Annotated in this window: 38 protein-coding genes and 1 tRNA gene; 15 read left to right on the forward strand and 24 right to left on the reverse strand. The window is 39.2% G+C overall.

What is annotated here, in order from left to right; genetic code table 11:
* The 6 genes from VXK47_RS01895 to hpnH all read left to right on the forward strand — a co-directional run.
* Positions 1-182 (forward strand): hypothetical protein (locus VXK47_RS01895; protein WP_435547082.1); only part of this gene is annotated, 182 nt, incomplete at its 5' end.
* A gap of 569 nt (positions 183-751) precedes the next feature.
* Positions 752-853 carry a hypothetical protein gene (locus VXK47_RS01900; protein WP_435547083.1) on the forward strand — a complete coding sequence of 34 codons (102 nt, stop codon included), beginning with the start codon at positions 752-754 and terminating at the stop codon, positions 851-853.
* Positions 850-1,017, forward strand: coding sequence for an ATP-binding protein (locus tag VXK47_RS01905; protein WP_435547084.1), 168 nt, complete (start codon positions 850-852; stop codon positions 1,015-1,017). The genes VXK47_RS01900 and VXK47_RS01905 overlap by 4 nt, the downstream gene beginning before the upstream one ends.
* Before the next feature lie 80 nt (positions 1,018-1,097).
* Complete coding sequence (gene ispH / locus VXK47_RS01910; protein ID WP_435547085.1) at positions 1,098-2,852, forward strand: 4-hydroxy-3-methylbut-2-enyl diphosphate reductase; 1,755 nt, start codon at positions 1,098-1,100, stop codon at positions 2,850-2,852.
* Between the two features lie 19 nt (positions 2,853-2,871).
* Positions 2,872-3,969 carry a phytoene/squalene synthase family protein gene (locus VXK47_RS01915; protein ID WP_435547086.1) on the forward strand — a complete coding sequence of 366 codons (1,098 nt, stop codon included), beginning with the start codon at positions 2,872-2,874 and terminating at the stop codon, positions 3,967-3,969.
* Positions 3,970-4,213: 244 nt separating this feature from the next.
* Positions 4,214-5,242 (forward strand): adenosyl-hopene transferase HpnH, encoded by a 1,029-nt coding sequence (gene hpnH / locus VXK47_RS01920; protein WP_435547087.1) that lies wholly within the window; start codon positions 4,214-4,216, stop codon positions 5,240-5,242.
* Between the two features lie 37 nt (positions 5,243-5,279).
* Here hpnH and VXK47_RS01925 read toward each other — a convergent pair whose 3' ends face one another.
* Positions 5,280-6,035 carry a hypothetical protein gene (locus VXK47_RS01925; RefSeq protein ID WP_435547088.1) on the reverse strand — a complete coding sequence of 252 codons (756 nt, stop codon included), beginning with the start codon at positions 6,033-6,035 and terminating at the stop codon, positions 5,280-5,282.
* Between the two features lie 539 nt (positions 6,036-6,574).
* Here VXK47_RS01925 and shc point away from each other — a divergent pair.
* Positions 6,575-8,590, forward strand: coding sequence for a terpene cyclase/mutase family protein (shc, locus tag VXK47_RS01930; RefSeq protein ID WP_435547089.1), 2,016 nt, complete (start codon positions 6,575-6,577; stop codon positions 8,588-8,590).
* Between the two features lie 21 nt (positions 8,591-8,611).
* On the opposite strand, the gene VXK47_RS01935 is transcribed toward shc, so the two are convergent.
* The 3 genes from VXK47_RS01935 to VXK47_RS01945 form a co-directional block, all read right to left on the reverse strand.
* Positions 8,612-8,896 carry a hypothetical protein gene (locus VXK47_RS01935; RefSeq protein ID WP_435547090.1) on the reverse strand — a complete coding sequence of 95 codons (285 nt, stop codon included), beginning with the start codon at positions 8,894-8,896 and terminating at the stop codon, positions 8,612-8,614.
* A gap of 125 nt (positions 8,897-9,021) precedes the next feature.
* Complete coding sequence (locus tag VXK47_RS01940; RefSeq protein WP_435547091.1) at positions 9,022-9,810, reverse strand: exodeoxyribonuclease III; 789 nt, start codon at positions 9,808-9,810, stop codon at positions 9,022-9,024.
* A gap of 5 nt (positions 9,811-9,815) precedes the next feature.
* Positions 9,816-10,301, reverse strand: coding sequence for a hypothetical protein (locus VXK47_RS01945; protein ID WP_435547092.1), 486 nt, complete (start codon positions 10,299-10,301; stop codon positions 9,816-9,818).
* Positions 10,302-10,507: 206 nt separating this feature from the next.
* On the opposite strand from VXK47_RS01945, the gene VXK47_RS01950 reads away from it, so the two are divergent.
* Positions 10,508-11,101, forward strand: coding sequence for a TetR/AcrR family transcriptional regulator (locus VXK47_RS01950; protein WP_435547093.1), 594 nt, complete (start codon positions 10,508-10,510; stop codon positions 11,099-11,101).
* A 2-nt stretch (positions 11,102-11,103) separates the two neighbouring features.
* Here the strand turns inward: VXK47_RS01950 and hisA are convergent, their stop codons facing one another.
* The 4 genes from hisA to VXK47_RS01970 form a co-directional block, all read right to left on the reverse strand.
* Entirely contained in the window at positions 11,104-11,838 is a 735-nt protein-coding gene (hisA, locus tag VXK47_RS01955) for a 1-(5-phosphoribosyl)-5-[(5-phosphoribosylamino)methylideneamino] imidazole-4-carboxamide isomerase (protein ID WP_435547094.1), read from the reverse strand.
* Positions 11,835-12,563 (reverse strand): hypothetical protein, encoded by a 729-nt coding sequence (locus VXK47_RS01960; protein WP_435547095.1) that lies wholly within the window; start codon positions 12,561-12,563, stop codon positions 11,835-11,837. Before VXK47_RS01960 ends, hisA begins: the two co-directional genes overlap by 4 nt.
* Positions 12,560-13,147, reverse strand: coding sequence for an imidazoleglycerol-phosphate dehydratase (gene hisB, locus VXK47_RS01965; RefSeq protein ID WP_435547096.1), 588 nt, complete (start codon positions 13,145-13,147; stop codon positions 12,560-12,562). The genes VXK47_RS01960 and hisB overlap by 4 nt, the downstream gene beginning before the upstream one ends.
* A 214-nt stretch (positions 13,148-13,361) precedes the next feature.
* Positions 13,362-13,437: transfer RNA gene (locus VXK47_RS01970), tRNA-Ala, on the reverse strand.
* A gap of 118 nt (positions 13,438-13,555) precedes the next feature.
* Here VXK47_RS01970 and VXK47_RS01975 point away from each other — a divergent pair.
* A complete protein-coding gene (locus VXK47_RS01975; protein ID WP_435547097.1) occupies positions 13,556-15,283 on the forward strand; it encodes a YcaO-like family protein in 1,728 nt (575 codons plus the stop codon).
* 28 nt (positions 15,284-15,311) lie between these two features.
* Here VXK47_RS01975 and VXK47_RS01980 read toward each other — a convergent pair whose 3' ends face one another.
* The 4 genes from VXK47_RS01980 to VXK47_RS01995 form a co-directional block, all read right to left on the reverse strand.
* Positions 15,312-16,433, reverse strand: coding sequence for a glycosyltransferase (locus VXK47_RS01980; protein WP_435547098.1), 1,122 nt, complete (start codon positions 16,431-16,433; stop codon positions 15,312-15,314).
* Positions 16,434-16,595: 162 nt separating this feature from the next.
* Positions 16,596-18,203 (reverse strand): class I SAM-dependent methyltransferase, encoded by a 1,608-nt coding sequence (locus VXK47_RS01985; RefSeq protein ID WP_435547099.1) that lies wholly within the window; start codon positions 18,201-18,203, stop codon positions 16,596-16,598.
* Positions 18,190-21,177 carry an Eco57I restriction-modification methylase domain-containing protein gene (locus VXK47_RS01990; RefSeq protein ID WP_435547100.1) on the reverse strand — a complete coding sequence of 996 codons (2,988 nt, stop codon included), beginning with the start codon at positions 21,175-21,177 and terminating at the stop codon, positions 18,190-18,192. The genes VXK47_RS01985 and VXK47_RS01990 overlap by 14 nt, the downstream gene beginning before the upstream one ends.
* Before the next feature lie 26 nt (positions 21,178-21,203).
* Entirely contained in the window at positions 21,204-22,091 is an 888-nt protein-coding gene (locus VXK47_RS01995; RefSeq protein WP_435547101.1) for a glycosyltransferase, read from the reverse strand.
* Positions 22,092-22,419: 328 nt separating this feature from the next.
* On the opposite strand from VXK47_RS01995, the gene VXK47_RS02000 reads away from it, so the two are divergent.
* A complete protein-coding gene (locus tag VXK47_RS02000; RefSeq protein WP_435547102.1) occupies positions 22,420-24,024 on the forward strand; it encodes an NAD(P)/FAD-dependent oxidoreductase in 1,605 nt (534 codons plus the stop codon).
* Between the two features lie 35 nt (positions 24,025-24,059).
* Here VXK47_RS02000 and VXK47_RS02005 read toward each other — a convergent pair whose 3' ends face one another.
* Positions 24,060-26,381, reverse strand: coding sequence for a hypothetical protein (locus VXK47_RS02005; RefSeq protein WP_435547103.1), 2,322 nt, complete (start codon positions 26,379-26,381; stop codon positions 24,060-24,062).
* A gap of 418 nt (positions 26,382-26,799) precedes the next feature.
* Between VXK47_RS02005 and VXK47_RS02010 the strand changes: the two genes are divergently transcribed.
* A complete protein-coding gene (locus tag VXK47_RS02010; RefSeq protein WP_435547104.1) occupies positions 26,800-28,791 on the forward strand; it encodes a ribonuclease catalytic domain-containing protein in 1,992 nt (663 codons plus the stop codon).
* Positions 28,792-28,870: 79 nt separating this feature from the next.
* Here VXK47_RS02010 and VXK47_RS02015 read toward each other — a convergent pair whose 3' ends face one another.
* The 9 genes from VXK47_RS02015 to selA all read right to left on the reverse strand — a co-directional run bounded on the left by VXK47_RS02015 (position 28,871) and on the right by selA (position 37,641).
* Entirely contained in the window at positions 28,871-29,854 is a 984-nt protein-coding gene (locus tag VXK47_RS02015) for a tetratricopeptide repeat protein (RefSeq protein WP_435547105.1), read from the reverse strand.
* 43 nt (positions 29,855-29,897) lie between these two features.
* On the reverse strand, positions 29,898-31,148 hold the full coding sequence (locus VXK47_RS02020; protein WP_435547106.1) for an IMP cyclohydrolase: 1,251 nt from the start codon (positions 31,146-31,148) through the stop codon (positions 29,898-29,900).
* Positions 31,149-31,228: 80 nt separating this feature from the next.
* On the reverse strand, positions 31,229-31,903 hold the full coding sequence (locus tag VXK47_RS02025) for a hypothetical protein (RefSeq protein ID WP_435547107.1): 675 nt from the start codon (positions 31,901-31,903) through the stop codon (positions 31,229-31,231).
* Between the two features lie 5 nt (positions 31,904-31,908).
* Entirely contained in the window at positions 31,909-32,547 is a 639-nt protein-coding gene (locus VXK47_RS02030) for an HD domain-containing protein (RefSeq protein ID WP_435547108.1), read from the reverse strand.
* A 29-nt stretch (positions 32,548-32,576) separates the two neighbouring features.
* Entirely contained in the window at positions 32,577-33,275 is a 699-nt protein-coding gene (locus tag VXK47_RS02035) for an MBL fold metallo-hydrolase (RefSeq protein ID WP_435547109.1), read from the reverse strand.
* Complete coding sequence (locus tag VXK47_RS02040) at positions 33,272-34,228, reverse strand: hypothetical protein (RefSeq protein WP_435547110.1); 957 nt, start codon at positions 34,226-34,228, stop codon at positions 33,272-33,274. The genes VXK47_RS02035 and VXK47_RS02040 overlap by 4 nt, the downstream gene beginning before the upstream one ends.
* A 30-nt stretch (positions 34,229-34,258) precedes the next feature.
* Positions 34,259-34,855, reverse strand: coding sequence for a D-sedoheptulose-7-phosphate isomerase (locus VXK47_RS02045; protein ID WP_435547111.1), 597 nt, complete (start codon positions 34,853-34,855; stop codon positions 34,259-34,261).
* 6 nt (positions 34,856-34,861) lie between these two features.
* Positions 34,862-36,217: a tetratricopeptide repeat protein gene (locus tag VXK47_RS02050; RefSeq protein WP_435547112.1), complete on the reverse strand. Its 1,356-nt coding sequence runs from the start codon at positions 36,215-36,217 to the stop codon at positions 34,862-34,864.
* Between the two features lie 2 nt (positions 36,218-36,219).
* Positions 36,220-37,641, reverse strand: coding sequence for an L-seryl-tRNA(Sec) selenium transferase (gene selA / locus VXK47_RS02055; RefSeq protein WP_435547113.1), 1,422 nt, complete (start codon positions 37,639-37,641; stop codon positions 36,220-36,222).
* A gap of 332 nt (positions 37,642-37,973) precedes the next feature.
* On the opposite strand from selA, the gene rfbB reads away from it, so the two are divergent.
* From rfbB to VXK47_RS02070, 3 genes are all read left to right on the forward strand, one after another.
* On the forward strand, positions 37,974-39,032 hold the full coding sequence (rfbB, locus tag VXK47_RS02060) for a dTDP-glucose 4,6-dehydratase (RefSeq protein WP_435547114.1): 1,059 nt from the start codon (positions 37,974-37,976) through the stop codon (positions 39,030-39,032).
* Between the two features lie 16 nt (positions 39,033-39,048).
* On the forward strand, positions 39,049-39,786 hold the full coding sequence (gene pyrF, locus VXK47_RS02065; protein ID WP_435547115.1) for an orotidine 5'-phosphate decarboxylase: 738 nt from the start codon (positions 39,049-39,051) through the stop codon (positions 39,784-39,786).
* 301 nt (positions 39,787-40,087) lie between these two features.
* On the forward strand, positions 40,088-40,759 hold the full coding sequence (locus VXK47_RS02070) for a hypothetical protein (protein WP_435547116.1): 672 nt from the start codon (positions 40,088-40,090) through the stop codon (positions 40,757-40,759).
* 244 nt (positions 40,760-41,003) lie between these two features.
* Here VXK47_RS02070 and VXK47_RS02075 read toward each other — a convergent pair whose 3' ends face one another.
* Entirely contained in the window at positions 41,004-42,869 is a 1,866-nt protein-coding gene (locus VXK47_RS02075) for an aspartyl protease family protein (RefSeq protein ID WP_435547117.1), read from the reverse strand.
* 231 nt (positions 42,870-43,100) lie between these two features.
* Here VXK47_RS02075 and VXK47_RS02080 point away from each other — a divergent pair, with 231 nt between their 5' ends.
* The gene (locus VXK47_RS02080; RefSeq protein WP_435547118.1) at positions 43,101-43,313 is read left to right on the forward strand and encodes a hypothetical protein; all 213 of its coding nucleotides are present in this window, start codon (positions 43,101-43,103) and stop codon (positions 43,311-43,313) included.
* A 173-nt stretch (positions 43,314-43,486) separates the two neighbouring features.
* Here the strand turns inward: VXK47_RS02080 and VXK47_RS02085 are convergent.
* On the reverse strand, positions 43,487-43,731 hold a 245-nt coding region (locus VXK47_RS02085; protein WP_435547119.1), incomplete at its 5' end, for an HU family DNA-binding protein.

Raw genomic sequence — 43,731 nt, forward strand, 5'->3', positions numbered from 1 at the left:
TTAAGAAAAAACCAATCAAATATGCGCAGCTACAACCAAAATATCTCATGATGTCCCAAGTTATAGATGTTGGGGAGGCTCCGCGAGCTCACCCTAAAGGGCTCGCTCACCTCCCCAACATCTATAATTTGGAAAGGTACCGGTTACAAAAAGAACAACTTGATTTAGAGTTTGATGAATAATTTGCCTCAACGGGGGCTTTCCCAAAGATATCTCTAACCTGCTTCAATTAAGTCTGAAGGATCTGGAACGTGAGATTGCTGTTTTACGTCACATGGAAAAAGTTCGTGGAGAACTTATTGATAAACAGGGGTACTCTATGATTCCCGGGTCGTAAATGCTTTTTTGAGCGAATCCGAAGAAAAAAAATTTAGAAGCTGGTTTAAAACCTCGCTTCAGTTTTCTGTTTTATCGACTTAGAATTTATAATTTAATATTCCCCCGGCAACAATTTTAACTGTGCCAACGAAAAGACCGGGATTTTGACTCAAAGCACAGAGGTGCGTCCAAATGGAGCTATAAATTTTATTTATTGGTAATACGGCCTGATTGCTTCTAATACAAAGGCTTATAAAAGGCATTTTTTATCATCTTGGATGATTTTTTATTCGATAAAGCTAAAATAATAACTTTACAAAAAACAATAGCGCCAGCGGATTTTGGCTTACACAAAATTATTGACAGTACCACAAATCAAATGTAACCTTTTTTTGACGGCGTTGGACTCGGTAAAACACATTTAGCCTCAGCTTTGGGTTATAACACCTGCCTGAAAGGAAATACGGTTCTGTTTGGAACAGCAATTGACATAATCAACACACTCTCGCGGCCGCTCCGTCTGCTGGGCACATGAAACAGGAACTTAAAAAATACACAAGGCTGGCTCTTTTGCTAATCGATGAGATCGGTTTTTTACCTATCGACAAAAAAGGGGCCGATCTTTTGTTCCATGTGATCAGCTGGCGATATGAGTGCGGCACCATAGTAATTACTTCCAGTTTGGGGATTGCTTCTTAAGCCTGGCAAATTCGTCTTTGAACTTATGGATCTATGCGGTTTTTAATTTAGCTTAGCATATTTTTAAAAAGGGTTACCTCATGAAAATTATAATCGCAAAAACTGCCGGTTTTTGTATGGGGGTGCGCAGAGCTGTAGAGATGGCTCTTGATGCTCCCACCAAGTACTGCCATCCGATTTATACCTACGGACCTTTGATACACAATCCCCAAGTCATCGAACTGTTGCAAAAAAAAGGCATTTTCCTTCTTCACGAAATACCACTTCAGGGTTCGGGAACGGTCTTAATCAGAGCTCATGGTGTTCCCCCTGAAATTAAAGAAAGACTTAAAAAAGCAGGTTTCAATGTTCTGGATGCGACCTGCCAGCGGGTCATCAGAATCCAGTCCATTATCTCAAAATATGCCCAAAAAGAATATGCTTCCATTATTATCGGAAATAGGGAACATCCGGAAGTCATCGGACTTCTTGGTTATGCTATGGATAAGGGTTATGTCGCCAGAACCATAGAAGAACTTGAGGCTTTGCCACGCTTTGAGCAGGCAATCATTGTCGCACAGAGCACCCAAAATACCCACCTTTTTGAAGACGTCAAACAGTGGATTGCAAATAAGCATCCGCACTATAAAATATTCGAAACCATTTGCGATTCGACCGAACGAAGACAGGCTGAGGTTATGCGGCTGGCAGAATCGGTGGACGTGATTTTGGTGGTCGGTGGAAAAACCAGCGCCAATACACAGAGACTGCTGGAGATTGCCGAAAAAACCGGGAAAATTGCTTTCAAGATCGAGACCGAATCAGATCTTGATCGGTTGGATCCAGAGATGCTGCTTTCTGCTTCCAGTATAGGTATAAGCGCCGGTGCTTCCACTCCGAATTGGGTGATTAAGAAAGTTTCCCGGGCTCTGGAAGAACTGCCTTATAAACACAAGCACGGCTGGCGCACACCGCTGTTTATCGTACAACGATTTCTTTTGTTTACAAATATTTATGTTGCACTCGCCGCCGGATTTTTAAGCTATGCATGCATCAAACTTATGGACATGAACCATTACCTGCCGTTTGTGCTGATTACCATATTATATGTTCACTCCATGCATACTCTCAACCACCTTACCGGCGGTCAGGCAGATTTCTACAATGATCCGGAACGAGCCGCTTTCTACCAAAAATATAAATTATCGCTTTCTTATCTGGCGGCTTGTTCAGGAGGAGCAGGTTTATTAATTGCTTATTACATAGGGGTGTGGCCTTTTACTATTCTGTTAGCAATGAGTATCATGGGACTTTCATACAACCTTCGATTGGTACCGGAAAAGTTTTCCTGGTTGCCGTACAAAAAAATCAAGGATGTTCCGGGATCGAAGACATTTTTAATTGCATTCGCCTGGGGAGTTTTAGCTACAATTTTACCGGCGCTTGCAGCTAATAGCAATGTCATATGGTTTGATGGATTTGTTTTTACTTGGGCGACTAGCCTGGTTTTTGTCCGAACGGTTTTTTTCGACATCCTGGACATACAGGAGGACAGGATGGTCGGAAAGGAAAGCGTTACTATTTTATTGGGTGAAAAACGATCATTATGGTTGCTTTTTATGCTTTTGGCTATACTAATTCCCATACTTCCTCTGGGAATCCTGTTAAAAGCCATTACACCGCTCGGCTTTGTATTAACATTATGCCCAATTTATATTTTAGTCATTTTATGTGGCTATAAAAGCCGCTATTTGCTCCCGGGAATACGGCTGAAATTTTTGATGGACACTCAATTTGTTATGGCTGGTTTATTTTCTTTTTTTCTAAAAAGCAGGTTTTATTTGCCGTTGAGCTAACAACAGAGAGGAGATAGAAATGAATACAAGGGGATTCCAGACAAATCAAGATGATTATAATCAGCAAATCCTTCAGCGGGTTTCACGTTCTTTTGCATTAACCATACCCCAGCTGCCGCCGACACTGAGCCGGACAACAACCATCGGATATTTGTTGTGCCGAATAGTGGATACCATCGAAGATGAAAAGGATCTCTCCGTCGCTGAAAAGTACTCTTTCTTCAAAGAATTCGTGGATGTAGTGGATGGTTATGCAAAGGCCGAGGCTTTTGCTGAACGACTCCTTCCCAGGCTCGGCGAAAATACGCTGTCGGCCGAAAAAGAGCTTGTCGAAAATTGTTCCCTTGTCATTCAGGCTTTTTTACGTTTAACATCCCAAGAACAGGCGATCCTGAGTCGCTGTGTAAAAATAATGTCCGCTGGCATGCTTCGGTTTCAAGAATTAAAAAGTTTTCAAGGATTAAAAGATATCGCCCATGTCGACAGCTACTGCTACCACGTGGCCGGCGTGGTGGGAGAGATGTTAACCGATCTGTTTTGTGCATATTCTCCGGAAATATCAAAACATCGGAAAAAATTATATACTCTGGCACCTTCTTTCGGGCAAGGTTTGCAAATGACCAATATATTAAAAGATCTTTGGGATGACCGCAAGAGTGGATCATGTTGGTTGCCAGGGGATGTTTTTCAAAAACACGGTTATGATCTCTCTCGCCTTTCGGAGTATGTGTATGAGCCTACTTTCGGCAGAGGACTTTCGGAGTTGATCGGTATCACCTGCGCTCATCTGAAAAATGCATTAACATACACCCTGATGATACCACGACATGAAACCGGAATCCGTAAATTTTGTTTGTGGGCAATCGGCATGGCTGTGTGCACCTTGGGCAACATCAAAAAAAACCCAGACTATCAAAGCGGCAGCGATGTAAAAATTTCACAGAAGAATACAAAAGCCATTATTGTAACCACCAATTTCACGTTGCGTAGTAATCTGTTATTGAAAGTTCTTTTCAACTTTTATACTAGAGGTTTTCCTCCGTCAGATCATGTGGATACTTTGCAAAGATGCACGCCTGAGAATATTTTTCTATCTAGACAGAATACTTTGAAATAATGATAAACACACCTTGAAGGCATATAAAAGATGAACGTTGAGCATCAGATATCGAATTTTGAATATAGGATAATGTATTCTACCATTTATAATAAAGACAAAGCGAAGCGCCTTCCATATTCGACGTTCAACGTTGACTGTTCGGTGTTCAATGTTCAAATTGTTGCATCTGAAATTACGACTAAACCTTCAATTGAAATTATGTGTAAAGGTCAAGAGTTCTGAATATACGAGGTCTGAAACTATGGGTATACCGGCAAAACAAAAAGTCCGCATAGGCGCTCACATCATCAAGCAATTATTGCTGGGCCATCAGAGATTTCCTCTCGTACTGATGATCGAGCCGTTATTTCGGTGTAATCTTCGTTGCCGGGGATGTGGCAAAATCGCGTATCCCGAGGAAACATTAAACCGTCAGTTAAGTGTTGAAGAATGTTTGTCGGCCTCAAAAGAATGCCCTGCTCCGGTGGTATCTATTGCCGGTGGCGAGCCGTTGCTTCACACGGATATTCCCCGGATTGTCCAGAAACTTGTAGCTCATAAAAAATTCGTTTATCTGTGTACGAACGCATTGTTGGCAGCCAATAGAATCGATGAATTTCAGCCTTCACAGTACTTGGCATTTAATGTCCATTTAGATGGATTGGAGGAACGCCATGATGCTATGGTTGGCCGCGAAGGCGTATTCCAACACGCGGTGACAACAATCCGGCTCCTGATTAAACGCGGTTTTCGAGTGACCACCAATACCACACTGTATGCTGACGAGACTCCTGAAAGTGCTGCCCGTTTGTTTGATTTTCTGACTTCTATAGGGGTCGAGGGTATGACCGTAGCTCCCGGATTTTGTTACCCTGATGCACCGGATCAGGAAAACTTTCTGAATCGAAAAACAACCAGGGTATTGTTTCAAAAGCTTTTCGAAATCGGGCGAGGCAGGAAATGGCGGTTTAACCACAGCAGCCTGTACTTGGATTTTTTAGCCGGCCATCAGAATTACGAATGCGCGCCCTGGGGCAATCCAACCCGTAATATTTTTGGATGGCAGCGTCCCTGTTATCTTATCAACGACAGCTTTGCCGCCACATATAAAGAGCTCGTGGATACGACTAAATGGCACAGATATGGTGTTGATAAAGATCCTCGTTGCATAAACTGCATGGTTCACTGTGGATTTGAACCCACCGCGGTGATGGATTTGGTGACCCATCCCTGGAAGATGGTATACTCTGGAAAACGCAACCAATCACACTTGGCAAAACACTCGGTTTGACGACTCGGCCAAGAAACTTTACCCTTTCCGCACGCCATTAAAAAAAGGGATACTTTTGATTTGCCAATACCTGCCATCCACGCCGCAGAGCGGTTATGGCCGTTTGGTATTGTTTTGCCAGCGGGAAAAGCTCAGCCATCAAACAAGGTTGTTGAAACAGACAACTGACCAAAGATAAAATTTGAATCGTCCCCGCCGGATTGAGACAGTCGCTGATTTTCCGGGACACTGCTTGCTTGGCCGGATCACACACGACCCGCATTCCGAAAAATGGAAGATGGGCCTGAGAGGATGCAAAGGCGACAGCGGCACTTTCCGTGTCTACTGTCAGCGCGCAGGACTGATGAAATAACGCTCGTTTGTTTTCAGCAGACGAAATCAGCCAAGGTACGGTGAGGATTCCTCCGATCCGTGCGGTGAGTTTTTGAGCATTCAAACGATCTTGAGCCTGTTGGCAAACAGATGTTTCCGCACGCCAGACATCGCTAATCCGGCCACAGTCGAGGTGGAACACTTTATCTGCCACCACAAGGGTTCCTGGTTTTAAGCCCGGATCCAAGCCCCCTGAAACACCCAGAACCATCAATCCGGCAACTCCTTGAGCAATTAGCCAACGGCTAGCGGAATATGCGCGTTGATAGCCGAGACCGGCTCGGACAATGATGATCTCCAATCCAGCGGTAACAAGCACATGGCGGACAAGTCTTCTGTCTTCCAGTCGCCAGCACCATCGACCGAATAATTGTTGAGCTTCGGATGCAAGTGCAACGACAATTCCCAAGCTTGCTTTCATTTCAATTCCTTGATATATTGCAACAGGTTATCCAGCCTATTTTTTTATCATAAAATTTTTTGCCATATTCGCAGTATTGACCGGTGTCAATTTTTTTATATCATAAAAACTGCCGACGTTATACTGTTCCCTGAACCTGCCGACTTTTTCAATAACACTCTCGTATTTTCTTTACAACCCCTTCTTCGATAAACCATCTTTTAACTTTTTTAATTCCTGTTCGAATCTATTGATTTTCTTATCCGGAATGGCTTTCTTCTTTAATAAGCAGACGTCCGGTGCAATGTATTATCATAAACAACCGCATTTTAGGTTGTCAATTCACATATGGCGCTGTTTTCATTAATTCATATCGCTGTTTTTTCCCATTAGCGGGATAAACAATAAACTGGTTTACAATATTGACAACAGAGTCATAAAATGCTTTAAACAAAAAGGTTTTAAAAAGAAGGTCACCATGAATTCTTTTGTCAGACGTTGACTTTTAAGCTTCTTGCCTGACTTTGGCATGAAGTTTAGGACTAAAATATTAAATTTTTATGGATACAGAAAAAAATAATATACTTGCTGCCCTGAACAGGTCAATCGAGCAGGGGTTGAGATGGCTTGACAGCCATCAGAAACCTCAGGGATTCTGGATGGGCATACTTGAGTCTAATGTCTGCATTGAATCTGAATGGCTTTTGGCCATGCATTTTCTCGAAATAAAAAATGATTCCAAAGTGGAAGGTATGGTCCGTGGAATTTTGAACAAGCAACGTTCCGATGGTTCTTGGGAAACCTATTATGACGCCCCAGGAGGAGATATCAACGCCACGGTAGAGGCCTATGCCGCTCTGCGAGCTACAGGAATAGCAGTGGATGCGCCACCTTTGGAAAAAGCTCGAAAGTGGATTTTTGAACACGGGGGTTTACCGAAGATTCGCGTATTTACTCGCTATTGGCTGGCTCTTATCGGAGAATGGCCATGGAGTAAAACTCCAAATATTCCTCCTGAGATCATTTTTTTCCCGCGATGGTTTCCATTCAACATCTACAATTTTGCTTCGTGGGTCCGGACAACGCTTCTTCCACTGAGTATTTTATGTGCCCGGTGCCCTGTTCTCCCGTTGTCGGATCCCCGGCGTCTGGATGAATTGTTTCCCGAGGGCCGCTCGCGAATGAACTATTCTCTGGCTTGCAATCGGAAAGCATTGTCTTGGGAACAATGCTTTCTGATGTTGGATCATTTTTTACACACTTATCAAAAAATCGGGATAACTCCGGGAAGAGAAACAGCCATAAGGCTCTGCCTGGAATGGATTATCAAACATCAGGACGCTGACGGTTCCTGGGGCGGAATTCAGCCTCCCTGGATATACAGCCTCATAGCTCTGCACACGGAAGGCTATCCGTTAGATCATTCGATACTCCATAAAGGGCTGGACACTCTCAATGACCACTGGTTGTATGAAAGAGACGACGGTCTTCATATCCAGGCCAGCGAATCAACAGTCTGGGATACTTCCCTGGCACTTATTTCCATGCAGGATTGCCGACGGGACTATCGAAACTCGGATACCATGCAACGTGCCGTTGAATGGCTACTTGATCAACAGATCCGAGAGCCAGGTGACTGGAAAGTCAAAGTCAAAAAAGCCAAGGCCGGCGGCTGGGCTTTTGAGCGGGCGAACCGATTTTACCCGGATGTGGATGATACCGCCGTAATACTCCTCGTTTTGACGCGTTTGGCCGGAGTTTACAAAAATCGCGAAAAACTGCAAGAGGCAATCGACTGCGCGCTGAACTGGTTGCTTGCCATGCAAAGTAGCAATGGCGGCTGGGCAGCCTTTGACAAGAACAACAATCTGGCAATTTTAACCAAAATACCTTTCTGCGACTTCGGCGAAGCTTTGGATCCGCCCAGTATCGATGTTACTGCCCATGTACTTGAGGCCTGCGGTTACCTATGCATGGATATCCATCATCCGGTAGTTCATCGCGCCGTGAAGTTTATCCGAAAAGAGCAAGAACCTGAAGGATGTTGGTTCGGTCGTTGGGGAGTGAATTACATTTATGGAACTGCCGCAGTACTCCCGGCCTTAAAGGCTGTCGGTGAAGATATGCATGCGTCTTACGTACGCAAGGCTGCCGATTGGATACAAACTCGCCAGAACTCCGATGGCGGATGGGGGGAAACCTGCCGTTCTTATATGGACTGTTCTATACGGGGTATGGGTCCGAGTACGCCCTCGCAGACCGCCTGGGCATTGATGGGCCTTCTCGCCGTAGATTCAGGTTGTTATCGCGGTAACATTGATCGGGGTCTTAACTTTTTAATTCAACGTCAAAAATCGGGGTCTTGGCATGAACCTCAATACACCGGTACCGGTTTTCCAGGCTACATTGTGGGGGGAAGAATCGAATTGACGCGTAAAAATCTGGAAGCCGATTTCCGGCAAGGCACCGAACTCAGTCGTGGCTTTATGATTAAATACAATCTCTATTGCCATTATTTCCCTCTGATTGCTTTGGGGAGAGCCCGGGATCATCTATCTTTTGAGACACATCCATAACGGGGTAACCGCATTTGGAAATTAACCTGCCAAGACTTTCATAAGATAATAATTATCCCAACCAGCTCTGAGTCGTTTTGATTTTACACTCTTTTTTGGTGTAGGTCCTTTTTTAATCATATTCAAAGCAATATGTCTGAGCACAGCAAAGTTTTCAGCTGTCAGGTTGAGAACAGACAAGGTCAGGGGCTGTTTCTCCGCAACAACTGTAATTACTATGGCATTTAAACTTTGTGAGTGCGCTGAGAAAAGATGGTTACGTCTCCACTGCCCTGAACGATTGGCTGAAGTAATTAAAGGAGTCAAATTTGCGAATGGAATTGAAAAAAAATGGATCGCCGCCTAATTATTCCATACACAACTCTTGACTATAACTCCCAGTAAAAAGAGAATAGATATCGGACACTGGTCGTTTTGATAAATGCTACATTTCAAAATTCCAGCACTAACCCCACCGGGCAATGGTCTGAACCAAATATGTCATTATCTATAAAAGGTTCCTTGACCCAGCCTTTATCTATTATGTTCCGGCTTACAAAAATATAGTCAACTCGCCATCCTACATTTTTTTTCCTGGCATTGGCCCGGTATGACCACCATGAATATTTTACTTTTTCAGGGTAAAAATACCTGAATGTATCCACATAACCACGCTTTATTATTTCATCCATCCAGTCGCGTTCCACACGCAAAAAACCTGAATACTTTTCATTTGGTTTTGGATGCGTAAGATCTATTTCGTTATGAGCTGTATTATAGTCACCGCTTATGATCAGATTTTTACCCTGATTTTTAAGTGAATCCGTATATGCAAAAAAATCATTATAGAAATTAAGTTTATACTGCAGGCGGTCATCACCCATCTGTCCGTTTGGAAAATAGACATTAAAAAAGATAAAATCCCCGAAGTCAGTTTCAAGTATGCGGCCTTCTTCATCATATCCGGGATTTCCTATACCTTCCTTAACATTTTGGGGTGCTATTCGGGTAAAAGTTGCTACTCCGCTGTAACCTTTTTTAACAGTGGAATATGACCAATAGGAGTTATAATCTTCAAAGCTCAGCATTTTATCAGTTCTCTGATGCTCCTGAAGCTTAGTTTCCTGGATGGCAACTATATCAGGATTCATACGCTGTATGCTTCCGAAAAAATCCTTTTGTATTATAGCCCTTAAACCGTTAACATTCCATGACACCAGTTTGATTAATTTTTTCGGCATTATATTTAAACCTTTAAATCGATGTTTAACTGCTTAATATTATTATTTTGAAATACAATATGTTCTGTAACGGACTCTTTGGGTGGAATTCGTTTGTCTTTTAAAATTTCACGGGCTTTTGAAATGTTTAAAACCGGCCGGCCTTTTCCGTCTCCGAAGACAGTATTGTATATAATTGCACCTTCAGTGATATAGCCGTCTTTATCAAGTTTTCCGCTTGAAAAAACAATATTTTTCTTTTCATCTTTGATAATAATTTCAAGCCACATCTGACGCACATCCGTAAAACCGGTTGGAAGATAATGTCCGGCTCCCGAGTTTGTTACAATTATACCAAGCTTTCCTTCTTTTGTTTTAAGAGTATCCAAAGCAAGATCGGAGCTATGCGTCAGCCTCTCTATCGCCATAATCTTTTTTTCTTCACTTTTAAAGCTTGCAGGAACAACTGTGTTTGCACCTGTAAAATATAGAGATGGTTTTTGTTTCATCATCGCTTCAGTATTTCCTTCCTTGTGAAAACATAAACGGATAATGTTTCAGTTCAATCTGAAGTTTAAGACAAAATCGCTTGAACTGAAACATTGATCACATTTCCCACAACTTTTATTTGAACTGATAGTGCTTGATTTTAAGACAATATTAATATAATTATACCAAAACTTACTGCAATCTAAAAAGAATATAGAAATGTGAACAGATGAAAAGTTCCGATACGAAACAAATAATCCTGGATAAAGCTGTAGATCTTTTTTATGAGTTTGGTTTTGTAAGAGCTTCCGTCAGAGATATTGTAAAGACTGTCGGGGTAACAAATTCCACGATATATGTTCATTTTAAAAATAAAGATCAGATACTTTACACTATCATACAGGACATCGGATCAATAGTTCTGCAGGAACTTCACAAAGCAATAGAAAAGCATGATGATCCTGTAGAATGTCTGAAAGAAATGATCTTCCGGCAAACTTGCCTTATCAAAGAAAAGCGTAAAGAACTGAAAATTTATATTGAGGAACAATATCAATTGCCTAAAGCCCTGAGTTCGCTGGCTATCAAACAGCAACGCCAAATACATGATTTATATTATAATAAATTTTGCGAGCTTGAGCAAATAGGTATTCTTAAGAAGGGAATAGACAAAACGGTAATGGCTTTTTCGGTTTTTGCAATGATGAACTGGATATATCGCTGGTATAATGACAACGGAAGACTTTCAATTGAAGAAATTGCCAACCAAAGCATCGCTGTTTTTTTCGGCGGCATTCTGGCTGAAAAAAACAATGAAAAATAATTTTACTGATTCTTTCGCCCGGAAATTTTTAAAGCTTCTCTGAAATCAAGTGATCCGCTATATATTGCTTTACCGGTAATAACCCCTGTTACTCCAAATTTTTCAATTGATAAAAGATTTTTTATGTCTTCTATTGTTGAAACTCCTCCGGAGGCAACAACCGGAATATTTACAGCTTCGGCAAGTCGCCTTGTTTCCTCGATATTTGGCCCAGTTTGCATTCCATCTCTGTAAATATCGGTAAAATTAATTGCTGCAACACTACAATCTTCATAATTTTTTGCAAGATCAACAGCTTTCATCCCGGTTGTTTCCGTCCATCCTTCTATTGCTACAAGTCCGTTTTTTGCATCAATTCCAACTACTACTCTTGAAGGATATTGCCGGCAAATATTTTTAACCCATTTGGGATTTTTGTGAGCTTCTGTTCCTATTACTATTCTTTTAACACCGATATCAAAAAACATTTTTGCGGTATTTTCATTTCTTATTCCACCGCCAACCTGTATGTCAACTTTAGCACACGATAGTATTTTCTTTATGGCCAAAAGATTAACAGGACTTTTTTCAAATGCCCCGTCAAGATCAACAACATGAATTAATTCAGCGCCCTGCTTTTCCCATTTTTGGGCCATAGCAGAAGGATCATCCGAAAATACAGTCTCACGATCCTTTTGCCCCTGTAAAAGCCTGACACATTTGCCGTTTTTTATATCTACTGCAGGTATAATTATCATTTTGTATAAAATACGTGAAGCATGTCTTCAAGACCCGGTTTTGCCAGATCTTCTGCAACAACCCATTTTCCTCCCCTTTTAATAAAATTTCCTATCTCAAACAGATTATCGAATAGCGGCTGCTGTGTTTCATCTAAATGCCCGGACCAGATAATACGCCGCTCCGAAACGCTTATCAGATGCAAATCAAAAGCAACCGAAGCAGGAGATTTCACACCATAACTTGTGCCTACACGCTCTTTAAAACGATAAATATGCCCTAAAAACACAGCATCTGCTCCCACCGATTGTCCGATTTCGGCAATTTTATTAATCTCGGCTGTTGCGTCTTTAAAGCAGGCTCTGAAATCATCTGCAAGAAACTCGGCTTTATCGGGATGAATTATTTTAAAATCTGTGTTTTTTTCCAGAACGGAATAAAGCTGATTTGTAAGTATATTATCAGAGCCTTCCGCAACTTCCCCTGTAAGAAAAATATTACCGCACAATGGGCATCTTATATTATTCTCATTACCGCAGAATTCAGTAAAATTTTTAAACCGCAGAACAAGTACTTTTTCTATTTTCTCATCGTTAGAAAAAAGATCCGGTTTAACTGTGTGCGAATTACAGGACGTAAGCATTAATGATACAATAAGCAAGAAGCAATATATCACTGCGGAAAAAGCCGGTCTTGTTTTATTACATCCTTTAGCTAAAACAAATAACGATTTATTTATAATCATAATACTCCTTTGGTGGAGCAAATTCCTGTTAGCCGGTCATCAGATGAAGTCGCCTGGTCAATAGCCCTTCCGGCAGCCTTGAAAACGGATTCTATGATATGGTGCTCATCCTGACCGTAAAACACATTGATATGAAGATTCATACCCGCTCTGGTTGAAAAAGCTCTGAAAAACTCCCTGGCAAGGACTACACTAAAGCCTGCACCTGAAAACGGAATTGAAGGCACATTGTAAACCATATAAGGACGGTTTGAAAGATCAACTGTAACCGAAGTTAACGCATCATCCATCGGAACCGTAATATGGCCATAACGTCTGATGCCTTTTCTGTCACCAAGTGCTTTGTTCAAAGCATCTCCCAATACAAGACCTACATCCTCAACAGTATGATGGAAATCGACTTCTATATCACCCTTTGCTTTTATTGACAGATCAAAAAAACCATGTGCAGAAAAGAGAGAAAGCATATGATTGAAAAAAGGGATGCCGGTATCAATTTCGTGTTTTCCGGTTCCATCCAGACAAAGTTTAATACTTATCGCAGTTTCATTTGTTTTGCGATCAACATCGGCTGTACGATCCATAAAACACCTTTAACACAATGTTATTAAATAATTTTCATATATTCAGTAAGGCAGTCAATTTATCGGGAACCGCTAACCAGCGCCAATCTTTTGATTCTGCAAGCTCTTTTTGAGAAGATCACAAATGACGGACACATAAAAAGCGTCAACAGGCCAAGAGATAATAAGCCCCGGCCGTGAGGTCGGATGATAGAAAAATTATTAAAGGCCTGTATGGTGGAGATGAGGAGGTTCGAACTCCTGGCCTCGGCGTTGCGAACGCCGCGCTCTCCCAACTGAGCTACATCCCCACGTTAATGATTCAATATCAAATAAAAAAAACCCGGTCAATTTAAAAATTGATTTATGTTTAAGTTGTTAAATGCTAAGGAAGGCTAAAGCAGTAAAATCAAACCGGAGGGTTATTAAATGAGTTATGAAGTCAATCTAAATGATGCTTTCAAACGTTTTACAATTGATCAGGATAAAATCAAAAAACCTGAGGAAACCATCAAAAGCTTTAAAGCAAAACTAAAAGAGCTTGATCTTGATATTCTTGAAAGCACTTTGCAAATAGATAACGGCCGAATTGGAATCCCCGTTTATTTCAGCATATGCGGTAAAGACGCATTATCCGTTACAGGAACCAAAAAGCAGATGGGAAAAGGTGCAACTCCTTCACAGGCTGAGGCAAGCGCTATAATGGAACTTGCTGAAAGATTCAGTTTTTTTTCTTTTTGTAATAATCCCGATAATTTTTTCTACGAAAAACCTGCAAATATAAAAGGCCCTGCGATTTCCTTTGAAATGATTGCAAAGTCAGTTCATGATTCTTCAAAAGATCTTGATATAACACGTAAAATATATGATAAGCTTACATTGAAATGGACATGGGCCTATAATCTGACCAGAAAAGAAAAAGTGCTTATCCCGTTTAATTGGTTTTATATGATTAACGAATTCAACGGCCCATCGGCTGGAAACTGCGTGGAAGAAGCCTTATGTCAGGGGATATGCGAAATAGTGGAAAGGCATGTTTGCTCAATTATAAGCGCAAATAAACTGAAAGTTGCAAAAATAAACCCTGATTCAGCAACAGATCCGATGGTTGTTGAAATGATAGAAAAATACCGTGTGGCAGGAATTAATCTGTATATATCCGATTTTTCAATGGGTCTGGGAATACCGACCATCGGTGTTCTGGCTTACGATCCTTCAACCTTTCCTGAAAAAAGTGAAATAGTATGGACTGCCGGAACCACGCCGGACCCGCAAAAAGCTCTCAGCAGGGCGCTTACCGAGGTAGCTCAGCTTGCCGGAGATTTTAACACATCGTCAAATTATGTCGCAAGCGGCCTTCCAAAATTTAATTTCATTGATAAAGCCGGGTTTATAACTGAATCCGATACAATTAAAGATATACAAACCCTGCCGGATATTTCCAGTAATAACATCAAGGTGGAGGTAGAAAACCTTATTGCGGCACTTTCTGCGAACGATCTGGAAGTAATAGTTATAAATACTATGCATCAAAAACTTAAGATACCTGCATTTTATACAATAGTTCCCGGAGCCCATTTCAGGGAAAGAGCTACCGGCACAAGCACCGGTTTGTTTTGTGCCAAAATTATTGTTGAAAACTATGAACCTGAAAAGGCTCTTGATGAATTGAAGGATATGGATCAGGTGCTTACCGGAAAATACTTTATCAAGTTTTATATAGGCCAGTCATATCTTTTGATAAATGATCCGGTTTCAGCTTTGCCTTATTTCAAGCAGGCTCTTGACTTAGATCCCTCAAAACAGGATATTCCCAGCATATATTCCTATATAGGAGTATGCTATAAAGAAATGGGAGAATACCGGCAGGCTATTTATGCACTCAAAGAAGGCGAAAAACACGACAATGAAAGAACCGATATTTTTAATCTGATGGGATTTTGCCATTTTATGCTCAAGGAACACGATCTGGCCATAGAAAATTTCAAGAAAGTTATAAGCATAGATCCATCTTCTGCAATCGATTATGCCAACATAGCTTCAAACTACCGCGACATGGGAGAAAAAGAAAAAGCCATATATTATTACAAAACAGCTCTTGAACTTGATCCTTCAATAGAATTTGCAAAAACCAATTTAAGCAAACTTCTTAATTAATGATGCATGCATCAACTGCATAAAATCGTTATTTTGCAAATACACTTTCAAAAAGCTCTTCATACCCTTTTTTCATGCGTGCTGAAGAAAAATCAGTAAGCGCGCGGTCTCTGGAATTAGCGCCAATCTCTTTAAAGGTTTTTTCAGGCAAAGAAATCAGTTCGTTTATAGCCATAGCAAGACCTTCGGTATCTAAGGGTTTTATTAATTTCCCCATTTTTGCTTTACCAAAAACTTCCGGAATTCCTCCAACATCAGAAGCTATAACAGGCAATCCTGCTGCCATAGCTTCCAATAATGCGAGACATAAGCCTTCCCGCAATGAAGGGATAATAAAAATATCAAGCGCATTAAGGATTTGTGGAATATCTTTTCTGAAACCAAGAAAAAAAACCTTGTCTTTAATTCCGAAGTTATCGACAAGATTTTTAAGATCTGATTCTAAAGGGCCTTCACCAGCTATAAGCAAAATACTGTCCGGCGTAGTCTCAACAAATTTTGCAAAAGCTGTGATAAGGGTTTTCTGATTTTTTACATCAGTAAGTCTTCCTATATTGCCGAACCAATATTTTGCTCCAACATCCGGCAAGACGGCTTTTCTCGATTCTGCTTTTACCCTATCAACTGTAAATTCTTCAAAAGGAAGCCCGTTTTGAATAACTGCTATTTTTCTCTCATTTAAAAGCCAGCTTGTTTTTACAACATAATCTCTTACTCCATATGATATACAGATGATTCCGGCCAATTTCTTATTTACAAAAAATTCTCTGAGTTTTCTAAAAAAGGATTTAGATCTTCTTAGCCCATGAATGGTGGAAAAAATGGCAGGATTTACTTTTGAAAGCAAAGAAGCAGCAACACCGGCTTCAGTTGAACGTCTGCGATGGCAGTTGATAATATCAATATTTTCCTCATCAATTATTTGCCTGATTTTGGAAACCATATGATAATTATACCAATAGGCCTTTTTCCTATCTACATTCAAATAGATCGCTTTGCAGCCTTGTTTTTCAAGTCCGTTATTTCCATCATCAGCACCTCTCAAATAGCAGACAATACATCTGAATTTGTTTTTATCAAGAGCAGCTTGTGCGTTGATAAGAGGATAATTTCCATCATATTTGCTAAGAATATTCAATACATTTATCATAAGCCGATTCCTGATACAACTATCCGTGATTTTGGGAAAACATCCCATTCATACATCAGATAAAGCCTATATAACAATACCCTGCTGTTTTATTTTACGCCCAACGGCAAGTTCACCGGTGGCGCTTTTTGCCGTCCAGTGCGACGCTTTGTTAGGCAATTATTATCTTTTCCTATTTAACCTTCTGCAGGATAATTTTTTCCAAATACTATCCGCAAGTTTTATTTCTTTATCTGTAAAGTCATATCCGTCTTTCAGAATTTGTTTGTTGGTGATTTCTAATATTTCATCAATGCTTTTTTTCTCTCGCATCATTTTGTCAATGGTGGCAAGTAAATCTGCGTTATCGGTTTGGTAGGGGAGTAGAATTTTTCCTGCTTCGCTTGGCATCAATTCCAAAACTCCACCGCCATAACTACGACCAACAATTTCAGAAAAAGCCAAGGACAATGAATTGTAAAAACTGGCAATAAAAGCATTTTTGTCCGTATCTTTTTTCATAAATACACGGTGCATTGTGTCGGTTGTATATGCGTTTGCTTCGTTTAAGATTAAACGAGGGTAAAGGTTGTTTCTACGGATAAATAGCGCATCTGAAAGTTTGATGGAAGGAATTACAAACCAATCATCACGAATACCTGTTTTGTAGCCTTTATTTACGCCCATTGATTCACCCCAACGAATGTAAGAGTTAACTCCTTTGTGTCCGTTAATTTTCTCTTTGGCTGGAAATACCAATAAATGAGCTTTTGCTTTGGTTTGTCTGTTTAGCTTCCAATCTTTTTCCGTAAAAATTACGCTGTTGACTTGAACACTTCTGCCAACCATTGGTTTTGCGTATTCTTTCAGGTCGTAGGCTTCTACAACGGGCAAAGGAACGGTGAAATAATCATTTGCTCCTGTGGTAATGCCAACTTCTACACTCGCATAATTATCAATTGTCGGAACTTTTCGTTTATTTGCAATCTGTTCCAAAAAGTCAATTTCTTCTTGTTCTAGAAAGTAGTAAGTCCATTTATTTGACTTGAAATCTATCTTTTTGGAAGGACTTTTTAGGATGTTTACATCAAGCTTTTCAAGGTCTGAAGCGTCTCTCAATTCAAGGTGTTCAATTAAATGTGAATCACTTCCGTTTTTCTCGCAAAGCAATAAAACAACTTCTTGTTGTATGTCAGGGAAAACCAACTTTTCAAAAGAAATGATATTCATTTTATTGTAGAAATGAGCCAAAAACTCACGGAGTTGTTGAGCATACGATACCTGTAATAATTCGGCTGGAATTACAAAACCTATTTTACCTTTTTCTTTGAGCAATAAACTAGAACCAACCACAAAAGAAACCCAAGCATTGGTCAGTTTTGAATATTTTAGTTTAGCACGATTGAAAACTTTGATGGCTTCATTTTGCTGTTCTTCCTGAAAATATTGATAACGAATGTATGGCGGATTGCCAACCACTAAATCAAATTTCTGTGTGGTATCATTGCAATACAAATGAAAATCTGTATTGATTACATTCTTCTTGTTGAGTTTGATTTTATCAGCTTTTTCTGCTTCCACATCATCAAACTCTATAGCTGTTACCGATTTGAATTTATGGTTGTTCTCTTTCAATTGTTCGAGAAAAATTCCATCACCACAACTTGGCTCTAAAATTTCATAGTCAGAACTGCCATTGATGCCCCATTTCAAAATGAATGCAGCAATAGGTTCAGGTGTATAAAAACCACCTCTCAATTTCTCGGCTGTTGCGTTCTTAATTAGTTTCATACAATTCTTTGATTAATGGGATTAATGAATCATCACTACCTAAATCGTATAATTTAACTAATAGCTTTTCTAAGTTGGATTTCTCTCTTGCAAATTGACCTTGTAATGGAGTTAACGCTCTTTTATTTCCTGCGTTTGCATCTATTTGGTCATAAATGCTGATTAATTCTTTTTGAGTTTCTACGATTTTGTCGTGAACTGCTTTTTGCTTTGCATCTGTAAAATCAATATCTCTGATAGGAAGATTTTTCAGAACCTTTGTTCCTCTTGCTATGTAACCGCCCCTGAAGACTTCGCCATACAACGCACTGAACCATTCCAAATATTTTGAGTTGAGAATGGCTTGAATGTAGTAAATGGAATAATCGGAAGTTGTTGGAATTGCTACAACACAATACCCCGCTGTTCCACCTGATGAAATCAAAGTTCCGTGAATATCAATTGCGTATTTGTCGCCAACAGAGAGAACACCAACAATAATTTTTGAAGGAAGTCCACAACTATCCAAACTTTGATGTCTACCGTATCTGTGCCATTCATTTTTCGTTTTTGGCTCAGGCTTAATATCACGTTTCGGATTATTTAAAATGGCTTTATGCTTTTGTAAATAGCCATAAGCCAAAGGGAATTTCTTTTGAATAGTTGTTAGAGGAATTATGTCAGCGCCTGTTTTTGTTGTAACATAAGGATAAATTACCCTTGCATTCGGCTTGAATGTTCTGTAAGTGTATAAATTATCTTCGCCCGAAGAAGTTTGAAAGTAGGGTTTTGTTATTTCCTTCTCAATCTTGTAATCAACACCTTTTTTTGTAAAATAGAAATGCTTCTTATCCTCTTTAGTTGGCGTAAAAATGTAAACATCATTTGCACTGGTCTGAATACCATTGAAAATATTGTCACTTCCAACCAAATCATTAAGTTTTACACTTTGTGAAACGATTTTATTGTAAGTGTTAGTCAATTCGGGTGGCACTAAAACCCAAATTTCACTATCTAATTCATTTGTTTTCTTTGAACCGTATTTTGCAGCCTCTGGCTCTCTTACTTTCCAACTTTTCAAGCTTCTTACTTCCGCATATTGGAAAGTCTTTTGTGGTTTCTTATTCAGAATTAGCAAACAAGTGTAGGTTGTTTTGTCTGTAAAAACTTGATTTGCACCAAATGAAACAATGGAATGTAAATACTCTTTGTCTGCGAGTAATTCGCGAAGTTTTTTACCTGCGCCAACTTTTGTAAACTTACTCGGAACGATATAGCCTAAAATTCCATCATCATCCAATAAATTGATTCCTTGTTCAAGGAAAAGGAAGTATTTGTCAAACTGCTTGTAAGCTGAGTCAAAATTGGTCTTGTAAAGTGGTAATTCAAGCGGAGTAATGTTTTTCATATCCTCCGACTTCATATAAGGCGGATTTCCTACAATTACATCAAAGCGAAGTTTTGAAAAATCAAACGGATTGATAATTACCTGGTCTTTCTTATTTGTTACTTGCTTCGGATTCAATAAACTGTTTCCAAAGAAAATATTTTGTGAAAGGTCGGGGAGAACAGGTTTTGTCTTGTTGGTTGAATTTACATCTTCACCCTCAAGCAATTTGAGAAGCAAACCAAATTTGGCGGCTTCAACCGCATTATAATCTTTATCAACTCCGTAAATACAATTCAATAAAAGTTGTCGCTTAATTTCAAAAGGCAGTTTGAAAGTGTTGATATTTGTCTGAATGAGTTTTGTTTTATCGTTTTTCAGATAATGGTCAATCAAAATATCATTGAGCAACTGAAATAATTCCAATAAAAACGCACCTGAACCACACGAAATATCAGCGAATTTCAGCTTTAGAATTTCCTTGTCTGATTTTCCTTCACATTTTTTCAATACGGTATTTCGTAAAATGTCGCTAATGATAAATGTTGGTGTAGTGATAATGTCACGGTCAACATTTTCAGGTTTCTTCACTAAAATAACTGAAACGCTTTGAACAGTCAATTTTTCAGAAAGGAAGATTTCATAAATGCTTCCTAAAACATCAGAAGAAAAAACGCTGAATGAATACGGACTTTCAGGGTAATACAATTGCTTGATAATAGTCCAAAATACCGAGCTTATATTTTCAACTATTTTGTCTTTCAGTAGCTGGTTAAAAAGTCCTGAATTGTAGCGTTTGTCTGCTTGCTCAAATTTTTTGATTAAGGCCTTGAAATCATTTGAATTGGCAAACTTCAAAAGGGTTTGGTAATCTTCTAAATTTCTGTCTTCACAAACACGAAGGAAAATAATTCTGTTGATGTAACTCTGAACAATATCATTAAGTTGTTGCTCGTCAATTTTTGGCTCGTGTTTGTAAATTTCAGCACCTAAAGCTTTTCTCCATTCGTTAATTTGGCTTAGGAATAAATTATCAATCGAGTATTGATCGATTTTGCTTTCAATTTCTTTCCACTCTGTTTCAAATGCTCCTGAATAAACTGATTCTTTTCCAAGAAGCTGTTTGATTTTTTCAAACTTGCTTTCGTATTCGGTGTAATGATACTTTTTTACAAGTGCTCTTTGATAATTATCGTCTTTCTCAACTTTTACCGAGGTGTCATAAATGATCAAGTATTCAAAGTTTGAAAGAACAGAAATTTTCAACTTTGCCGTAAATCCGCATCGTCTGACTTGTTTTGCTGTGTCGTTGTTTGATTCAATAGAAACACAAGGTTTCTTTGCTTCCAAAAAATATTTTCTTTCAGAAAAAAGTCGGAAAGTGTAATCAGGTTTTTTGGAATGTTCGGAAGCGTTTGCTTTCAATGCTTCTTCCAAAATTACTTCTCGTTCGTTGGTCGGTTTACCTGCATTGTTTTTAATGTCCCAACCAAGCAACTCGAAAAACGGGTCTAAGAAATCACTGCGAAGCAGTGTTTCATTATACTTGCTTGTCAAGTAATAATTCCTGTCGGCTGTATATTTTCCTACGAGTTGCTTTATTGTCATTTTCTTCCGTTTCTTCATCATTCTGCCTAACAGCTGCCTAACAGTTGTCGGGCAGCTATAAAAAAATACAGGTAAGCTGACTTTAATCTAAAGTTCCGATTCAAAGATTTTCTCAATAAATCCTTCGCCTGCACAAATTTTCTTTCACATGCAGCTGCTTTTGCAGCCCGGTATCCTTCCCTGGCCAGTCTGTTCATCGCTGTTTTTTCCGGTACGGCTTCCTTTCCGCCATATTCGTAATAGAAGCGTTCAAGCACTTTCAACTCAGTTAAAATATTATTAAATGAAGCGGCTGAAAGATTGCTGCTGTGCCTTCGGCGTTTGAAAGTCGGTTCGGAAAGGGCAAAAAACCTGCATTTGAGCGACAGGCGAAGCCACAAATCATAATCAGAGCAAACATGAAGACTTGTATCAAATCCGTCCATGCTGTCCAAAACCTTTTTGGGAAACATCGATCCGCAGGAATGAATGAAAATATCCTGAAAAAGATATTGTGTAACATGCCCGCTATAGAGTTTGCGTGTGCTTTTTTTTGTCTCGTTTCCATGCTCGTCGATGCCTATATAACTTCCGTAAACAACAACATCGCCGGATTCACGTTTAACAATATCCGCCATGCGCTCAACAGCATCGGGAATCAATAAATCGTCAGAGTCGATAAAGGTTATATGTTTTCCCCGTGCAAGTTCAATAAGTTTATTTCTTGCAGTCGCATCACCGCTGTTTTTTTGCCAGTGATAACGTACAGTAAAACCCTCTTTTTTAAGCATTTGTTCCGTACCGTCTGTAGAGCCGTCATCAACAATAACGATTTCGTAATTGCTGTACGTCTGATCAAAGATACTTTTCAGAGTTTCTTTCAGATACTCTTTACGATTATATGTAGGAATACAAATGCTTATTTCAGGATCCATCTTTGGCATCACTTAGCAGTATAATTTAATAGATTGTTGCATATATGAGCCAATTGCAAATCTCATTATTCTTTTATGTTATTTTCAGCTCACATAAATTTAATTATATTTCCCAAAATCAGCTGCTTTTCTATCTGGAAAGCATAACCTATACATTTTTTTTCCGTTTCATTCAAGAACCTTTAAATATATGTGTTAATCTTTTCATGTCACGAAATACCCCCTTTCGTCATTCCGGCTTTTAACATGTATATAAAATCCAAATGCGGTTACCCTGGGATCAATATCAGTCTTGATTTAAAACAAAGTTGATATTAAATATATATTTATGCTCATAAAAATCCGCCAGATTTTACTTCCGCTTGATTATGAAGATAACGATATCAAACTTGCTGCTGCCGCAAAACTTGGATGCAGTAAGAATATCCTTTCGGCTGTAAAAATTATCCGCAGATCCATAGATGCCCGAAAGCGCAGGGAAGCTCCGGTTTTTTCAGTTACTGCTGAAATTGAAATCTTAAATGATTTTATACTGCCCGAAGATGTTGATATCGAACAAATCAGAGAAGCAACCGTCCCGGCTGAGACCAATATCAGAAAAATACCGGGAAAAACGAACAAACCGGTTATTGTAATTGGCGCCGGACCTTCAGGATTAATGGCAGCGCTGGTACTGGCGGAAGCGGGGCTTTCCCCGCTTTTAATTGAACGCGGAGCTCCTGTTAAAGAACGTACTCTTCAAGTTTCACAATTCTGGAAAAACGGAACGCTTAATCCTGAGAGTAATGTTCTTTTCGGGGAAGGAGGAGCGGGACTTTTTTCGGATGGCAAGCTTACTTCGCGCAGCAAGAACCGCTCAGGAGTGCGCCGTTTTCTCGAAACCCTTGTAAAATGCGGGGCTGAAGAAGATATTCTGATAGATGCGGAACCTCATCTTGGAAGCGATCTTTTAAGACAAATCGTGCAATCCTTCCGAAATCTTATCGAAACAAAAGGTGGAGAAATACGCTTTAATTCCTGCCTGGAAGGTATCCATATTGAAAAGAAAAAGCTTGCCGGAATCATTGTTAACGGAAAAGAAATTGAAACCGGGCATTGCTTACTCGCATGCGGACACAGTGCCAGAGATATTTATACAATGCTTGCAAAATCATCCGTTATGCTTGAACCGAAATCATTTGCTGCCGGAGTTCGCCTTGAGTTTTCCCAAAAACTCATAAACCGGGCGCAATGGGGCCGCTTTGCAGGGCATCCGCATCTTGGAGCAGCGCCTTTCCGCTTAACCTTTAAAAAGGATAAGTTGCATCGCGCCTGCTACACTTTTTGTATGTGCCCCGGCGGAACAGTGATATCCTGCTCATCATCTCATGGCGCTTTAACCACAAACGGAATGAGCCTTTCCAAAAGGTCGGGAAATTTTGGCAATGCCGCCTTTCTTGTCCCTGTTGATCCAAGCGATTATCAGCTCAAAAAGGACAAAGTAAACATTGCTCTTGCAGGCATTGATTTTCAGGAAAAAATGGAACGTAGCTCATATGCCGAAGGAGGAAGCGATTATTCTCTTCCTGCAGCTTCTCTTTCCGGGTTTCTTACAAAAAAATATACTGATGTTCTTACCCAGAACAGATCCTGGAAAAAAGCGAGGCCTGCAGATCTGCATAATATTCTTCCGGATTTTATCTGTGAAACACTAACGGTCGCTATTCCGAAAATGTTAAGCTTTATGGACGGGATTATACCGGAAGAAACTCTTCTTTATGCCGCTGAAACCAGGAGTTCAAGCCCTTATCGCATATTGCGCAATGAATCGGGTGAATCGGTAAGTGTATCCGGACTTTTCCCTGCCGGAGAAGGAGCAGGTTATGCCGGAGGAATAGTAAGCTCGGCTGTAGACGGGATCATGGCTGCTCAAGCTGTTATTCGTTCATTATAAGACCGTGAAAAACCAATGCACTTTCTGCAAGCCCGTCAAAATTGATCGGCCCAATTATAAAGTTTTGGATTTGAACACACTTCGTAATATTTACGTGAAGATAAGCTCTTGATTTTAAATGTGGCTGCATCAATAATTGGAATCCGGGATTCTCTTATCAGTAAACGTTGATAGTATCCGCTCTTTGTCGGGAATTTGCCGGTGTAAAAATTTGACTTAAGATCATTTATATCTGTTAAATTACCCGGAAGCAGTTTCAGATCAATTTCGTTGGAAAGTTTTTTAAAACCTTCTGCATTCAACTCAATGCCGTTTACATTATAACGCAAAAAAAGATCATCAGCAGTATCAATCACATTGTCATCATCAAAGGCCTGAAAAACGTAAAGATTAAAAAGGCTGTCCTGATTAATAAAAAGTCTTATTCCGGCTTTGGAGCACCTCGACAAACGATCGGCCTGATTTATTGCCGATGAAATCATAATACGGTTGGCATGGTCAAAAAGAAAGGCCGGAACTTTGTCCGAATAGCTGATACCTATACCAAGTTCAAGAATCGGCAACTGAAATTTTTGACTCTTCTCGTTATATCGCTTGATAATCATCAATATGTTAAGAGATATGCAACATGCCTTTGAGACACAGAACCAGCCGGAAGGAACATTTTCATACTCGAAAATCGATAAAATTACTGCATCACCTTCGATAAAATTTTTTGTTGCATCGTACTCAGAAAGTATTTCAGATATTGGATCAAAAAAATTAAGGCTGAAATATGAGGCCGGATTTAAGCCGCGTTCATTCATCTGATAGGTGATATCTGTGGATCCGCGTACGTCGGCCTTAAGCACAACATGATTTATGATGGCTGCCTTTTCAGGAGGACGTTCATGGGGCAACAGGAATTGATATAAAGTGTTGTTAACCCGTGACAGGTTTATGATCCTGTCCTCAGTGGCGATATTCACCATTTCCATACAGTTCCGGATTATCCTGAAATTGCATATATCCCGATGATAACGGGAAAAAGCTTTGAGAAAACGGATTAGAATGCTTTTATGTTGAAAAGCAGCTGCCTTTCTGAGCAGTTTGATTTTTTTATTAAGCACACGAATCGAAAAAGCCTGACCGTAGTCCTGGTTCATTTGTTTGAGGCGCTTTTTTATATTTTTACGTGTCTTTGATGAAACCAGATACTGTATGATCTGATGGGGATTCAAGGGCGGGCAGTATTTCAGATGTTCAGGCTGCATTATATGTGCAGCAGATATAAGCTCTATCAATCCTTTGCGTTTAAATATCCTATATGCATAATGTAACAGCTTCTTTTGATTTTTCATTTGCTTTTTCAAGCGCATAAGCTCATTCCGGGAAGCTTTTTGATTTTTTAAGTTCCGATAATCGGCTTTTGTTCGCAGCCAGTTAAAAAGCAAATCCATGTTGTCCTGATTTTGGATGAATCCTTCAATTTTTTCATTGTAAGCGCGCCGGTTCATATGAGTGTTTTCCTGATCCTGCAGCGGATTCGGGTTTAAGCGCTGTTCAATGATTTCACAGGAAAAATTGGGGTCATGCAAACCTATCGCATTGATTATCTGAGAAACAATAAAGATCAGAGCTTCATATTTGTCCGGATCATTAGCGCGACGGCCGAGACATAAATCATATTCATTGAGCATGATAAATGCGTTGTCATATTGTTGTGTGTGCAGGATAGGATTCGTCAGAAGGTTTTCAAAAAGCTGTGTGCCACAGCCAAATATGGCTTCAAGCATCGGCTGGATTTCATTTTGTTCAATTTCGGCCCAAAATCCGCAGATATCCTGGCCAACTTTCCGTTCGATAATTGCACGGTCAAGATGGATCTTCCGCAGGTTTACATTAAAATAGTAGGATTCTTCCCGGTAACTGTTGTTATAGTCTGAAAGGTCTTTCTGGCGCACATTTTTTTTCAGTTGAACAATCAAAGTCTCATACTGTGCCCGGATTTCTTCAAGAAGTATTTTGAGGACGGCAGTTTGAAGCAGATAAACTATTGAGATCTGTTTACTGACTTTAGCTTTATTTATTGCGTCAAGCATTAATTCTTTATAGATCTGTTTGTAGTTGTCTACCTCAACAGGCCATTCGCCGGAAAATGATTCGATCCCTTTTTTTTCGATACCGGCATGATGCGACATCAATCTATACACAAGTTTACGGGTATTATTGATAAAATCAGAACTTATCAAAACATCATACCGGATGTTATCCACTCCCGGTACCAAATGCTCTATAGAGAAGTCGGCAATATAACTTTTGAGGGGAAAATCGCTAAGTGGCGGAAATTTGAATAAGTTTTTAAAAAAATCAAACATGCGCCGGATTTTTATCCTTTATCTGTAACAGCTGTTGTGTCAGCAATATAGTTATTATCCAACTATTATGGACTTATAAACCGACTTTTTCCTGTCGGGAAAAGCCATTTTCTCTCCCGCCTTTTTTCAGTTATAGATCACCTCAATGCAAAATCCTAAAACCTCCGATGATGATATAATACCGGTCAAAGTGAAATAAGCATGGAAACCGCTTATGTTATATTGCAGAATAATAAGAAAAATAACCTGTTACGTCAAGTATTAATTAGTATCTACTATTTTGTCACACAAAAGATGCCGCTGTTGTTTCGTTATAAGCTTATTCTTACAATTACCGCGTATTAAAAATTCATTATGACAAATGCTATATAATAAGAACCTAATTGACTTTAAACTGCCTGATTGTTATTATAACCGCATGGAATCAGGAAATATAGTTGAATATATAGACTTGCAGAAGATTGTTTGTGCGGTCGTTCTGGAAGTCAAAAATCATAGGGTCAGGTTGTTAACCGAATCGAATCGGGAAGTTAATCTTTCCGATCAGCGTCTTTCCCATAGAGGCAAGATGCAAATTGACCTGTCTATGGGCAGAAATAAAATCATTGCTGCTCTCAAAGAAATTTCAAACAGACGAAGATCTCTTATTAACCATATAAATATCAAGCAATTATGGGATATGCTGAAATCGGATCATGAATGGATTGATCTGCCAGCAATGACACATTTCTGTTTTCCCGATAATTCTACATGTGATCATGAATCGGCTGTGATAAGGGCATTTTTTAATAACAGAACGTATTTCAAGTTTGATTGTGACAGGTTTTTACCAAATCCCGAAGAAACGGTTGGGCAATTAGATGAAAAAGAAAAAGAAACAGCACGTATAAACAGACTGATAGAAGAAGCGGGGCTTTGGGTTAGAAATGCAATTAACAAGCCTTTTTCAAAAGGCAGCTTAAATGGTGATAAAAAAGAGTTTGCCGAGATATTAAAATCGGCTTATTTATTCGGAAAAGACAGCCTTCATTATCAAACGTCAAAAGCTATTTTAAAAAAAGCAGGCATAGAACCCAATGATGAGCTTTTCCGGCTTTTTGTCGGGCTTGGAATATTCGATGAAGACGAAAACATTGATCTTCACAAACTGGGAATTCCTGTTTCTTTCCCTGATACCTTAACAAGCAGAGCCGAAGAAATAAAATCCCTTCCCGATAAGGTTTTTTTACATGATAAACGTAAAGACCTTACAGATCTTTTAGTAATTACAATTGATGGGCAGTCCACCCTTGATTTTGATGATGCAATCAGCATTGAGGATAAGGGGGGCTATTATAGTCTTGGCATACATATAGCGGATGTGGCCCATTTTGTTAAAAAGGGTGACCCTGTTGACAGTGAAGCGATTATCCGGGCAAGTTCGATTTATATGCCGGATCATAAAATACCCATGCTTCCGGCTGTTATTGCTGAAGAAGTTTGCAGCCTTAAAGAAGGACAAATACGTCCATGCATTAGTGTCATGGTAAAGATAAGGCCCACAGCCGACATTATCGACTATGATATTTTCCCGTCTCTTGTCAGGGTAAAGCGCCAGATGACGTATTATGATGCAAACACTGTTGTAGATGATAACAAGGAAATAGCCGTTCTTTATGATTTGGCGAAAAAATTCCGCCGTGCAAGACTGGATTCCGGAGCTGTATATATTACTATGCCTGATATCAATGTTTGGGTTGATGAAAACCGGGTGATAACATTAAACAAAATAAACAGGGAAAGCCCCGGAAGAATGATGATTTCAGAGATCATGATAATGGCAAACTGGCTTATGGCAAAGTTTCTTGCGGAAAACAATACCCCTGCCGTTTTCAGAGCACAGCCTGATGCAAAGCAGCGTCTTTACAGAGGGGAAAATGGATCTTTGTTTCAAAATTATATGCAGAGACGCTTGCTGAGCAGATTTAATCTTGGTTCCGTTCCGGAGCGACATGCGGGGCTTGGTCTTAACTGCTATGTAACTGCAACTTCGCCAATCAGGAAATATTATGATCTTATAACCCAGCGTCAGATAAGGGCGATTTGCGGCCTGGACACACCACACACATCCGAAGAAATAAATAAAATCATACAGCTTGTTGAGCAGCCCATGGCAAATGTATTAAGCCTTCAATCCAGGCGAAACCGTTATTGGCTCTTAAAATACCTTGAATCAAGAACCGGGCAGAAAGAAGAAGCCATAGTACTTGGTAAAAGAAGGAGAAGCTATCAGATACTTATACCTGAATACATGATTGAATGCGAGCTTCCGTCTTCAAGCGGTATAGATTTGAAGCCGGAGGATCTCATTCAGGTCACAATCATGCACGTTAATGCGAGAAGAGACGTTCTTTCCGTATTTATGGGATGAGATTTTATCAAATTTCCTGCGGTTAGCATACGTACCCATACCCAATCATAAAAGATTTATGACAATTGCCATAACTCAATCATTCTTTAAATTTTGTTATTTCCATCCCTGCGCTGAACTCAACTCCTTCTTCAAGAAACTTCAAACTTCCACCTTTAAACTCTACATTTTTCCATTGAATCCATTTGTCTTTAGGAGCTGAAAACTCAGTCCCTACAGGCAAAAGAAGTTTAAGGCTATATATAAAATATCCATGCTTATTGTCTGGTGGACTTATATCCGGAAAATAGTAATGAGACGGTGAGAGATTTAATTTTCCGCCGTATATTGTGCCGACTATAATGCCTGGAAATTTAGAATCCTTATGAAGTACTATTATGCTGGATGCATCCTTTTTAAATTCGGCTACCGGCATAATTATGTTCATGGAACCTTGTTTCCTGAATTTTTCCTTTGCTTCTTCTCCGGACATTGGATTATTAAGCCCAAGCTCTTCGTAAGGAAGAAGAAGCGGTTTTGCTAATGTATTTGAAGAGAACAAAGAAAGGCGCTCTTGTATTTTTTCTCTATATTCGCTTTTCGGGTAGTCATTAAGAAATTGTATCAATTTAGCTCTGATTTTCGAGTTTGAAACACTTTGAAAAGCTTTTAACTCTGTCTCCTTTTTTATACGGGCTATCGAATCCGTGGCCTTGGTTGCATAAGAACCCGCAGGATATTTTTTTAAAAACTTCTCATAACTTTCTATCGTATCGTCTTTTTTTGCAGACTCCCATTCTAATATCTTTATATTTTTAATTGCTTCAGAAACAAAAATATTATTTGGATTATATTTTATAAACTTTTCATACTCAAAAACCCGATTTTCCTGCTTTGCTTTCAACCATACGAATTCATCAATTTTTATTCTTGCTTCCGCAGAATACTCGCTATCAGGATGGTTTGACAAGAAACTGCTATATGCACTTTTTGAATTTTGCGTTTTTGTAATCCGCCAATCCTCCTGAACACTTGCACAACCGGTTAAACTGATTAAAATTAATGCTATTAAAAAAAATCTCACAATTTTCTCTCCTTCGCCGTGGACTATCCTTGAAGCCTTTCCATCAATGCTTAAAACTCCTTTGTCCCGTATAAACCATGGCAACTCCTGCCTCATTGCAGGCCTCAATGGACTGAAAGTCATTTTCGGAGCCACCCGGCTGGATAACGCATGAAATTCCTTCCCTGATTCCTACATCCACCCCGTCTCTGAAAGGGAAAAAAGCATCGCTGACCATAGCGGCTCCTATCAGGCCACCTTTTTCATTTGCCACTCTCTGATCAATTTCAGCTTTTTTATCTTTATCAGTAAAATCGTTATAGGAAATCCCGTATTGTTCAAAACAATATCTGTCTGCAAGTTTTCTGTATGCCTTGTCTCTTGCGATTTCTGCAACCCCTACTCTGTCCTGCTCACCGGTTCCTATCCCGACTGTAACTTTGTCCTTAACATAAATTACTGAATTTGAAGTAACACCTGCTTCCACCAGCCAGCCAAACAACATATCTTCATACTCTTTTTCGGTAGGCTCCCTGTTGATTTTATAGTTTGTGCCTTTATAAGAACATTCGGCAGAACGTAAATCTTTCTTTGAACGCGCTTGCGGCACAAAAGACCACTGGGCAACAACAGCACCGTCTATAAGACTTTTAAATTCAACGAATCTTTCCCCGACAAAATTATGGAGTTTTTCAATGTTTTTTATTTTCATTACTCTTAAATTTTTCTTCTTTGCAAAGATATTCATCGCGCCTTCTTCAAACTCGGGAGCTACCACTACTTCTGCATATTGCATACTTATTGCTTCTGCTGTCGATACATCAACGGAACGGTTTAAGGCGATACAACCGCCAAAAGCCGCAATTCTGTCTGCAATATTTGCTTTTAGATAGGCGTCAACCAAAGTATCGGAAAGAGCAACTCCACATGGATTGTTGTGCTTTACTATTACCGCAGCTGGCTGATTGACAAAATATCTCAAAATATTCAATGCATTATCGGCATCAGTCAGGTTTGTCTTTCCGGGATGCTTGCCGGACTGAAGCAGTTCGGCATCCGAAACAAGGTATTTTCCGGGAAGTATTGTGCCTGTTTCTCCTAAAACAAGATTACCGTTTACCAGCTTGTAAAGTACTGCCTCCTGGCCCGGGTTTTCGCCGTATCTTAAGCCCTTTCTTATATCATCAATTGTCCATGTAACTTTTTCATAAAAAAGAGTCTGTCTTTTATCACCGTCAACAAAGCTTATTTCCATTGCCGGTGTAAAATGGTCATCCATTATAGTTTTATACATTTTTTTCAGATCTTGCGGCATCTATTCCCCCTATAAATATTTTCAGCTCGCTTTATAGCGTAAACCGGGTTCCGGCCTTCGCCGGAATGACGATAAGAACTTTACATTTTATAGCACTTGCTCATTTCTTCAAAAGTTTTTCCTGAAAGGAAATCAGCAATTGTCCTGTCGTAAACTGCTGTATGAGCAAAAGCTTTTTTAGCAAGCTCAAAGCGGCTTTTTAAAGATATTGTGTTATTTTTTTCTTTCAGCTCGTTTATTATAGCAGCATAGTCTTTGGAATCGACTACTGAAGCTACTCTGAGATAGTTCTTGGCGGAAGCCCTTATCATACAAGGCCCTCCGATATCAATATTTCCGCGGGCATCTTCCACCGTAACTCCCTGTTTCGATATTGTCTCTTTAAAGGGATAAAGATTTACAACAACCATGTCTATGGGGACGCTTTTTGTTCTGGCAAGATCCGCCTTATGTGATTCATTGTAAGTTTCGGTAAGAATTCCAAGATATATCTTAAAATCAAGAGTCTTCACAAGACCGCCCTGCGTTTCAGGCTGGCCTGTGTAATCTGAAACCTGGATAAGACATTTTGATTTTTCGCCAAGAATTTCTTTCAGCCTGGCAAATGTCCCCCCGGTTGAAAATATCGTTATTTCAGGATTTATTTCAACAAGCTGCGGAATAAATGTTTCAAGATTCTTTTTGTCCGAAACACTTACAAGCACATTGTTTATTTTGACCAAATCATCTATTTTTTCAACTATATTAATACTCATAAAAGCTACCTCTTCCCATCATATTCTTCTGTAAACCGTTTAAAAAACTCCTCCATGAAAGCATGGCGCTCTTCCGCGAACTTTTTGCCTTCACAGGTCAGTATTCTTTCTCTTATTCTGTATAGCTTAACTTTATACTCCCTGTATCCGGTATCTTCTCTTGTATACGGTTTTGTATCTTCCACTTTTATATCAGGATTATGAAGCTTAGCTCCAACTTCCCCTGCAAATAAAAAAGCCCTTGCTACTCCAACAGCACCTATTGCATCTATTTTGTCCGCATCAAACAATACTTTCGCCTCAGCGGTTTCGGGCATACATTTTCCCCTGAAACGATGCGACCTTATGCAGTGAATAATATTTTCCTTCCGGGCCTGTGAAAGAAAAAGCTCTTTTATAATTGGTTCTGCCATCTGGGCGCCTTTTTCTGCATGGCATACCGCTCCAAAACTTGCATCCTGTTCGGCTCTGCCTATATCATGAAGAAGTGCAGCGGCTATCAGTACTTCCATGTCGGCTTTCTCAACAGGGCCTATACGCTCACACAGACTGCATACCCTTAATGTATGCTCCCAGTCATGGCTTGTTTTAGCACCTTCAAAAAACTTTTCCGCCTTTTTTCTTACATAATCCTTTATATTCATAAACCCTGCTGCCTGTGCATATTAGTACTCTATTCAAAACTCATAAGAGCTTCCCAGCGTTGTTGTTCCGTGGAAACGGGAAAACCTTTTTCTTTTAAAGCAGAAACCAGTATGGGATTATTAAATCTTAAATATGGATTAGCCGTAAATTCATCTTCAAGAGTGGAAGAAACAATAAGAGGATTGTATTTTTTTAAAAAGGCGTTGATATTATCATTTTGCGGTTCAATTACTCTTGCAAACTCCATGGCATACTCATAGTAATCATGACCTGCATATATTACAGTCTTTTCCGGAAAAGACATGAGCTTTTTTATCGAATCCAAAAACAATAAATTATCACCCGTAAAACAATTTCCGATAGTTCCGTTGAACAAAGTATCCCCGGTTATAAGAAAATTATCACCATGAAAGGTTACTGAATCATTGGTATGCCCCGGAGTATGGATTATGCTTAATTTTTCTCCTTCCAGCTCAACATATCCTGTTTTAAAAAGATTATCGCTATCAAGATACAATGCTCCTGAACGATCAAGAAGTGATCTTAAGCCTAAAGTATGGTCAGGATGCGCATGTGTGTTTGTAACAAATTTAAGTTTTAAATCGTTTTGCTTTACAAATGAAAGTATAGAATCAACAGCGCCGCCGTCTATTGCAACAGCGGTTTTGTTGTTATAAACAAGATAAGCAAGATTATCGGATGAATAGCGGAATTGTTTTATATTCATTTGTTCAAATCCATCATTTCTATCACGCCGGCTGCTACCAGCGGCAGCATTATTTCATGATGGCCGGTAAGATTTATGCCTTTTCCTCCCCTGGCGGTAGGCCTGTTTACTACATTGGTCATCGGACGGTACTGCCTCATAAAATCCATATTTACAGTAGTAAAATTTTCCAGATTATAACCAAGATTGCGCACCAGAGTTGTTGATTTAAGAAATACTTCAGGCAAAATAACCGAAGATCCTATGTTAAGATAAACTCCTTCGTTAAGTGTTGATACAACAGATGCAAAAGTGAGAAAATCCCTGTAAGACGCCCTTCCGGCAGCCCCTGCATCAAAACCCGGATGCATATGAATTATATCCGTTCCTATTGCAACATGAACCGTAACAGGAATATCGGACAGATAGCCTGCTGCAAGTATACTTTTATCTTTAAAAGCAAGATTATTTTCTACAATAGCTTTTCCAACTGCTTCACCCAGCCCCAGAGATTCCTTTTCCGCCCTCTTGATTGCCTCGCTTAAAAATTCTCCGGTTTCATGAGCCATACCAAATGAACCGTCGCCTATTGAAGCTTCAACATCTTCCGAGGTTCCTCCGTTTAAGGCAATCTCAAAATCATGAATAATCCCTGCTCCGTTCATGGCAACTGCCGATATAATTCCCTGTTGCACAAGATCAATTATGATGGGATTCAAGCCGACTTTAATAACATGGGCTCCCATACCTGCAAATACGGTTTTCTTGTTTAAAGAAGCTTTCGCTATTGAAGATATTACTTCTTTAATATCTTTTGCAGCCAGTATATCGGGAAGAGTATCTAAGAATTTGTTAAAAGAATCTCCTTTTTTCCAGACTGATGCAAAATCTTTAACAGAAACCTTGCTTTTTCTTCCTGATATGGAATAGGTTTTAAGCTTACCGGTGTCTAAAGGTTTAAAAGAATGCGACATATCTTAATTTGGTCCCTTCATAAACGTTAATCAAATTTTTTGCGGGTTCATCAAAAACTGCTCCGGAAACAGGTTCCTGTCAACAAGCTCGCAAATAATATGTCCCAGCAATATATGAACTTCCTGGATTCTGGCTGTTATATCGGACTCCACAGGAAAAATCATATCCGCCAAAGAAGCAAGTTTTCCGCCGCGGCCTGTTAAAACAACAGTATAAATGCCGATTGCTTTTGAAGCTTCCACTGCTTTTATAACGTTTTTTGAATTGCCGCTTGTGCTTATTCCTATGGCAATGTCGTGCTTTTTGCCAAGGGCAAGAATCTGCTTTGCAAAGATATCATCGAAACTATAATCGTTTCCTATGCTCGTCAATATTGAAGTATCGGTTGTCAGGGCAAGAGCTGCAAGAGGGAGCCGTTCTATTCTGAACCGGTTTACAAATTCAGCCGCAATATGCTGTGCATCGGCAGCACTTCCCCCGTTCCCAAAAATTAAAATTTTATGACCGGATATAAGACAATCCGATATTTTATCAGCCCCATCAATGATAAGATCAGTATTCTTTTTTATAAATTTTCTTTTCAGCTCTATACTTTCTTCAACTATATTTTCAATTATGTCTTTCATAATTTATTATTTTCCGTTTCTGGCCATCTTAATATACATACCTGATTCACAGCCAAGCTTTTCCGCTTTTTCCAATTCCAATAACGCTTCTTTATATAGATTCCGCTTCAGATAAAGTCTTCCCAACCTCAACCTGAACAGGCCGTTATCAGGATTTATCTCAACACTCTGCTTGCAAAAGGCAAAAGAAATATCACTGTTTTTATTTTCCTTTTCATATAACCAACCAAGAGAAGACAAGGAAGCCGCATCATTAGGATTAATTTTTATCGCCTTTTGGTAGGCAGCCTCTGCTTCATCTTTCTTACCTGTTGCTGCAAGGCTTTCACCAAGATAAAATAATGCAACGCTTGATTCCGGTTTTATCTCCAGAGCTTTTTCTAAATATTTTTTCCCCTCTTCATGTTTACCAAGATCAAGCAGAAGCTTTCCTGTCTGAAAATTTATTTCAAATAACTCCTCCCCAAGATCCCCCGCCTTATTAAAATACTTAAGAGCCTTTTCTTTCTTACCGGTCAAGTGATAAACAAGGCCTGCGTTATAAAGCGGCATTATCTCTTTGGGGGCAAATTTCATCGCTGCTTTAAATTCCTTAATCGCCTTTGTAAAATCCCCAAGAACTCCGTAACAGACTCCAAGGCTGTTATGAACATTAACATTATCGGGATCAAATAAAAGAGCTGTTTTAAACTCTTTGATAGCCCCGTCAATATCTCCATCCTGATAAAGCTTGTCACCGCTTATGTTCAGGCTGACAGCATCAAAAGCTACTATACTGCCCGGACCAAAAAAATCCGCATGTTCGAGAGCCTTTCCGGCATTGATTATTACATCATTTTTCCTGTATATAAACGCCGGATATGCTGCAACTCCGGTTGTTACCGTATTTACTCCCAGTTTATCAACCTTTGCTTTCAGTTTAACTGCAAACTTTAAGCATGCCGAAGCATCTTCACCAGGGAAATAGCAGCCGAACTCAAAACGTTCCGGACGTCCCCAAAATCCATTTTCGGCTTCGCATATATTATTTATTTCCCCTGCTATGTCTCCAAGCGCCTTGTCCATATCAGCCGGATTCCGGCCTTCCTGCTCAAAGCTGTCCATATTATCTATACGGACTATCATAGCAGCAAAAGCAAGAAACGGGGCAAGCTGTTTCATGGCATACTCCATAAACGGTTCTTTGCTAAGCATGCTGGGAAAAAGGGTATTTAAAATATCTTTTTGCTCATCTTCTTTTTTTTCAGTTTTGTGTTTAGATCTTAAAATGGGTTTCAGATCAGCTTTTGAAAGCAAAAATTCATTTGAACTGCTGCGGTGTTGAAATAAATCATGATAATCAGTACTTGCGGTTTCTTTCATTATTAATTCCTGCGTAAAATAGCGGTTACAGCATCTTTAATAATTATCAACTCATCTTCCTTTACGGTTCTAATATCCATGATATAATTATCATCTTCTATTCTTCCTATTATCGGTGGTATATTCTCACGCATACTTCTCTCAATAAAGTTTGCCGACATACCGGCAATTTTCATGGCTATGCATTTACTGGGAAGATCAATCAGAGGCAAGGACCCGCCACCGGCTTTGGAATTCAGATCAACAGGCTTAACTGAGAGGGCGGAATTTTTTATGCCGGTAAGAAGCCGGATTAGTTTTGCTGCACGTTTTTTGATTAAATCTACGGGAATCGTCAACATTAAAAGCGTTGGAATAAGCTGTACGGCTTTTTCAGGATCTCTGTATAATCTGAGGGTGCTTTCAAGGGCAGCAAGCGTCAGCTTATCAATACGAAGCGCTCTTGTTAAAGGATTCTTCTTAATCTTATCAAGAATATCCTTCTTGCCCACAATAATACCGGCCTGGGGGCCTCCCAGAAGTTTATCTCCACTGAAAGTTACGATGTCTGCTCCGGCTGATACCGAGTCCTGGACAGTTGGTTCTTTAGTAAGACCGTATGCCGAAAAATCGATAAAGGTTCCGCTGCCTAAATCCTCCATAACGGGAATGTTATGTTTTGAGCCAAGAGAAACAAGCTCCTTTAAATTAACATTTTCAGTAAAACCGACAATGCTGTAATTGCTGGTATGAACTTTTAACAACAGCCCGGTCTCATTTTCAATTGCACCGGCATAATCCTGAAAGCGGGTTCGGTTTGTTGTTCCGACTTCTTTTAATATTGCCCCGCTCTTTGCGATAATGTCAGGTATCCGAAATGATCCCCCTATCTCAACAAGCTCGCCTCTTGAAACTATAACACTTTTGTTTCTGGCTATTGTTTCAAGACACAACAAAACGGCTGCCGCATTATTGTTTACAGCCATAGCAGCTTCTGCCCCGCTTAATTCACATAATAATTCTTCAACAGCGGTGTAGCGAAGGCCGCGTTCACCTTTTTCCAGATCGAACTCAAGATTTGAATAGTTCCCCGCAATCAAATCAAGATTTGCAAGCGCATCAGCAGCAAGTATGGAACGGCCTAAATTTGTATGAATAACTACACCGGTTGCATTAATAACCTGTTTAAGATTGGGCGTCATCGCTTTATTTACAACATCTTTTATTTTTTCAATAACCATGGAATCGGTCAGATCTTTTTCGTTAAGGCCATGGCTAACATCTAATATTTCATTTCTTAATTTTCCTACTGTTTTTCTTATAGACAGAAGAAGAACCGATCTTGGAACATTAAAAAAAGACGGTTCCGTTTTTGAAAGTTCAATAATATGGTCTATGCCGGGAAGCATTTTTAAGAGGTTCAGCTGTTTTTCATTTAATTCCATATCTTAATTTCCGGTTATACTTTTTATTCAATATCAGGTAATAAGTTTGATGCGACAAATGTTATTGTTATCCATATCAAATTTACGATACATTTCATATCATTTTATACTTAATTATTTCAACATTTTTCTTTACAGTTGTATCTGTTGAAATTAAAATTTATCTCGATTTAAAACGATATGTGGTATATGTTGCCATAAAATTGTCCTGTCGGGGTCAGAAGTACGATAGGTTGTAATCGGGCATGGGTATGTATGCTAACCGCAGAAAATTTATTAAAGGGCTTCACGGTAAAACAGCATTTTTTGCAGAAAATTATCAGGAAGGATAAATGAAAAACATACTGGTTACAGGCGGCTGTGGATTTATCGGTTCAAATTTCATACGGTATCTTTTTTCAGAAACCGATTTTAACGGACGTGTTGTAAATATTGACAAACTTACATACGCAGGAAATCCGGAAAATCTTGCAGGCATAAAAGAAGCGTTCCCAAACCGTTATTTTTTTAATAAAACGGATATATGCAATCTTTCCGAACTTACCGGGCTGTTTGAGACATTTGAAATTGACGCCATATGCCATTTTGCCGCAGAATCGCATGTGGACAGATCAATAACAAATCCGGGAGATTTTATACATTCAAACATAGAAGGAACCTTTTGCCTTCTGGAACTTGCAAGGCAAAACAAAAACAAGCTTGAACTTTTCCATCATGTAAGCACCGATGAAGTTTTCGGTTCGCTTGGCAAATCGGGATATTTTACGGAAACAACTCCGTATAATCCCAGCAGCCCCTATTCCGCCTCAAAAGCTTCTTCAGACCACCTTATCCGGGCATATTCGGTAACTTACGGAGTTCCTGCAACAATATCCAACTGCTCAAATAACTATGGTCCGTATCAATTTCCCGAAAAACTTATACCGCTTATGATTTTAAATGCCATCGAAGACAAAGCGCTTCCGGTATATGGAGAAGGTATTAATATCCGTGACTGGCTCTATGTGGAAGATCATTGCAAAGCCATATGGGCAATCATGCAGCACGGGCGCAGAGGTGAGACATATAATATCGGAGGAGGATGCGAAAAAAGAAATATTGATATTGTGAACATCATCTGCGAACTTGTGGATAAGCTGATTCCTGACACAAATACTGCACCAAAAAAAAATCTGATAACTTTTGTCAAAGACAGGCCTGGCCACGACTTAAGATATGCTATGGATTTTTCAAAGCTGAAAAATGAGCTGAACTGGACTCCTGCAGAAACCTTTGAATCGGGAATTGAAAAAACCATAAAATGGTATATTGAAAATACCAATTGGATATCCAGAGTCAAAAGCGGTGAGTACAAACAATGGATGAAACAACAATATGAAGACCGGAAATAGAATAGCAGGTGCTTAAATGACAAAAAGCGCAAAAGATTATATTATATTTCCTCTTGATGTAACATCTGTATCAGATCTGAAATATTATGTAAAACTTCTTTCCAATTATGTTGGCATGTTTAAAATCGGGCTTGAACTCTTCATAAGATCAGGTCCGGATACAGTAAAAATAATCAAGGATATGAGTGAAGCAGGGATTTTTCTCGATCTCAAGCTGCATGATATTCCTGAAACCGTACGGCGCGCCTCAGAAAGCATAGCTTCTCTTGGCGTGGATTTAACTACTGCCCACTGTGCTGAAACAAGTGAAATGCTGAAAGCCGCAGTATCAGGCTGCAAAGAAAAAACAGGTGTGCTTGGGGTAACCCTGTTAACAAGCGTATCTTCTATTGATATCCAAAATGCCGGTTTTGAAAATCAATACTGCGCCGATATTTCAAAGCTTGTTTTAAAAAGAGCAAAAACGGCAAAAGAGGCAGGCTGCAAAGGGGTTGTCTGCTCCGGGCTTGAAGTCGGCCTGATAAAAAAAACATTCGGCAAAGATTTTGTCGCTGTAACTCCCGGAATAAGGCCTGCCTGGAATTTATCGGAAAAAGACGACCAAAAGCGCATAACAAAGCCTGCTGATGCAATTAAAAACGGTTCAGATTATCTTGTAATCGGAAGACCGATAAGGGATGCGAAAAACCCCCTTGATGCCGCCATAATGACAGCACAGGAGATTGAAATCGCTTTGGAGCAGATTAACAAATAGTGCCCGGGATTAACGGTTACAAATCCTGATGTTCTGCGGTTCGCATACGCACACTCACCCAACAAATTGGAATAAACTGCAATCGGAACAGATTTATGACAATTTCTATAGAATATCCAAACCGCAGCAGAAATTTTGTGGAATTTTGTTTAAATTTATGTTTTAATGGATTTATCTTGCGGCAACCTTTCCGAACCTGTCTTCTTTTTAAATTTAAACCCTTATATTCTGTTACTTATATACTACGCAAGTATTTCATCTTTCATTTCCAGCATTTTTTTTGCAGCTATCGGGCGGGTTGATGAAAATCAACATTTACCTGATTATAAATAGCCTTAAATTTTGTTCCTTTTTTATTCAGAAATTATGGTTTCATTTATCAGAAAAGAAGGGGGGAAATGATGAAAGTAAAAATGAGAGGATTTACAGGGATCTTTTTTTTAGTTATTTTCTGCTTTATATGTCAGCCTGGCGGATCTGCAATCAGCAAGGAACCAATTCCCATGACCCACTTGCCTCATGGAAATCCTATTTTAAAGAAGCACAATGCGCCGGGCTGAAAAATATTAACAATAAACCGTGTTATAAAGTTGTAATGACACCATTTCAAGGGGAGCAAAGATTATATTTTTTTGACAAAGACACATTTTTGATTACAAAGATTGTTATTCCGCCCCCTAAACTCGATCCTGAAATAGAGAAAGCTTTAATTCCTCTGATTAAAAAACAATACGGTGAAGTGCCGCTTACACAAAAAGATAAGCTGGAGTTATATCTCAGCGATTACAGAAAAGTTTGCGACATATGGATACCTCATCAAATTATAGAATATTCGGGAGGGTATGAAATTTTTAAAATTGCCATTAAAAACTATAAAACCAATATTGACATGCCCGGTAACCAATTTACTCTGCCGGAAAGCATTAAAAATAAACTCATGCCGTACAATCCGAAAGGAGGCCAGTTGATATAGATAGCCCAGGATATGTTTCAAAGTACGGGAACTAAACTTGACTCCCAGGTTAAATTTCAAAAAAAGAATATATATGGGAGCCACTTTCAAAACGTTTCAGTTTGGTCAAGGTCAAGGCGGGCGAAAATTTAACCCCAGGAATACATTTAGTATTTCGAGGATTAACATTTGAGCCCAACGCAGAGATCAGCCTGAATGGGATGTTTTGAAACTGGCTCAACGGGTATTGATATAAAAAAGAGCATTATCTCTGTTTGTACAAATCTTTCAGTACAAGCTTAAATTCCATAATGTTTCCATCATGCAGTACTTCAATATTGTATTCTGTACCCTCTTCTTTTGAAAGTAGTGCCCGTACCCCATCCGCACCACCTAACGAATCAACATTAACACCGTTTATCTTTCTGATAATATCGCTTCCGGTAAAACCTGCTTTTGAAGCAGGAGTTTCCGAAGCTACAAAAACAATTTCAGGAAAACCATCCGCACCTGTTCCTATTAAAAGACCGCTTTTATCTTCGGCAAAGTTTTTTTCAAAATCTTTTCCCTTTTCCACTATTACCTGCTGCCTCTTATAATCAAGATAAATCACAAAGTGTCTTAGCAGATTATTTCCCATATTGCCGACAATTTCCCTGCTGTAATTTGAGCCTTTACCTTTGATTTCCGGTATATTTATAAGCGGATTTAAAAGCTTATACCCTCCCAATTCAACAGATTTAAACCTGACTGTTTTTTCTGCATGCTGTCCCCCCAGATCAGCACTCACTCTTTCAAGACCTTTTAAACCCAAAAGGTTATTGTCTTTTGCATAAGGATAATTAAAAGACATATCAAAAGCACCAATATCAAGGGTCCATTTGCCCTTGTATTTATCATCAACAATTACCGGCACTGCAAATATTTTATCTCTCAAGGGCGCATCGATTATTTTGCCTGACCCCTTATATTTAAATTTATCAGGATGATATAAAGATAAGGCCTTGGAGGCATAATCTATTTTAACGACAAATCTTGACAGGAAATCATGTCCTAGTATGCCAACCACAGCAGAGTCATATAATTTGTTTGAAAGGCCTTTATAGGAAAATATTTTCTGCGGATTAAAGCGGATTGCTCCTACCCGGTAAGGTGGAAAAGTAACAAAAGACAGATCAAAAACGCTTGCTATGCCCAACCCTTTTATTTCTCCTTCGGGTTTGAGTCCGAGTGTTTTGACATAATCCGCATCAATTATAGACATGCTTGCCCCGTTATCAAGCAACCAGAGCCTTTTTTCACCGTTTATAGTTACATAAAGATAAATATTGTTCTCAACAAAATAAAAAGGGATGTTTTCCGAATTCTCTCCGTTTTCAAATTCAAAATCCTCAACATCTTTTTCCGGAGGTTCAAAAACCGTACTATTGATTTTCACATTAAAATCATATCTGGTAAGCTGAATGGTTTCTTTCTTTTCTCTTGGAAAGATTTCAGTATCTTCATGAAACGGATGAATAATACCATTTATATTCCGGTAATCGGAAAAAAGCGTCCGTATTTCAAAATCCGGCTGCTTAACTATCGTTTTTACAATGTAGTGATTTTCTTTATTAAAAAAAAAGAATATGATGTCATCATTTATTACATTTGACATTTCAACCACCTGGCAGTTAACTTCCCCGATCTTTTTCTCACCGTTATATCTGAAAATAAAATTTCTGGTATCAGGTCTGGCATGATCATATACTTCAAGAAGCGCTTTTACTTTTCTTCTTTTAAGAGTTTCTTCGTCTCTGTGAATCTGCACTTTCCCATTTGGATCAACAGACCAGCTTTGTTTGCCGTTATCACCAAAACTTTGTTTTATTACATTGTAATCTTCTTCAAGCCTATATTTAAGCGGCGTCTCCTCCCAGTTTCTGAATGTGCCTTCAAGCCCATCAAAAGTATTTTTCCCTTCTGCATATCCTGACTTTATACTCTTAAGCCTGTCAAGCCCTCCCACTGCTTCGAAATGTTTTAACAGAATTTGCTGAGGATCAATTGAGTTATTCTCAGCATATGAGACTGCAACTAAAAGAATAAAAATCAGAAATATTTTAGGTATTATTTTCTTTAATAACATCATATTGTTATACAAAACCCCCCTCATTTTTTACTTTTCATTAATTTTTAATACAATTTCCGTAACCATTAGCAGGATCTGGAAGTACTACCCGATCCAATCTATATTTGGCTCAGGAACATTGGACAAAAAACCGTTGTATCCATCAATAGTATTAAGAGTCGGAACTCCTTCAATCCGAAACTGCAATATAGCAAGCTTGTATATTTGAGCCATAATCCGGATCGTCCACCCATGTCTAATGATTTTGCTGCTGCTATCAGCTTCTCAAATAAGACGCCAGAATACGTATCTGAGTCAATAGAATATATAGAAGCAAACATACGGTCCATTTCAAAAGAAAAAATACAACCCATTGATTATTGGCTTGATCTAAAATCCTTTGTTAGTAAGAATTCTCAATCACTCAAAGAAATATTAGTTAAAGTCTCAAAGAAATATATATAGGATAGTCAGCATGTTGATATTGAAGACGGCGAGAACAGTATTACACCACAGACAGTTATCACTCTATTTCAATATGTTATCAACAATATCAAGATTATTAAGACTCATTTCTTTGCAGGTGTTATACGTAATAAAAAAGTTGCGGTTTTTTTAGCGAAAGATTATTTTCTGGCCTACACAGCTTCTTTTAACTTTTTTCCGGCTTTAAATTTTACAACATTACGTGCTTTAATTTTGATTTCTGCACCTGTCTGGGGATTTCTGCCCTTACGAGCAGCGCGTTTTGCTTTTGAGAATGTTCCAAAACCAACGAGGGTAACTTTACCATCTTTCGATTTTAATGCCTTGGTGACATTTTTGGTAAATGAATCCAGCGCTGCAACAGCAGCAGTTTTTGTGATTTTTGCATCGGCAGCTA

It is taken from the genome of Desulfobacterium sp. N47 (assembly GCF_051233685.1).
Taxonomy (GTDB): domain Bacteria; phylum Desulfobacterota; class Desulfobacteria; order Desulfobacterales; family RPRI01; genus RPRI01.

What these genes read in the sequence shown, in the direction of transcription:
- VXK47_RS02025 (WP_435547107.1), bottom strand. Translation starts at nt 31,903, where the DNA reads ATGAGTATTAATATAGTTGAAAAAATAGATGATTTGGTCAAAATAAAC.
- VXK47_RS01990 (WP_435547100.1), bottom strand. Translation starts at nt 21,177, where the DNA reads ATGACAATAAAGCAACTCGTAGGAAAATATACAGCCGACAGGAATTAT.
- VXK47_RS02030 (WP_435547108.1), bottom strand. Translation starts at nt 32,547, where the DNA reads ATGAATATAAAGGATTATGTAAGAAAAAAGGCGGAAAAGTTTTTTGAA.
- VXK47_RS01995 (WP_435547101.1), bottom strand. Translation starts at nt 22,091, where the DNA reads ATGGATCCTGAAATAAGCATTTGTATTCCTACATATAATCGTAAAGAG.
- ispH (WP_435547085.1), top strand. Translation starts at nt 1,098, where the DNA reads ATGAAAATTATAATCGCAAAAACTGCCGGTTTTTGTATGGGGGTGCGC.
- VXK47_RS02040 (WP_435547110.1), bottom strand. Translation starts at nt 34,228, where the DNA reads ATGTCGCATTCTTTTAAACCTTTAGACACCGGTAAGCTTAAAACCTAT.
- VXK47_RS02080 (WP_435547118.1), top strand. Translation starts at nt 43,101, where the DNA reads ATGTCTAATGATTTTGCTGCTGCTATCAGCTTCTCAAATAAGACGCCA.
- VXK47_RS02005 (WP_435547103.1), bottom strand. Translation starts at nt 26,381, where the DNA reads ATGTTTGATTTTTTTAAAAACTTATTCAAATTTCCGCCACTTAGCGAT.
- VXK47_RS02000 (WP_435547102.1), top strand. Translation starts at nt 22,420, where the DNA reads ATGCTCATAAAAATCCGCCAGATTTTACTTCCGCTTGATTATGAAGAT.
- hisB (WP_435547096.1), bottom strand. Translation starts at nt 13,147, where the DNA reads ATGGATCGTACAGCCGATGTTGATCGCAAAACAAATGAAACTGCGATA.
- VXK47_RS02045 (WP_435547111.1), bottom strand. Translation starts at nt 34,855, where the DNA reads ATGAAAGACATAATTGAAAATATAGTTGAAGAAAGTATAGAGCTGAAA.
- VXK47_RS01940 (WP_435547091.1), bottom strand. Translation starts at nt 9,810, where the DNA reads ATGCCGAAAAAATTAATCAAACTGGTGTCATGGAATGTTAACGGTTTA.
- hisA (WP_435547094.1), bottom strand. Translation starts at nt 11,838, where the DNA reads ATGATAATTATACCTGCAGTAGATATAAAAAACGGCAAATGTGTCAGG.
- shc (WP_435547089.1), top strand. Translation starts at nt 6,575, where the DNA reads ATGGATACAGAAAAAAATAATATACTTGCTGCCCTGAACAGGTCAATC.
- rfbB (WP_435547114.1), top strand. Translation starts at nt 37,974, where the DNA reads ATGAAAAACATACTGGTTACAGGCGGCTGTGGATTTATCGGTTCAAAT.
- VXK47_RS01960 (WP_435547095.1), bottom strand. Translation starts at nt 12,563, where the DNA reads ATGATTATAAATAAATCGTTATTTGTTTTAGCTAAAGGATGTAATAAA.
- VXK47_RS02050 (WP_435547112.1), bottom strand. Translation starts at nt 36,217, where the DNA reads ATGAAAGAAACCGCAAGTACTGATTATCATGATTTATTTCAACACCGC.
- VXK47_RS01905 (WP_435547084.1), top strand. Translation starts at nt 850, where the DNA reads ATGAAACAGGAACTTAAAAAATACACAAGGCTGGCTCTTTTGCTAATC.
- VXK47_RS01975 (WP_435547097.1), top strand. Translation starts at nt 13,556, where the DNA reads ATGAGTTATGAAGTCAATCTAAATGATGCTTTCAAACGTTTTACAATT.
- VXK47_RS01950 (WP_435547093.1), top strand. Translation starts at nt 10,508, where the DNA reads ATGAAAAGTTCCGATACGAAACAAATAATCCTGGATAAAGCTGTAGAT.
- VXK47_RS01915 (WP_435547086.1), top strand. Translation starts at nt 2,872, where the DNA reads ATGAATACAAGGGGATTCCAGACAAATCAAGATGATTATAATCAGCAA.
- pyrF (WP_435547115.1), top strand. Translation starts at nt 39,049, where the DNA reads ATGACAAAAAGCGCAAAAGATTATATTATATTTCCTCTTGATGTAACA.
- VXK47_RS01945 (WP_435547092.1), bottom strand. Translation starts at nt 10,301, where the DNA reads ATGATGAAACAAAAACCATCTCTATATTTTACAGGTGCAAACACAGTT.
- VXK47_RS02075 (WP_435547117.1), bottom strand. Translation starts at nt 42,869, where the DNA reads ATGATGTTATTAAAGAAAATAATACCTAAAATATTTCTGATTTTTATT.
- VXK47_RS02010 (WP_435547104.1), top strand. Translation starts at nt 26,800, where the DNA reads ATGGAATCAGGAAATATAGTTGAATATATAGACTTGCAGAAGATTGTT.
- VXK47_RS02020 (WP_435547106.1), bottom strand. Translation starts at nt 31,148, where the DNA reads ATGCCGCAAGATCTGAAAAAAATGTATAAAACTATAATGGATGACCAT.
- selA (WP_435547113.1), bottom strand. Translation starts at nt 37,641, where the DNA reads ATGGAATTAAATGAAAAACAGCTGAACCTCTTAAAAATGCTTCCCGGC.
- hpnH (WP_435547087.1), top strand. Translation starts at nt 4,214, where the DNA reads ATGGGTATACCGGCAAAACAAAAAGTCCGCATAGGCGCTCACATCATC.
- VXK47_RS02070 (WP_435547116.1), top strand. Translation starts at nt 40,088, where the DNA reads ATGAAAATCAACATTTACCTGATTATAAATAGCCTTAAATTTTGTTCC.
- VXK47_RS01985 (WP_435547099.1), bottom strand. Translation starts at nt 18,203, where the DNA reads ATGAAACTAATTAAGAACGCAACAGCCGAGAAATTGAGAGGTGGTTTT.
- VXK47_RS02035 (WP_435547109.1), bottom strand. Translation starts at nt 33,275, where the DNA reads ATGAATATAAAACAATTCCGCTATTCATCCGATAATCTTGCTTATCTT.
- VXK47_RS01925 (WP_435547088.1), bottom strand. Translation starts at nt 6,035, where the DNA reads ATGAAAGCAAGCTTGGGAATTGTCGTTGCACTTGCATCCGAAGCTCAA.
- VXK47_RS01980 (WP_435547098.1), bottom strand. Translation starts at nt 16,433, where the DNA reads ATGATAAATGTATTGAATATTCTTAGCAAATATGATGGAAATTATCCT.